The 57,671-nt window shown below is 70.2% G+C and carries 36 protein-coding genes and 1 tRNA gene (1 of these 37 running past the window's edge); 27 read left to right on the top strand and 10 right to left on the bottom strand.

All coding sequences use genetic code 11. The features are described from left to right. The 4 genes from AB7J25_RS09135 to xerD form a co-directional block, all read left to right on the top strand. Positions 1 to 330, top strand: the final stretch of a protein-coding gene (locus AB7J25_RS09135; protein WP_428507089.1) for an LLM class F420-dependent oxidoreductase. It extends 543 nt beyond the left edge of the window; 330 of the gene's 873 nt are visible here — the last part of the coding sequence; the start codon falls outside the window, past its left edge; the stop codon is at positions 328 to 330. A gap of 28 nt (positions 331 to 358) precedes the next feature. Beyond that, positions 359 to 1,345, top strand: a complete 987-nt coding sequence (locus AB7J25_RS09130; RefSeq protein ID WP_428507087.1) for an LLM class F420-dependent oxidoreductase — start codon at positions 359 to 361, stop codon at positions 1,343 to 1,345. A 77-nt stretch (positions 1,346 to 1,422) separates the two neighbouring features. Next, positions 1,423 to 2,781, top strand: a complete 1,359-nt coding sequence (locus AB7J25_RS09125) for an FAD-dependent oxidoreductase (RefSeq protein ID WP_428507085.1) — start codon at positions 1,423 to 1,425, stop codon at positions 2,779 to 2,781. Between the two features lie 16 nt (positions 2,782 to 2,797). Then, complete coding sequence (gene xerD, locus AB7J25_RS09120; RefSeq protein ID WP_428507083.1) at positions 2,798 to 3,715, top strand: site-specific tyrosine recombinase XerD; 918 nt, start codon at positions 2,798 to 2,800, stop codon at positions 3,713 to 3,715. Positions 3,716 to 3,730: 15 nt separating this feature from the next. Here xerD and AB7J25_RS09115 read toward each other — a convergent pair whose 3' ends face one another. Beyond that, the gene (locus tag AB7J25_RS09115) at positions 3,731 to 4,042 is read right to left on the bottom strand and encodes a hypothetical protein (RefSeq protein WP_428507081.1); all 312 of its coding nucleotides are present in this window, start codon (positions 4,040 to 4,042) and stop codon (positions 3,731 to 3,733) included. 214 nt (positions 4,043 to 4,256) lie between these two features. Here AB7J25_RS09115 and AB7J25_RS09110 point away from each other — a divergent pair, with 214 nt between their 5' ends. From AB7J25_RS09110 to AB7J25_RS09060, 11 genes are all read left to right on the top strand, one after another. Further along, entirely contained in the window at positions 4,257 to 5,498 is a 1,242-nt protein-coding gene (locus AB7J25_RS09110; protein ID WP_428507079.1) for a L,D-transpeptidase, read from the top strand. A 331-nt stretch (positions 5,499 to 5,829) separates the two neighbouring features. Beyond that, complete coding sequence (locus AB7J25_RS09105) at positions 5,830 to 6,681, top strand: ParA family protein (RefSeq protein ID WP_428507127.1); 852 nt, start codon at positions 5,830 to 5,832, stop codon at positions 6,679 to 6,681. Continuing rightward, positions 6,678 to 7,526, top strand: a complete 849-nt coding sequence (locus AB7J25_RS09100; RefSeq protein ID WP_428507077.1) for a segregation and condensation protein A — start codon at positions 6,678 to 6,680, stop codon at positions 7,524 to 7,526. Before AB7J25_RS09105 ends, AB7J25_RS09100 begins: the two co-directional genes overlap by 4 nt. Continuing rightward, a complete protein-coding gene (gene scpB, locus AB7J25_RS09095; RefSeq protein ID WP_428507125.1) occupies positions 7,448 to 8,107 on the top strand; it encodes an SMC-Scp complex subunit ScpB in 660 nt (219 codons plus the stop codon). Before AB7J25_RS09100 ends, scpB begins: the two co-directional genes overlap by 79 nt. Before the next feature lie 52 nt (positions 8,108 to 8,159). After that, positions 8,160 to 8,894, top strand: coding sequence for a pseudouridine synthase (locus AB7J25_RS09090; protein ID WP_428507075.1), 735 nt, complete (start codon positions 8,160 to 8,162; stop codon positions 8,892 to 8,894). 150 nt (positions 8,895 to 9,044) lie between these two features. Then, positions 9,045 to 9,701, top strand: a complete 657-nt coding sequence (gene cmk / locus AB7J25_RS09085) for a (d)CMP kinase (RefSeq protein WP_428507123.1) — start codon at positions 9,045 to 9,047, stop codon at positions 9,699 to 9,701. 89 nt (positions 9,702 to 9,790) lie between these two features. After that, positions 9,791 to 11,194: a ribosome biogenesis GTPase Der gene (gene der / locus AB7J25_RS09080; protein ID WP_428507121.1), complete on the top strand. Its 1,404-nt coding sequence runs from the start codon at positions 9,791 to 9,793 to the stop codon at positions 11,192 to 11,194. Between the two features lie 58 nt (positions 11,195 to 11,252). Next, the gene (locus AB7J25_RS09075; protein ID WP_428507073.1) at positions 11,253 to 11,537 is read left to right on the top strand and encodes an FmdB family zinc ribbon protein; all 285 of its coding nucleotides are present in this window, start codon (positions 11,253 to 11,255) and stop codon (positions 11,535 to 11,537) included. A gap of 81 nt (positions 11,538 to 11,618) precedes the next feature. Next, positions 11,619 to 12,866 carry a formamidase gene (gene fmdA / locus AB7J25_RS09070; protein WP_428507071.1) on the top strand — a complete coding sequence of 416 codons (1,248 nt, stop codon included), beginning with the start codon at positions 11,619 to 11,621 and terminating at the stop codon, positions 12,864 to 12,866. Beyond that, entirely contained in the window at positions 12,863 to 13,903 is a 1,041-nt protein-coding gene (locus AB7J25_RS09065) for an alpha/beta fold hydrolase (protein WP_428507069.1), read from the top strand. Before fmdA ends, AB7J25_RS09065 begins: the two co-directional genes overlap by 4 nt. 60 nt (positions 13,904 to 13,963) lie before the next feature. Continuing rightward, positions 13,964 to 14,037 (top strand) — tRNA-Pro (locus tag AB7J25_RS09060). A 419-nt stretch (positions 14,038 to 14,456) separates the two neighbouring features. Here AB7J25_RS09060 and AB7J25_RS09055 read toward each other — a convergent pair. The 5 genes from AB7J25_RS09055 to AB7J25_RS09035 form a co-directional block, all read right to left on the bottom strand. Beyond that, positions 14,457 to 15,650, bottom strand: a complete 1,194-nt coding sequence (locus tag AB7J25_RS09055; protein ID WP_428507067.1) for a DUF3322 domain-containing protein — start codon at positions 15,648 to 15,650, stop codon at positions 14,457 to 14,459. Positions 15,651 to 15,680: 30 nt separating this feature from the next. Further along, positions 15,681 to 19,103 (bottom strand): ATP-binding protein, encoded by a 3,423-nt coding sequence (locus AB7J25_RS09050; RefSeq protein ID WP_428507065.1) that lies wholly within the window; start codon positions 19,101 to 19,103, stop codon positions 15,681 to 15,683. 10 nt (positions 19,104 to 19,113) lie between these two features. Beyond that, a complete protein-coding gene (locus tag AB7J25_RS09045; RefSeq protein WP_428507063.1) occupies positions 19,114 to 19,899 on the bottom strand; it encodes a DUF4194 domain-containing protein in 786 nt (261 codons plus the stop codon). Next, positions 19,892 to 21,421 carry a DUF3375 family protein gene (locus AB7J25_RS09040; RefSeq protein WP_428507061.1) on the bottom strand — a complete coding sequence of 510 codons (1,530 nt, stop codon included), beginning with the start codon at positions 21,419 to 21,421 and terminating at the stop codon, positions 19,892 to 19,894. Before AB7J25_RS09040 ends, AB7J25_RS09045 begins: the two co-directional genes overlap by 8 nt. Before the next feature lie 691 nt (positions 21,422 to 22,112). After that, positions 22,113 to 22,496 (bottom strand): FxLYD domain-containing protein, encoded by a 384-nt coding sequence (locus AB7J25_RS09035; RefSeq protein WP_428507059.1) that lies wholly within the window; start codon positions 22,494 to 22,496, stop codon positions 22,113 to 22,115. Between the two features lie 154 nt (positions 22,497 to 22,650). Between AB7J25_RS09035 and AB7J25_RS09030 the strand changes: the two genes are divergently transcribed. The 7 genes from AB7J25_RS09030 to AB7J25_RS09000 are packed head-to-tail and all read left to right on the top strand — an operon-like array spanning position 22,651 to position 42,383. Continuing rightward, positions 22,651 to 24,513, top strand: a complete 1,863-nt coding sequence (locus AB7J25_RS09030; protein WP_428507057.1) for an N-6 DNA methylase — start codon at positions 22,651 to 22,653, stop codon at positions 24,511 to 24,513. After that, on the top strand, positions 24,513 to 30,728 hold the full coding sequence (locus tag AB7J25_RS09025; RefSeq protein WP_428507055.1) for a protein kinase domain-containing protein: 6,216 nt from the start codon (positions 24,513 to 24,515) through the stop codon (positions 30,726 to 30,728). The genes AB7J25_RS09030 and AB7J25_RS09025 overlap by 1 nt, the downstream gene beginning before the upstream one ends. A 7-nt stretch (positions 30,729 to 30,735) precedes the next feature. Next, complete coding sequence (locus AB7J25_RS09020) at positions 30,736 to 33,639, top strand: helicase-related protein (RefSeq protein ID WP_428507053.1); 2,904 nt, start codon at positions 30,736 to 30,738, stop codon at positions 33,637 to 33,639. Beyond that, positions 33,639 to 37,796 (top strand): Eco57I restriction-modification methylase domain-containing protein, encoded by a 4,158-nt coding sequence (locus AB7J25_RS09015; RefSeq protein WP_428507051.1) that lies wholly within the window; start codon positions 33,639 to 33,641, stop codon positions 37,794 to 37,796. The genes AB7J25_RS09020 and AB7J25_RS09015 overlap by 1 nt, the downstream gene beginning before the upstream one ends. Continuing rightward, complete coding sequence (locus AB7J25_RS09010; protein ID WP_428507049.1) at positions 37,796 to 40,234, top strand: AAA family ATPase; 2,439 nt, start codon at positions 37,796 to 37,798, stop codon at positions 40,232 to 40,234. The genes AB7J25_RS09015 and AB7J25_RS09010 overlap by 1 nt, the downstream gene beginning before the upstream one ends. Then, positions 40,231 to 40,590 (top strand): hypothetical protein, encoded by a 360-nt coding sequence (locus tag AB7J25_RS09005; RefSeq protein WP_428507048.1) that lies wholly within the window; start codon positions 40,231 to 40,233, stop codon positions 40,588 to 40,590. The genes AB7J25_RS09010 and AB7J25_RS09005 overlap by 4 nt, the downstream gene beginning before the upstream one ends. Beyond that, positions 40,587 to 42,383: a DUF262 domain-containing protein gene (locus tag AB7J25_RS09000; protein WP_428507046.1), complete on the top strand. Its 1,797-nt coding sequence runs from the start codon at positions 40,587 to 40,589 to the stop codon at positions 42,381 to 42,383. The genes AB7J25_RS09005 and AB7J25_RS09000 overlap by 4 nt, the downstream gene beginning before the upstream one ends. Before the next feature lie 204 nt (positions 42,384 to 42,587). On the opposite strand, the gene AB7J25_RS08995 is transcribed toward AB7J25_RS09000, so the two are convergent. From AB7J25_RS08995 to AB7J25_RS08980, 4 genes are all read right to left on the bottom strand, one after another. Next, positions 42,588 to 44,873 (bottom strand): sigma-70 family RNA polymerase sigma factor, encoded by a 2,286-nt coding sequence (locus tag AB7J25_RS08995; RefSeq protein ID WP_428507044.1) that lies wholly within the window; start codon positions 44,871 to 44,873, stop codon positions 42,588 to 42,590. Then, entirely contained in the window at positions 44,870 to 49,549 is a 4,680-nt protein-coding gene (locus AB7J25_RS08990) for a DEAD/DEAH box helicase (RefSeq protein ID WP_428507042.1), read from the bottom strand. The genes AB7J25_RS08995 and AB7J25_RS08990 overlap by 4 nt, the downstream gene beginning before the upstream one ends. A 45-nt stretch (positions 49,550 to 49,594) precedes the next feature. Next, complete coding sequence (locus tag AB7J25_RS08985) at positions 49,595 to 52,405, bottom strand: hypothetical protein (protein WP_428507040.1); 2,811 nt, start codon at positions 52,403 to 52,405, stop codon at positions 49,595 to 49,597. A gap of 452 nt (positions 52,406 to 52,857) precedes the next feature. Beyond that, entirely contained in the window at positions 52,858 to 53,463 is a 606-nt protein-coding gene (locus tag AB7J25_RS08980) for a prepilin peptidase (RefSeq protein ID WP_428507038.1), read from the bottom strand. Between the two features lie 154 nt (positions 53,464 to 53,617). Between AB7J25_RS08980 and AB7J25_RS08975 the strand changes: the two genes are divergently transcribed. From AB7J25_RS08975 to AB7J25_RS08955, 5 genes are all read left to right on the top strand, one after another. Beyond that, positions 53,618 to 54,139 carry a hypothetical protein gene (locus tag AB7J25_RS08975; RefSeq protein WP_428507036.1) on the top strand — a complete coding sequence of 174 codons (522 nt, stop codon included), beginning with the start codon at positions 53,618 to 53,620 and terminating at the stop codon, positions 54,137 to 54,139. A gap of 287 nt (positions 54,140 to 54,426) precedes the next feature. Beyond that, the gene (locus AB7J25_RS08970) at positions 54,427 to 55,008 is read left to right on the top strand and encodes a hypothetical protein (protein WP_428507034.1); all 582 of its coding nucleotides are present in this window, start codon (positions 54,427 to 54,429) and stop codon (positions 55,006 to 55,008) included. 110 nt (positions 55,009 to 55,118) lie between these two features. Then, positions 55,119 to 55,676, top strand: coding sequence for an SAF domain-containing protein (locus tag AB7J25_RS08965; protein ID WP_428507033.1), 558 nt, complete (start codon positions 55,119 to 55,121; stop codon positions 55,674 to 55,676). Between the two features lie 5 nt (positions 55,677 to 55,681). Then, positions 55,682 to 56,479 carry a hypothetical protein gene (locus AB7J25_RS08960; protein WP_428507031.1) on the top strand — a complete coding sequence of 266 codons (798 nt, stop codon included), beginning with the start codon at positions 55,682 to 55,684 and terminating at the stop codon, positions 56,477 to 56,479. After that, a partial coding sequence (locus AB7J25_RS08955) for a CpaF family protein (protein ID WP_428507029.1) occupies positions 56,476 to 57,671 on the top strand: 1,196 nt, incomplete at its 3' end. The genes AB7J25_RS08960 and AB7J25_RS08955, both read left to right, overlap by 4 nt.

Below are 57,671 nucleotides of genomic sequence, written 5' to 3'. Positions count from 1 at the left end.
GGCGGCGGGGAGCGGAAGACGCTGCGGCTGGTCGCGCAGTACGCGCAGGCGTGCAACCTGTTCCCCGGCCCGGAGCTCGCCCGCAAGCTGGATGTCCTCCGCGGGCACTGCGCCGACGTCGGCCGCGACTACGACGAGATCGAGAAGACGGTCATGATGCCGCTGGACCCCGGCACGGAGGGCGAGCGGGTCGACGCTCTGCTGGCACAGCTGCGCGGGGTCGCGGATCTGGGCGTCGCGCACGTCCACGGATTCGTGCCGGAGGTCGCGTCGTCGCGGCGGCTGGAGCTCCTGGGGGAGAAGGTCGTCGCAGAGATCGCCGGGTGGTGACCGCGGCTCGAGGGTAGGTTCGGGATCCATGCGCTTCGGACTGTTCGTTCCCCAGGGCTGGCGGCTCGATCTCGTCGGCATCGACCCCGCGGACCAGTGGGCGGCCATGAAGGGCGTCGCGCAGCACGCCGACGCCGGGCCGTGGGAGTCGATCTGGGTCTACGACCACTTCCACACCGTCCCGAAGCCGACCGCGGAGGCCACGCACGAGGCCTGGACGCTCATGTCGGCGTTCGGAGCCGTCACCGAGCGGGTGCGGCTGGGGCAGATGTGCACCTGCATGAGCTACCGCAACCCCGTCTACCTCGCGAAGGTGGCCGCCACCTGCGACGTCGTCTCGGGCGGGCGGGTCGAGATGGGCATCGGCGCCGGCTGGTACGAGAACGAGTGGCGCGCCTACGGCTACGGCTTCCCGCCCGCGCGGGAGCGGCTGCGGATGCTCGACGAGGGCGTGCAGATCTTCCGCCAGGCGTGGCGCGAGGGTGTCGTCGACTTCTCCGGCACGCACTACCGGGCCGAACGCGCGATCGTCGCGCCGCAGCCGGTGCAGCCCGGCGGGATCCCGATGTGGATCGCGGGCGGCGGGGAGAAGGTGACGCTGCGGATCGCCGCGCGGTACGCGGACTACACCAACTTCGACGGCACGCCGGAGGGCTTCACGCGCAAGTCCGAGCTGCTCGCCGCGCACTGCCGCGACGTCGGCACGGACTTCGAGGCGATCGTGCGCTCCGCGAACTACAACGTGGCCATCGGGTCCACGGAGGCCGAGGTCGCGGACCGGCTGGCGGCGCTGAAGGCCCGCCTGCTGCCCCTGGTCGGCGAGAACCGGGCCGAGTCCGCTCTCGGGGCCTTCCGGGACCTGCCCGCCTGTGGCACCCCGGAGCAGATCGTGGAGAACTTGCGCGGCCTGCAGAAGCGCGGGATGACCTACGGGATCTTCTACTTCCCCGAAGCCGCCTACGACCGTTCGGGCATCGAGATGTTCGAGCGCGAGGTCATTCCCGAGGTCGTCTGAACAGTCGTCCGAGCAGGGCCTGAACGGGCGCGGAAACCCGCTCGCCCGCCTCGCGGCCACGGTCCAGCATGAGGAACGTGGACGGGATCGACACAGCCGACACAGCCGTCGTGGGGGCCGGGCCGACCGGGCTCTACCTCGCCATCGCCCTCGCCCGCCGCGGGCACCGCGTCGTGGTCGTGGACCGGGACAGCGGGCCCGGGCCGGACGGGGGATGGCAGCGGCGCGGCGTGATGCAGTTCCACCAGCCGCACGCGTTCCGCGGCCAGGTCGTGCGGGCGTTGCAGGCGGAGGTCCCGGACGTCTGGGACGCGCTGCTCGCGGCCGGTGCGGATCCCGCACGGATGGATCCGGAGGGTCCGGTCGTCGGCCTGCGGTGCCGGCGGCTGACGTACGAACGGGTGTTGCGCGGTGCCGCGGTGGCCGAGCCGGGGGTGACCTTCGCGTTCGGCCATGCCGACGAGGTGGTCGCCGAGGGCGGCCGGGCCGTGGGTGTGCGCGTGGACGGCGAGGTCGTCGGCGCCGACCTGGTGCTGGACGCCTCCGGCCGCGCGGGGCGGCTCACCCGGACGCTGCGTGCGCCCGCGGAGGGCGGGCCGTGCGGTGCCGCGTACGTGTCGCGGCAGTACGTCCTGCGCGACGGGGCGCGGTTCGGGCCGCTCACGATGCCGATCGCGGCCGTCGCCTTCTACCGCGGCTACGGCGTCATCGTCTTCCCGCACGACAACGACGTGTTCTCCACGGTGATCGCCCGGGCCGACGACGACCGGGTGCTCGCCCGCACCCGCGAGGAGACCGCGTTCGACGTCGTCACGGCGGCCGTCCCGCTGCTGGCCGAGTGGACGGCCCCGGAGCGGGCCCGGCCGATCTCGCCGGTGCTGCCGGGCGGGCCACAGCACAACGCCTACCGCGGCCAGCGCGACGCCCGGGGACGGATCTCGCTACCGGGGCTGATCTGCGTCGGGGACGCGGTCTGCACCACGAACCCGTCCGCCGGGCGGGGCGTGGCCACCTCGATGATGCAGGCGCAGCGGCTGCTGGAGCTGCTCGACTCAGGCCTCGATCCGGAGGCGTGCGCCGCGGAGTTCGACGACTGGTGCGCCACGCAGATCCGGCCGTGGTTCGTCGACCACGTCGAGGTCGACGCCGCGCAGGCCCGCCGCTGGGCCGCGGAGGACGGCGGTGAGATCGATCTCTCCGGGCCCCTCACCTCGGACGTGATCGCGGCGGCCGCGGCGGCCGACCGGTCGCTGATGCCGGTGGTCGGCCCCTACCTGGGCATGCAGGCGCTGCCGGAGACGCTGCGGGCCGTCGAGCCGCGGGCGAGGGAGATCTACGAGACCGGCTGGCGCCCCCCGGTGCCCGACGGCCCCACCCGCGACGAGCTGGCCGAGCTGGTCGAGCGCGTGTCGCACACCGACGCCCGGAGCGCGTGACCCCAGGATGTACCGGGTGGGAGCCCGTCCGGTGGACGTCGTCGAGGCCTACCTGCACCACCTCGCGGTGGAGCGGGGCAGCGCCACCAACACGCTGCGCTCCTACGCCGCGGACCTGCGTCGCTACCTGGACCACCTGGACCGGCTGGGCCCGACCGCGGACCTGGGCGCGGTCCGGGAGGTCGACGTCACCGGGTTCGTCGCGGCGCTGCGTGGCGGGGAGCGCCCGCTCGCGGCGTCGTCGGCGGCCCGCGCGCTCGCCGCCGTGCGCGGCCTGCACCGCTTCGCGGTGCGCGACGGCCTCGTCGCCGACGACGTGACCCGCGAGGTCACCCCGCCCGCACAGACCGCGCGCCTGCCCAAGGCGCTCACGGTCGACGAGGTCGACCAGCTCCTCGCCGGGTGCATCGGCGACGGTCCCGGTCCGCTGCGCGACCGTGCGCTGCTCGAGCTCCTCTACTCCACGGGCGCCCGGATCTCCGAGGCCGTCGGCCTGGACCGCGACGACCTCGACGCGGGCGCCCGCACCGTCCGGCTGCACGGCAAGGGCGGCAAGGAGCGGATCGTGCCGGTCGGCAGGCCCGCGCTGGCCGCGGTGGACGCCTACCTGGTGCGCGCGCGACCCGCCCTCGCCGCCCGCGGGCGCGGCACACCCGCGTTGCTGCTCAACGCCCGCGGCGCGCGGCTGTCCCGGCAGAGCGCCTGGCACGTGCTGCGCCACGCCGCCGAGGTCGCCGGCGTGACCGCGGAGGTGTCCCCGCACACGCTGCGGCACTGCTTCGCGACGCACCTGCTCGCCGGGGGCGCGGACGTCCGCGTCGTGCAGGAGCTCCTGGGCCACGCCTCGGTGACGACGACGCAGATCTACACCCGGGTGACCGTGGACGTCCTGCGCGAGGTGTACGCCACCACCCACCCCCGGGCGCGTGGCTGAGCGTGACCCGGGCGGTCACCCCGAGGCGGGTGAGCGCACGAACAGGCCGATCAGGCCGGTCAGGGCCGAGCTGAACACGGTGACGAGGATGTCCGCGCTGGTCGTCTCCTTGCCGTCGGCGATCGTGAAGATGATCCCGCCGAGCGCGACAAGGAGCACCGCGACCAGGCCGGACACCAGGATCGTCCAGAGCGTGTTCACCCCCTGCCCGGTCGGCGGCGGGATCGCGGCCGACGCCGCGGCCGCCGCGACGGCGGCCCGCACCTCCGGTTCGGCGTCGCCGACCCCGGCGATGGCCTGGCGGACGCTCTCCTCGACCGATGGCATGCGTGCTCCCGAGACTGTGACGACGGTGGTGGACGACGGTGGTGATCCTCACGGGCACCCTCGGGCGTGCCGCGGCCGCCGTTACGGGCCGGTCGGGCGGGGCCTGTGACGCGCGCAACATCGAACACCGTCGCGCATCGTCTTGGTCACGACCCGGCACGATCGGGTGATACGGGGCCCGGCCCCGGCGGCGCCTGCGGCTACCCTCGCCCGTGTGGGGGACGGAACTGCCGACGGGACGTCGCAGGTGGGTGGAAGCCGGATGGTGGTCGCGGGGCGGCGGCCACCGAAGAGGTCGTTGCTGGTCGGCGCGCTGGCGTTGCTGGGAGTCGTGCTCGTGGCCTCGGGCACGGCCGTCGGCGGAACGGTGGCCGAGCACGTCGTCGCGGCGGAGGCGGCCGAGGTCCAGGTCTCCCCGGGCGACTCCGTCACGGACGTCGCACCGTCCGCCCCCGCGTCCGTCGAGGTCGAGCACGGGCGCATCGAGACGATCGAGCTGATCGGCGCGGAGGGTCACCGGGTCGCCGGCACGCTCTCCGCCGACGCCGACACGTGGCGTCCGGACGAGCCGCTGGACTTCGACACGACCTACACCTGGTCCGGCTGGGCCGTCGGGGACGACGGCGAACGCTCGCCCATCGCCGGGTCGTTCGCGACGGTGAAGCCGAAGAAGCTGGTCAAGGCCCGGCTGAACGTCGCGGACGGCGAGACCTACGGCGTCGCGATGCCGATCGCCGTCGACTTCAGCGCTCCCATCGTGGACGCCGAGGACAAGGCCGCCGTCGAGGAGCGGCTGTCGGTGCGCACCTCGAAGCCGGTCGAAGGCTCCTGGGCGTGGCTCTCGGACACGTCGGTGCACTGGCGGCCCAAGGAGTACTACCCGGCCGACACCGAGGTCACGGTGTCCGCCCCGGCCTACGGGGTCGACCTCGGCGACGGCGCCTACGGCCGCAACGACGTGACGTCGACGTTCACGATCGGTCGCCAGTTCGTCCTGCGCGGCGACACCCGCGAGTACATGCTGCACGCGTTCTCCGACGGCGTGCAGGTCGGGCAGTGGAAGGCGAGCTACGGGCTGGACTCCGATCCGCGCCGGGTCACCCACAGCGGGATCCACGTCGCGATGACCAAGCACGCCAAGTACCTCATGAACAGCGAGACGTTCGGCTACACCGACTTCCCGGTCAGCTGGGCCGTGCGGATCTCGAACAACGGCGAGTTCACCCACGCCGCGCCCTGGTCGGCGAGCGCCCAGGGCCGGCGCAACGTCTCGCACGGCTGCATCAACCTCTCGATGGCCGACGCCAAGGCCGTGTACGACGCCGTGATCACCGGCGACCCCGTCGAGATCACCGGGTCCAGCCAGCAGCTCGACAAGCAGGACGGGAACTACTACGACTGGACGGTGCCCTGGGACGAGTGGACGGCGAAGTCGGCGTTGACCCCGTCATCCTGAGCCCGGTTCGGGCGACGCCGGACGCGCGGATACACTGCTCCACCGACGAGTTCCGGCCACCGGCCGATTCCGACGGCACCACACGGCGGGGCGCGTTGCCGCCCGATGGGGTGACTCCCTAGTCTGCGGCCGATGGCGGCCCCCTGATCCCGAGAGGTGCCGCCCGGCACCGCAGAGACCGGAGACCGCATTGGACACACCGCGGCCCCACGAACCACGTCCGAGTCGCGAGTACGGCGGGCACGTCGACGACCGCAGCGGCGTCGTCCACGGCGTCGTCCACAGCGATGTCCACGGCGATGTGCACGGCGTGCCTGACGAGGTGCACGGCGTGCATGACGGGGGGCTCGACGACCGCGGCGACGAGCGTGAGGACGCGCACTCCGCCGCGCCGGTCCCCGCACCGCTGACCGAGCACGGCCCGGCGCGGGTCATCGCGGTCGCCAACCAGAAGGGCGGCGTCGGGAAGACGACCACGACGATCAACCTCGGTGCGGCGCTCGCCGAGTACGGCCGCCGCGTGCTGCTCGTGGACTTCGACCCCCAGGGTGCCCTGTCGGTGGGGCTCGGCGTGCCCGCCCACGAGCTGGACGTCACGATCTACAACCTGCTGATGGAGCGCGGCGTCGAGATCGACGACGTCATCCGGCACACCACGGTTGCCGACATGGACCTGCTGCCCAGCAACATCGACCTGTCCGCCGCCGAGGTCCAGCTCGTCACCGAGGTCGGCCGCGAGCAGGCGCTCGGGCGGGCGATCAAGCCGGTGCTGGACCGCTACGACGTCATCCTGATCGACTGCCAGCCGTCGCTCGGCCTGCTCACGATCAACGCGCTGGCCTGCGCTGACGCCGTGCTGATCCCGCTGGCCTGCGAGTTCTTCAGCCTGCGCGGCGTCGCCCTGCTCATGGACACGATCGACAAGGTGCAGTCGCGGATCAACCCGGACCTGGAGCACCTCGGCATCCTCTGCACGATGTTCGACCCGCGCACGCTGCACACGCGCGAGGTCCGCCAGCGGGTCATCGACGCGTTCGGCGATCTCGTGTTCCAGGCCACGATCAACCGCACCGTCCGGTTCCCGGAGACCACCGTCGCCGGGGAGCCGATCACGACGTGGGCGCCCAACTCCAACGGCGCGCAGGCCTACCGCCACGTCGCCCGCGAGGTCCTCGCCCGGTGACACTGGCGCCGGACAGGGACACCGAGCTCCCGGAGGAGCATGGACGGCCGCGGTTCACCGTGCGGCTGCACAACTTCACCGGCCCGTTCGACCTGCTCCTGCAGCTGATCGGCTCGCACCAGCTCGACGTCACCGAGATGGCGCTGCACCAGGTCACCGACGACTTCATCGCGCACCTCACCGCGCTGGGGGAGGACGCGGACCTGGACGAGACCACGGAGTTCCTCGTCGTCGCGGCCACCCTGCTCGATCTGAAGGCCGCCCGCTTGCTGCCGGACGCCGACGGCGACGCCGACGAGGAGACGGCCGCCCTGCTGGAGGCGCGCGACCTGCTGTTCGCCCGGCTGCTGCAGTACCGCGCGTACAAGCAGGTCGCGGGCCTGTTCGTCGAGCTGGAGGCGGGCGCGGCCCGGCGCTTCCCGCGCTCGGTGGCGCTGGAGGAGCGGTTCGCGACACTGCTGCCCGAGGTGCTGCTCGGCGTGGATCCGCAGGCCTTCGCCGAGCTCGCCGCCGCGGTGTTCCGGCCGAAGCCGCCGCCCACCGTGGGGGTCGACCACCTGCACGCCGTCCACGTCTCGGTCGCCGAGCACGTCGCGCTGATGCGGGAGCGCCTCGCCGAGCTCGGGACGGCGACGTTCGCCGTCCTCACGGCGGACTGCGCGGGCCCGCTGGAGGTCGTGGCCCGGTTCCTCGGCGTGCTCGACATGTACCGCGGCGCGGAGGTCGACCTGCACCAGCCCGAGGCGTTCGGGGAGCTCACGGTGCGCTGGACGCCCGAGGACGGTGCCGCCCGCTTCCCCGCCCGCCCCGCCGTGCGGGCAGCAGCCCGGCACGAGGGCGCATGAACGCCGAGGCGCTCCCCGGCACCGCGGGCCTGCCGGACCTCACCGAGGACGCCGATCTCGACGCCGCGCTGGAGGCGCTCCTGCTCGTGGTGGACGCGCCGACGGACGAGGAGACGCTCGCCGCGGCCCTGGACGTGCCCGTCGCCCGCGTCCGTACCGCCCTGCCCCGCCTCGCCACCGCGTACTCCGACGGCGAGCGCGGCATGGACCTGCGCCACGTCGGCGGCGGATGGCGCTTCTACACCCGCGACCGCTACGCGCCGTTCGTCGAGCGCATGCTGCTGGACGGGCAGCGGGCGCGGCTCACGCGGGCCGCCCTGGAGACCCTCGCCGTCGTGGCGTACCGCCAGCCCGTCACCCGGGCCAGGGTCGCGGCCGTCCGCGGCGTCAACTGCGACGGGGTGCTGCGCACCCTGCTCACCCGCGGGCTCATCGCCGAGGCGGGCGCGGACCCGTCCACCCAGGGCACGCTCTTCGCCACCACCGAGACGTTCCTGGAGAGGCTCGGCCTGTCGTCGCTGGAGGAGCTGCCCGCGCTCGCCCCGCTCCTGCCCGACATCGACGCCATCGACGAGCTCTAGGCTTGCCCGCGAGATGAGCGAGCGATGAACGGCGCAGGATGAACGACACAGGATGAACGACACAGACGGTGTACGGCTGCAGAAGGTGCTGGCCCAGGCCGGCATCGCCTCCCGGCGGGCCGCCGAGCAGCTGATCGCGGCCGGGCGGGTGAGCGTGGACGGCCGGGTCGTGCGCGAGATGGGCCGCCGGATCGACCCGGAGACGGCCGTGGTGCACGTGGACGGCTCGCGCGTGGTGCTGCGCGAGGACGTCGTGCACCTGGCGCTGAACAAGCCGCGGGGGATGCTCTCGACGATGTCGGACGACCGGGGTCGCCCGTGCGTCGGCGACGTCGTCGAGGGCCGGGTGGAGCGGCTGTTCCACGTCGGGCGGCTGGACGCCGACACCGAGGGCCTGCTGCTGCTCACCAACGACGGCGAATTGGGCCACCGGCTCATGCACCCGTCGTTCGAGGTGACGAAGACCTACGTCGCGGAGGTCGCGGGCCAGCTGCCGCGCGACCTCGGGAAGCGGCTGCGCGCCGGGGTGGAGCTGGAGGACGGCCCGGTCGCGGTGGACTCGTTCCGGCTCGTGGACTCCGCCGCAGGGCGCTCGATGGTCGAGCTCGTGCTGCACGAGGGCCGCAAGCACGTCGTGCGCAGGCTGATGGACGAGGTCGGGCACCCGGTGCTGCGGCTGGTGCGCACCGCGATCGGTGAGGTGCGGCTGGGCAACCAGCGCCCTGGCCGGCTGCGCCCGCTCACGCGGGCCGAGGTCGGGTCGCTCTACCGCGCCGTGGGGATGTAGCCGATCGGGATGTCGCCGATCGGGATGAAGCCGTCGGGATGATGGAGGTCCCGGATCCGGGCCCGGCATGATGACCGGCGGTCCGGCGGTGGGCGCGGGACCGGGAAGGGGCACGGCGGGGTGACGGGGCGGCTGCACGGGGTCGTGGCGATGGACGGGCCGTCGGGCACGGGGAAGTCGACGGTGTCGCGGCGCCTGGCCCGCGAGTGCGGGGCCGCGTACCTGGACACCGGTGCGATGTACCGGGCCGCGACGCTGGCCGTCCTGCGGGCCGGGGTGGCCCCGGACGCCCCCGAGGCGGGCCCGGTCGCGGTCGCCGCGGAGCTGGAGTCCGGCACCGACCCGTCCGATCCGACGATCCGCCTCGCCGGCGAGGACGTCGGCGCGGAGATCCGCGGGCCGGAGGTCACCCGTGCCGTGAGCGCGGTGTCGGCGCTGCCCGAGGTCCGCGCGGTGATGGTCGCCCGGCAGCGGGAGCTGATCGCGCGGGCGGACGGCATCGTCGTCGAGGGCCGCGACATCGGCAGCGTCGTCGTGCCCGAGGCACCGCTGAAGGTGTACCTGACGGCCTCCGATGCGGTCCGTGCCGAGCGCCGCGGCAAGCAGGACCGCCGGGCCGGGCGGGAGGTGGACGCCGCCACGGTGCTCGCCGACGTCCGCCGCCGGGACCGGCTCGACTCGACCCGCAAGGTGTCGCCCCTGCACGCCGCGCCGGACGCGCTGGTGCTCGACACGGACGACCTCTCCGTCGACGCCGTGCTCGACGAGCTGCTCCGGCTCGTGCGGGAGCGGGGGCTCGTCCGCTAGCCCCGCCGGTCACCTGGCACCCTGGAGGATCGGTACGGACGACGGAGCGGGCTGTGGGTGCAGGATTCGATCAGGTGGACACGCTGGAGATGTCGCGGCTGGGCATCGACCCGGCCGAGTTCAGCGCGGGCGACGAGTTCGCCGACGACGCCGCGGCGCAGGAGCACGGCCCGCAGCCGGTGCTCGCCGTCGTCGGGCGGCCGAACGTGGGCAAGTCCACACTGGTCAACCGGCTGATCGGGCGGCGCGAGGCCGTCGTGCAGGACATCCCCGGGGTCACCCGGGACCGGGTGACCTACGACGCGCTGTGGAACGGGCGACGGTTCACCCTCGTCGACACCGGTGGCTGGGAGCCGGATGCCACCGGCCTGCAGGCCGCCGTCGCCGAGCAGGCGGACTACGCGATGCGGTCGGCGGACGCCGTACTGCTCGTCGTGGACGCCGCGGTCGGCGCCACGGCCACGGACGAGGCCGTCGCGCGCGTGCTGCGCCGCTCGGACCGGCCCGTCCTGCTCGCGGCCACGAAGGTCGACGACGACCGGCTCACCGCGGACGTCGCGGCGCTGTGGCGGCTCGGGCTGGGGGAGCCGCACCCCGTCAGCGGCCTGCACGGGCGCGGCGCGGGCGACCTGTTGGACGCGATCCTGCAGGCCCTGCCCACCTCGCCGGAGGACATGGTCGGCGCGGCCCAGGGCGGGCCGCGGCGGGTGGCGCTGGTCGGCAAGCCGAACGTCGGCAAGTCGTCGCTGCTCAACCGGGTGTCCGGCGAGGTGCGGTCGGTCGTGCACGAGGTCGCGGGCACCACCGTGGACCCGGTGGACTCCCTGGTCGAGCTGGACGGCGAGACGTGGCGCTTCGTCGACACCGCCGGGCTGCGCAAGCGCGTCAGGACCGCATCCGGGATGGAGTACTACGCGTCGCTGCGCACCCGCGCGGCGATCGAGGCTGCCGAGGTCGCGGTCGTGCTGCTGGACGCCTCCGAGCCGATCGCGGAGCAGGATCAGCGCGTCATCGGCATGGTCGAGGAGGCGGGCCGGGCACTCGTGCTGGCGTTCAACAAGTGGGACCTCGTCGACGAGGACCGGCGCCACGCCCTGGCCCGCGAGCTGGACCGCGACCTCGTCCGGGTGCCGTGGGCGGAGCGGGTGAACATCTCGGCGCTGACGGGCCGTGCCGTGGGCCGGATCGCCCCTGCGCTGCGACGAGCCCTGGACTCGTGGGACGCCCGCATCCCCACCGGCAAGCTCAACGGGTGGCTCGCGGAGGTCGTCGCGGCCACCCCGCCGCCCGTGCGTGGCGGGAAGCAGCCCAAGGTGCTCTTCGCCACCCAGGCCCGGACGCGCCCGCCGACCTTCGTGCTGTTCACGACCGGCTTCCTGGAGGCCGGCTACCGGCGCTTCCTGGAGCGGCGGCTGCGGGAGGAGTTCGGGTTCACCGGTTCACCGATCCGGCTGTCCGTCCGGGTGCGGGAGAAGCGGCCGCGCAAGCGTTGACCTCACGCGGCAGGGCCATTAGTTTCAGAAGAAATTGTTCACTGAGACGAGGCCTGGGATGCCGACGTACGGTTACGACTGTCCCCGCTGCGGCGCGTTCGACCTGATCCGGCCGATGGCGCAGGCGGGGGATGCCGCGCTGTGCCCGGGGTGCGGGGCGCCCGCCCGCAGGCTCTTCGGCGCGCCGGCGCTGCGTTCCGTCGATCCCGCGCTGCGCCGCGCCCTGGATACCAGCGCCGCGAGCGCCGACGCACCCCCCGTCGTGGACCGCGTGCCGGGCCGTTCCCGGCGGGCCACGCGGACGACGACCGATCCCCGCCACCTGCGCCTGCCCCGCCCCTGAGCTCCCCGCCCCGCTTCCCACCCCGCTCCCCTCCGCAAAGCCTCATATCCGGAGGAGTACGCCGAGAGACCGGAGGTCACCGTGCCCGACGTCGTGTTCACCGTCGACCAGGCCCGCTCGATGCGCGACCAGGCCGTGCCAGGCCACAACCGGTGGCATCCCGACATCCCGCCGGCGGTGACCGTCCGGCCGGGCCAGCAGATCCGCGTCGAGTGCCGTGAGTGGACCGACAGCCAGATCGGCAACAACGACTCGGCGAACGACGTCCGCGACGTCGACCTCACCTGCGCCCACATGCTGTCGGGCCCCATCTACGTCGAGGGCGCCGAGCCCGGCGACCTGCTCGTCGTCGACATCCTCGACCTCGGGCCGGTACCGCAGGAGATCGGCGACGCGCCCGGGCAGGGCTGGGGCTACACCGGCATCTTCTCGAAGGCCAACGGCGGCGGCTTCCTCACCGACCGCTTCCCGGACGCCTACAAGGCCATCTGGGACTTCGCAGGCCAGCGCTGCACCTCACGCCACATCCCCGGCGTGTCGTTCACCGGCATCACCCACCCGGGCCTGTTCGGCACCGCGCCCTCGGCCGAGCTCCTCGCCCGCTGGAACGCGCGCGAGCGGGCACTCATCGCCACCGACCCAGAACGCGTGCCCCCGCTGGCGTTGCCCCCGCTGGAGGAGAGCGTCCTCGGCGGCACCGCCGACGGCGACCTGCTCGCCGCCATCGGCCGCGACGGCGCCCGCACCGTTCCCGCGCGGGAGAACGGCGGCAACCACGACATCAAGAACTTCACCCGCGGCTCGCGCGTCTTCTACCCCGTGCACGTCCCCGGCGCGCTGTTCTCCGGCGGCGACCTGCACTTCTCCCAGGGCGACGGCGAGATCACCTTCTGCGGTGCCATCGAGATGGGCGGGTTCATCGACTTCCACGTCGACCTGATCAAGGGCGGCATGGCCACCTACGGCGTCACGACCAACCCGATCCTCATGCCGGGCAACGTCGAGCCGCGGTACTCGGAGTTCGTGACGTTCATCGGCGTCGGCGTCGAGCACGACACCGACACCCAGCTCTACAACGACGCCACCGTCGCCTACCGCAACGCCTGCCTGAACGCCGTCGAGTACCTCACGAAGTTCGGCTACTCCGGCGAGCAGGCCTACCTGCTGCTGGGAGCCGCACCGATCGAGGGCCGGGTGAGCGGGGTGGTCGACATCCCGAACGCCTGCTGCTCGCTCTACCTGCCCACCGCGATCTTCGACTTCGACATCCGACCGTCGGCGTCCGGTCCGGTGCGGGCCGACCGTGGCAGCTGCGCGGTGACGTCATGACCGGCCGCGACGCGCCGTACCATGTGCACGAGGTCTCCGAGTTCACCTTCGAGTGCGGCCAGACGCTGCGCCCCGCCAAGATCGCCTACCAGACCTACGGCGAGCTGAACGCCGACAAGTCCAACGCGATCCTCTACCCGACGTGGTACTCGGGGCGGCACTGGGACAACGAGTGGCTCATCGGGTCGGACAAGGCGCTCGACCCCGGCCGGTGGTTCATCATCGTGCCGAACATGTTCGGCAACGGGCTGTCGTCGTCGCCGTCGAACACCCCACCGCCGTACAACGGCCCGCGCTTCCCGCGGGTCAACGTCCGGGACAACGTCGAGTCGCAGTACCGGCTCGTCACCGAGGTGTTCGGGATCTCCACCCTGAAGCTCGTGCTCGGCTGGTCCATGGGCGCGGGACAGACCTACCAGTGGGCCGTCAGCCACCCGGAGATGGTGGAGCGGATCCTGCCGTTCTGCGGGTCCCCGCGCACCGCTCCGCACAACCAGGTCTTCCTGGACTCGCTGCGTGCGGCGCTCACCGCCTCCGTCGGGTTCGACGGCGGCTGGTACCCGCCCGACCAGTGGCCGGTCGGCGGCCTGCGCGCCTTCGGCCGCATCTATGCCGGCTGGGGGTTCTCCCAGGCCTTCTACTGGGACGAGGTGTGGCGAGAGCTCGGCTACACCTCGCTGGAGGACTTCGCCGTCGGCTTCTGGGAGGGGTTCTTCCTCGACGGGCGGGACCCGAACAACCTGCTCACGATGCTCGACACCTGGTGGGCCGGGGACGTCGGCGCCACGCCGGGGCAGAAGTCGACCGAGGGCGCTCTCGGATCCATCCGTGCCCGGGCGATCTGCATGCCGGCCGAGAAGGACCTCTACTTCCCGCCCGAGGACGAGGAGTGGGCCGTCTCGCACATGCCGAACGCGGAGCTGCGCGTCATCCCCGGCGTGTGGGGCCACTTCGCCGGTGGTGGTCCCAACCCCGTGGACACGGCGTTCATCGACGCCGCTGTTGCCGAGCTGCTCGCGGGGCCGTCCGGCATCTGACCGGCCGTCCGGGCACCGGGAGGGTGTGCGCTAAGCTGGCCGGGCTCCCGCGGGGGCAGCCGGGACGTGGCGCAGCTTGGTAGCGCACTTGACTGGGGGTCAAGGGGTCGCAGGTTCAAATCCTGTCGTCCCGACGGCGTGATGGGCGGCTCCTGCCGATGCAGGAGCCGCCCATTGGCGTTCTGACCAGCGGAAACGCAGCTCTTGGTAATCTTGGCGCTCCACCTCGAACGATCATTCTCCGTCCACTATGGGCAATGAGAGATGGCAACCAGGAGCGAATCAGGAGCGGTGGATTGACCGACGGCGATATGGGGTCAGGATCGACGACCTGCGCAGGGCCCGGTCGGCTACGGGGACGCGCGTGTCACGTGGTCAAGGTACTGGCCGCAGCGCGACTGCTCCAGCTCCGAGGCGAGCGGCCGGAGTCCCGTGGGGGTTCGTGTCCGAGGAGGAGATGAGCCCCCTTGTGGAGCTGGCGGGTCCGGCGGACCGGGTGGTCGTGCCCTGATCGGCCGTGGTGACCCAGAGTCAGCCTGCTGGTCCGGCAGGTTCACGGTGCCCATGCGGCAGTCAGCACGGCGTGAGCGTACTCCCAGGAGATCCGCTCCTGCTCGAGCAACAGGCCGGTGCCATGGCTGGCGACGTGCCCGAGAAGACGCTCATAGAGTTCACGTTCACCCGGCGTCAGGCGCGGGAGGTCCTGACGTCCGGATGCGGCACCTTTCTCCGCGAGATGCCGGAACCGGTCGAGAGTGTCGATATCCATGAGGATCGTGGTGGCGTTGACGCCGAGACCACGAAGATCGTTGACGAACGAGAGACCGGGGAGGTCGATGTCACCCCAGTAGATCACCTTTGACGCGGCGCGTACCCAGTCGATCCGGGCGTAGTGGGCGACGCTGAACCCCAACCCGTGCAGGACAACCGTGCCGGGGTTGTCGTCGGTGATGGCGTACCCGGTTTCCTTGTTCTCCAGGATAACGACGGTGTCCGGTGTCCGCGGCCAGGCATTGAGATCATCGACGCCTGCGGCGAAGTGACGCATGCCCGCGACCTGGGCGCGCAGCAGAGGGTCGAGAACGGCAACTTGGATGAGGTCGGGTGGGACCCGAAGCCCGAGACGTCGATGTAATTGGATCCGCTGAGACCCGGTCGTGTCCGCGCCGATGTCCTCGTCGTCGTCGACGGTAGTGCTGTCTCCCAGCAGTGCCAGCAGCAACGCGGCGTGTCTGCCCAGCCATTTCGTGCCGATGCCTTCGATGGGCAGTTGACGCAGCAGCATCCCCGAGGTCGGGTGGTTGATGACCCACTGCGTGGTGGAGACCAGGCGCTGGTAGTCCTGCTCGGGCAGGTCGGTGATCTTGCGGATGATGCGGTCGAAGCGTGCCCGGGGGAAGGTACGTTCCAGTTCGGTCAACCGCGCGCCGCAGCGCTGCCATGTCGCCCGCGTTTCCGGGTTGGCGGCAGCGACCTGACCCGGGGTGGCCAGGATCAACCGCCGCGGCAGCCGGTGCACCCCGGTCGGGAACCGGGCGTTGGCGAACTCCAGCGTTCCTGGACTGCTGGCGGCACGCCAACGATCCGTCCACGCATGACAGGCGACGGGGTCCCCGGAGCGTTCCTGGGGCGTCGGCGGGCACAGATTGATACGCAGGGGCCAGCTACCGCGGCCGCGCGCCCAGTCCGGGTAGTCCATCTCGAACCGCCGACGAAGGGACTTGGCGATCTCGTCAGGGGTGCGCAACCTTGAAGCCCTTCAGCTCAGCCCTGCTGGTCATGCGCTCGCGGGTGTGTCTTCGGCATCGAAATCGCCGCGCCGGCGTTCGGTCAGTTCGCCGAACGTGGCGGTGTGCACGGTGGAGCGGGCCTCAGTCGCGTTGACGTGCTTGTCGACCAGGACGGCCTGCCCGATGTACGGCTCGACGATCCCGGACATGCGGATCGGCGCCGCCATGATCAGCTGGAACCCGAACTCCTCGAACGCGCCGAGCGCCTGTTGTGCATACTTCTCGTCGGACTTGCTGAACGCCTCGTCCAGCATCAGCGGCGCGAACGTGGGGCGGCCATCGGAGTCGGGAGCGGCGAGGTTGTAGCTCAGCGCCGCCGCGAGGCAGAACGCCACCAGCTTCTCCTGCTCCCCGCCGGAGTTAACCGCGGTGTTCCTGTAGGTCTTTGTGGTCTCCCCGTCGGCGTTCTCCTCACGGCCGTAGAAGGTGTAGGTGTTGCGGACGTCGAGGACCTGCGTGCGCCACCGGACGGCGTCGGCGCTGGTATCGGTGAAGCGCCTCATCAACTCCTGAACCCGCCGGAACTGCGCCAGTAACACGGCGGGGTCCCGGCTCTCCTTCGTCCCGGTTCCTGGAGCGTTGCGCAGCACCGCGTCCACGGCGGTGCGGAACTCCTTCACCTCGACCGGTTCATGGGCGGTGATGACGATCTGCAGGTGGGTTCCCTCGTCGAACTCCACCCGCCGCAGGCCGGAGTTGACCATCTTGATGCGCGACCGGATCTCCTCAGCGGCGTTCACGATCGACCGGTGCAAAAAACTGATCGACGGGACCATGTCCCCGCTGATCATCCGTTCGAGCTTGTCCATCGCCGCCGGCAGGTTCCGCTCGACGATCTCGGTGTGCAGCCGCGCGAAGTCCCCACCGCTGCGCTCGACGTCACCGCTGGTGTCCGGCGCAGCGTCGGGCCACCGCTCGATGAACGCCTCGATCGCCGTCTTGAGGTTCGATCGGGCGTGGTGACGGGTGCCCTCGGCGGTGTCGCGGCGATGCTGGAGCTCCTTACGAAAGTTGTGGCGGACCTGGGGCATCGTGTCGACCGTCACGGGTGCTGTGCCGGGACCCATCACCGCCGCCAGTACCTCGTCGAGGTAGGCGCGGTCGTCAGCGTCGTCGATGGTGTGCGGCTTGGGTTCCTCCTGGTCGAAGTCCTCGATCAGCTTCGTCTGCCGGTTGTTGCGGCGCGTCAGGTCGGCGTCGAGTTCGGCCTTCTTCCCGACCAGTTCCTTCCAGCGGTCTTCGGCGACGTCGCGGCGGGTTTCAAGATCGGCCAGGTTCACGTCATTGGCTTTGACCTCTGCGATCCGCGCGGTGAAGTCGTCGGCGGCCGCGTCCGCGGACCAGTGATCGAGGTCAGACCAGTGGGTGTACTCGGCGAGTTTCTGTGCGGCGTCGCGGCGACCGGTTGCGTCGGTGATGCTGGTCTCGAGCTGCTCCGCCGCGCGTTCGGCCACGTCCGCGGTGCGTTGGAGTTCGGCAACCACCTCGGTCAGCGCGTCGCGTTTGACCGCGACATTCCCGCCGAGGATGTAGGCCGAAGGCAGCGTCACTTCCGGTCGGTCGTCCTTGCGGTAGTGGTGTCCAGGCATCTTGACCGTGCCGCGGACGGTCACCGCCAGCCGGTGCCCGGCCAGGTCCGCCGCTGCTTCGACGCACACGTGATCGAACCGCTTCGCGAGCTCGGTCTCCAGCCACCGCCCGGCGGGGTGGCCGGTGCTGACGGTCAGCTTCGTGGCCAGCGTTCCGGGCGTCTGCTGTGCCGGGACCGCGAACGCTGCTGGCACGACGCTGTACTCGACCACGCTTCTCATATCGTTGGCATCGATGAACCCCTTGACCGCGTCCTGGTGGCCTTCCGGGACCAGCAGCCGCAACCCGAAGCCGCGCAGTACCTTCTCCGCCGCTGGCCGCCACCGCTCCTCGTCAGGGGCGACGTCGATCAACTCCGCCGCATACGCCAGATCCCCGGCGGGAACCTTCGCTCCAGCCGCGATCAAATCACGCCGCTGCGCCCGCTGCGGCGGAATCAAGTTCCGCGCGGTGCCCAACGCCTCCAACTCACGGGCTTTCTCCTCAAGTTCGTGGCGTGCGCCACTCGCCGCGGCGAACACGTCGTGTCGCAGCGGTAGTTCTTCGTCCAACACCGCCTGCGCTTCCTGGGCGATGCCGGCGGTCTGGGCGGCGAGCGCTGTGAACGCTTCCTCGTCCTCCGGTACCGGCCGCCCGATCGCGCGTACCAACTCGCCGTACACGCCGTAGGCCTGCAGACGCGCTCGGGCCTCGGCCTTCTGGACCTTCAGGTCGCTCTCCAGGTCACGCAGCGCTGCGGCGTCCTGGTTGTACTGCGCCTGCAGCGACAAGAATCTCCCCCGGGCGAGCTCGCACTGCTCGTCGAGGCGGCCGGCCTCTGCATCGAGGCCGGCGATCACCTGGTCGATGTCGTTGAGCTCGGTCTCGATCGTATGTAGCGCGACACCGCGCAGGTACCGCTCCATTGACGTGCCCAGCATGTCCTGGGCACGGGAGTGCGCGTCGGTTGACGAGCAGAATGTGTGCCAGTTCTCCGGGACCTCTCGCAACGCCTTGGCCTGGGCGTGGGCGCGCTGCGCGGTCTTGTATGCGTCGTTGAGCGGGGTGAACGCGTCCAACATCTTCTGGGCGTCGTCGAACGTGGTGGGCCGGTCGAGCATGTTGTCGCGGATGAACAGGTTCAGATCGCCGACGTTCTTCATCGCCTTGGCCTTGCCTAAAAGCGCCAGTGCGGACTTCGAGTTGCCGATCCCCACCCGTTTGCCCAGCTCCCGCAGGTAGGCGCCTTGGCCGTCGTAGTGGGTGTTCGGGTGCGACTTCTTGAACCACGACAGGTCGAACCCGCGGGCGGCCCATTCCTCCATGACCGGAAGGTTGAACTCGCCGCGGTGCAGCTGGTGCATCGTCCTCAGCGACGCACTGTCGGTTTCGGTGCCGGGGAACCACTTGACTACGACCGCGGTAGTCGTGGAGCCGAGCCCGTTGTCGTAGGTCGCCGCGACCGCCGACCACGTCGGTTTCCCCGCCCGCAGATACCGAATCCGCGAATGGTCGTGCTCGTCGTTGGTCTCCGACCACGCCCCGCGCACGTAGTCGGCGACAGTGCGACTGGCCTGCTTCGACCCCCGCGCGGTCAGATCCGCAGACGCGTTGAACCGCTGGTCATACGCCGAAAGCAGCACGATCGAATGCGCGTCGAGCAAGGAGGATTTCCCCGACCCTGACGGGCCGGTGAACAACACCCCCCGCTCGTCGACCTTCAGATCGCGGTAACCGGTGAAGGTGCCCCAGTTGATGATCTGCAGGCGGGTGATCCGGAACTGGCCTCGATGAACCGACCGCCCGACCGGCCGAGGCGGGTAAGCGGCCGCATCGGGCACCGGGTGAATCTCAGGCATTCTCGTCCGCGTCCTCCCCGTCGACTGGGTCGTGCTCGTCCTCGGACACCGCCGCCAGCGTGTTGCCCCCCTTGGCGATTGCCCGGTACCGCCGTTGCAGCGCCTCTACGCGGTCTGCGGTGAGGATCGAGGTGATCACGCCATAGATGAGGTAACGGTCGGTACCCGGGATGGGCTTCACAATCGCCGCCTTCTCCAGCGCGGTAATCGCGGCGGCAATCTTGTCCCGGAACGCCTTCTCGTCGGTGTCCTCGGCGCGCTTGTAGGCCATCATGTGATCAACCATGTCCCCGGTCGCGACGACCGGCTCCTCGGGCGTGGTCAGGTACTGCCGGTACAGAAACAGCGCCAACGTGCTCGCCGCGAGGCTGAGCTTCTTGGCGCGCAGGATGATCCGGGAGTGCGGGCTGGGATCGTCGGCCTGGCGGGTGAATGCGTACCGATGCTCGTGGTTGACCTCCAAGATCAGCCCCAGCTCGGACAACCGGCTGCGCAGAACGTCGCCGTGCTGTAGAAGGACAGGCCAGTACTTGCGGTCCCTCTCGCTGACGTGCGGGGCGGCCAGCAAAGCCTGCAGGGTCCAGCACAACTCCGCAGGAAGTCTGCTCGTGTCACCGTCGAATCGCGGTTCCCGGCTGCCCCCGTCGACGTGGGTGCCGACGGCGGTGGCGTCGTCGTGGTCGAACACATCGGCCGGATCGAGGGCGACCGCGGGCAGGTCGGCGTCGGGGAACAACGCGTCGTCGAAGACCTCGGCAAACGTCGAGCCGTCACCCATCAGAAACCTCCATGAGGGTGTTCTGCGAGCCCAGCGCCCGCGAGTCGTCGGGGTCGGCGCGGACCAACGCGAGCGGGTTTGCGATCGGCTCGCCGAACAGCAGGTACGGCAGCGTGATCTCCCGCGCGCCGCGGGCGGTGTGTGCCACCACCGTCGTCTGCGCGGTCGTGTCGAGCTGCCCGTGCTGCGACGCCAACGACCACACCCCGATCACGTCGCCGACGCGCGGACGGTCGATCTCCCCCAGAATGTCGTGCAGATCGGCGTAGCCGCCGTGACGTTCCATCGCCGTGTTGATCGCTGCCCGCAACACCGCCCAGTCGATCGACTCCCGCCCCACCAGCGCGGCCAGATCCAGCGGCGGATCCGGTGTGGTGACCAGCGGGTCGGGCGTGCCCGCCCGTCCCTCGTCCAGCCGCAGCCGCCCGACCGATGCGGTGTCCACCCCGCTCATCGGCACGGTGAACCCGATGTCACGCCCGCCATGGGTGTGACGAAACGCCTCCACCGCCGCGGCCTGGGCTTCGTTGATCCGGCGGTGCATGCTGCGGTAATGCCGCACGTCCCCACCGCGGCGGAACGCAACCCGGCGAATCCCCTCGACATCCTGGACCCGGTTCCACATCGCCCCGACGAACCCGGTGAGCGTCTCGGCCAGCTCCGCCGGGAGGCGATCCACCAACCCCACGATCTCGGCGACGTCGGACTCCAGCTGATTGCACTGCGACGGCGTCGAGATGAACGTCGCGAACGCGCGGAACGCCAACCCCTCCGGGGACTCGCTGATCACGTCGTGACCCTCGAACATTCGCTGCAGCGAATCGGCGAACTCAGCCGGGTCATCGGCGAAACTCCGCCGGATCAGCTCAACGGTGTTGGCCTGCATCCGCTCGCCGTACCGGGCGATGTCCCCAGGCATCCGGTCGATCAACTGCACCAACGCCGACACCTTGTCGACCAGCACCCCCTGATCGACCTGGGGCGGTTCCTCACTGTCGAGGGCGTTCCGCTGCGCCTCCAACATCGTGATCTGCTCAGTCAGCGCCGCCCGACGGGTCTCGATGTCCGGGTTGGCCTCCATCGCGATCTGACGGATCTCGGCCATCACCATTGCCAGCGCCGACTCCGTCGCAGTGGTAGACCGCCGCCGCAGATGTCGTACCTGCCGGATCGCCTGCTCCGCACCCGAGGTCAGCTGATACCGCTCGATCCGGCTGTCCGGATCGACCGTGCGATACACCCAGCCTCGTTTTGTCCACCGCGTCACCAACGTGTCGCCGTCGTGAACGGCGAGCAGCGCATCGTCCTCGCCCGAGGTGAAACTGCGACGCAGTCGGGGGAGATCCTCGTTGATCCTGGCGGTGAGCGTCTCCCCATCGACAATCTTGCCGTCGCCCAGGTGCGCAGCCATCAACGCCAGATGCGGCAATGCATCCGGCGACCGCAGCAACGACATCGTCACATCGGTGCTGGCGGCGCCGCAGAACTCGTGCAGCAACCGTTCGGCATCCGGATCTGCCAACCGAGGCCTCCTCGTGGCGGTGCATAGGTTCGCTGGTCGGCCAGAGTACGTGCGACCCCTGACACAATCCGGCTATTGCGTAGCCCTGCTCCATCCCCAGCTCACCACCACCGTCGCGATGATCCGGAAGTTCCACGTCGTCCCACACGGGGTAGTTACCCGACGTGGCGGACAGGACCGGGTCGGCGGTCAGGGGCTCGGCAAAGTCGCGGTGAGTGGGCGCTGAGCTGCGGCGTCACGCTGTCGGGGTAGGGGGACGGACGCGGCCTCTGTGGTGATCATGGTGGTTCCTATGCCAACCGTGATCATCGGAAGAGAGCCGTGCCCGCAGTCGTATCTTCGCTGGTCCCTGGTGTGCTCGATCGAGTGGCCGGGTGAAGGTGCCCGATCCGGTCGCGGCGGCGCCGGGGCTGGCGGCGGTGTTGTCGGGGCTGCCCGATCCGCGCAAGCGTCGTGGAGTCCCGCCATGGGCTGGTCACGTTGCTGTCGGTGGCGGGATGCGCGGTCGTCGCGGGGGCGGGGTAGCGGGTAGCCGGTGACCAGTACTGTCGGTGGGTCACCACCCGGCTGGTAGTGGCGGCGTCGCCACTACCAGGTGGCGCGGGCAGCCAGATGGCCATCCGCCTCCACACCGCGCCGGTAGTCAAAGGTCGCCTTGGGCACCCCCTGTACTCCCGCCGGTTGGATCAGATCAGCTCGGGAAGCGATTCACGCTCGCGACCGTGCATGCCGCCGGACCAGCCTTCGTCGACTCGTTGGACAGCAGCCCGCGAGCGTGGTCCCCGGAGAGGGTTACGGACTGCCCCGGTGCGAGCGCATTCGCGAAGGCGTTGATCTCCCCGATCCGCGTTCCGGCCTTGTCGTTGACGCTCACGGTGATCGAGTACGACTGGGCGGCATCGGTTGGGTTCGTGACCTTGATCGTCGCCTGTGTGGACTTGATTCCGTACTCGGCGACCACGGCGCAGTCGGACACGGTCACATCATGCGCCGCGGCGGGGTCGTTCCCGAACGCCTTGTCCAGCTCGGCGACCGCCGCATCCTGTGGGGTACGGCCGCTGCGCGTACGGGTCATAGGGCAGCGGCTGCCCCGGGTTGTTCGGGTACGTCATGAGGAGCGCTCCTGTCGGTCCATGCCCTCCGCCCTTCGCGCGGTGACGGCGGCACTCTGCACCATCGCTGTTGACGCAGTCAACACATGCTCTAGGCTGTGTCACGAGGAGGCGGGCATGGACGAATGGGCTGTCGTGACGGCCGCCGACGTGGCGCGGTTGGCGGGTGTCGGGCGGGCAGCGGTGAGCAACTGGCGCCGTCGGTACGACGACTTTCCGCGACCGGTCGGCGGAAGTGAGTCCAGTCCCACCTTCCCGCTCGTCGAGGTGCGCTCATGGCTTCGGGCTAGGGGCAGGCTCGGTGCGCACTCCTTGGTCGAGCTGGCCTGGCAGGCGCTTGAGATGTCCGAGACGGACGGCTCGATGGCAGAGGCCGTGGCTGCAGCGGGCTCCTACCTGGCTTCTGGTGACGTCGAGCTGGATGCCGGAGTCCGCAACGCGATCGACGAGCTCGCGGACGAGGCTGGAAACACGACCGCCTTCGAGCAACTGTGCGCGCGATACGTCGAAGCCTCATCCCGGCAGCTCGCTGCCACTCCGCCGGAGCTTGCGTCGCTCATGATCGAGCTGGCCCGCCTTGATGCCGGGCCGGTTCTGGATCCGGCCTGCGGAACGGGGTCGCTGCTTCTCGCCGCCCCGCGGGGGCTTGAGGTTCTCGGTCAGGAGCTGGATGTGGGCCTGGCCGCCCTTGCGCGGTCCCGGCTCGCCTTCACTCACCCGGCCGCGCGAGTCGAGACGGGCAACGCGCTGCGAGCTGACGGTTTCGCGGGAGTCCACGCGGCCGCAGTGGTATGCAATCCGCCTTTCAACGAGCGGGCGTGGGGTTACGAGGAGCTGCAGCTCGATCCGCGGTGGACGTACGGTCTGCCCCCGAAGGGCGAGTCCGAACTGGCGTGGGTGCAGCATTGCCTGGCGCATGTGCGGCCCGGTGGCCGCGTGGTCATCGTTCTGCCTCCCGGGGTCGCGTCCCGCCGGTCGGGCAGGCCAATCCGGGCGGCTCTGCTACGTCGGGGAGTTGTTCGAGCGGTCATCTCCCTCCCGCCCGGAGCGGTCGCGCCGGCACATTTACCGATGCAGCTGTGGGTGATGGCCGTCGACGGCGCAGACGCCGACCACGGTGTCCGTCTCGTCGACACCTGCGCGGGTGCGCAGGTCAAGCTCGATGAGATCGGCTGGCCGGAGGTCGGTCGGAGGGTGCACCGGGCGATCGCGGATGAGGAGGATCCGGCCACACACCGGCTCGTGCCGACGATCGACCTGCTTGATGACGACGTCGACCTCACCCCGGGGAGGTATCTCCGTCCCGGTCCGGGCCTCGACAGTATCGGTAATGACCGCCGTCGCTTGCTCGAGCTCCTCGGCCGCCTCGGCGATTCGCTGCCCCAACTCACCCCATCGACCGAGCACCCCCGACGGCCGAGCACCACCGTCGGCGAGTTGGTGAGGCTGGGTGTGCTGACCATCCACCAGCAGGTCGGGGCGCTGGAGCTCGGTCCCGGGCCCGGCACGCCGGTACTGGTCACCGCCGACGTCCTGGCAGGTCACGGCCCCACCGGATCGGTCATCGGTGACGTGGACGGCGTGCGGCTGCAACCCGGTGACGTGATCATCCCGACGGTCATGTCGAGACCGTCGGTCTTCGTGGTGGAGGCCGACACCGAGGCGCTGCTCGGGCCCGGGCTCCAGCTGCTGCGCCCTGATCCGCGACAGCTCGACCCGTGGTTCCTCGCGGGCGTCCTGCGGAGTGGTGAAACGACGCGAGTGGCTGCGACGAAGACCGGTACGCACCGGGTCGATGTTCGTCGTGTCGAGCTGCCACGTCTGCCGGTCGCTGAGCAATACCGGGTAGGGGAACAGCTACGGATGCTCGATCATTTCGGTGTCGCGCTGGATGAGGCCGCTGGGCTGGGGCAACGGCTGGTGCAGGCGCTGACCGATGCCGTCGTTCGTGGCGAGCTCGAACCTGGTGGGGGGACCTGATGACCGTCGAGCAACAAGTCGTAGCTGGTCGTTTCCAGATCCTGGGGCCCCTCGGCAAAGGGAACATGGGAGAGGTCTACCGGGCAGTGGATCTGGAGTCCGATCCGGATTCCCCGGACCGGATCGTCGCGGTGAAGCTGCTGCTGAGCAGCCGCTTCGGCTCGATCCAGGAATCGGCGCCGAGCTCCGACGCCGGTCGGCGGTTCGCCCGCGAGGTGCGGATCATGCACAAGCTGGCGCACGCGAACCTGCCGCGCACGATCGACGGCGGTGTCGACGAGTCCGGCCGCCCGTACCTGGCGATGGAGTTCCTCGACGGGCGGCAGCTGTCCGACCTGGTCGACGAGCATCCGCAGCTTCCGGCGTCGTGGGTCGCGGCGTTGGGCGCACAGATCGCGTCCGGCCTTGCCGCTGCCCACGCGGACGGCGTGATCCACCGCGACCTGAAGCCCGCCAACGTGATGGTGCTGCCGGGTGGGTTGGTGAAGGTGCTCGACTTCGGCCTGGGCCAGGTCGTCGACGACACCGACGGCAGCCGGTTGACCAGCAGCGGCGTGACCGTCGGGACGGCGCGGTACATGGCGCCGGAGCAGTTCCGCAGCTCGACCGTCGCGCAGGCAGCGGATCTGTACGCGTTGGGTTGCGTGCTGTTCGAGCTGATCAACGGAGTGCCGCCGTTCCACTCGGCGTCGCCACTGGAGCTGGGGGAGAAGCACACCAACGAGCCGCCCCCACCGGTCGACGGCATCCGCAAGGACCTGCCGAAGGATCTCGTCCTGCTGATCGAGCGCCTCCTGAGGAAGGACCCGGCCGACCGCCCGGCGAGCGCTGCCGCCGTCCGTGACGCGCTCGCAGCGCTCGCGGTCGGCGACGAGGCGGTACCGGGCTGGGACGCGTTCGACCCCGTCGGCCGGCTGCGCCACAACGACGCACCCGCAACCGCGCCGCGGTCGACCGAGGTGCGCCTGACCGGGTCCGGCTTGGACATGTTCGAGGTCCACCGCCGCCTCATCGACGACTACCGGTCCTACACCGAGGCGGGCACCGTCATCCGGGATGCGCGGATCGCGGCGTTCGTGGGGGACGACCTCGACGCGAAGTCGCAGTGGCCCGACCCGTGGCTGTCGCTCAACCCGTTCTTCGCCTCCGGCGGCACCGTGCTGGAGCTGGCACGGCAGGGGGTGCTGCACGAGGAATGTGCGCGGATCTTCCAGGCCGGCAAGGCCGAGAACGCGACGATCTGCGACGGCCGCCCGCTGACGCTGCACCGCCACCAGCGGGAGGCGATCGATGCTGCGCAGGACGGCAGGTCCTACGTCCTGACGACCGGAACCGGCTCGGGCAAGTCACTCGCCTACATCGTGCCGATCGTCGACGCCGTGCTGCGCACGCGGGACACGGAGGGGCCGGACGCGCCGAAACGGGTGCGGGCGATCATCGTCTACCCGATGAACGCCCTGGCCAACAGCCAGCTCGGCGAGCTCGACAAGTACCTCCGCCACGGTTACGGCAGGGGCAGCGAGCCGGTCACCTACGCCCGCTACACCGGTCAGGAGAGCGACGAGGCGCGCACCGAGATCCGCAACAACCCGCCGGACATCCTGCTCACCAACTACGTGATGTTGGAGCTGATGCTCACCCGGCCCGACGACCGCAGCAAGCTGGTCAGAATGGCCACGGGCCTGGAGTTCCTCGTCCTCGACGAGCTGCACACCTACCGCGGACGGCAGGGCGCCGACGTTGCGCTGCTGGTCCGGCGGGTGCGGGAGGCCTGCCAGGCTGCCGACCTCCAGTGCATCGGGACGTCGGCGACGATGTCGTCGGAGGGCAGCCACGAGGAGCGCCGCCGCGTCGTCGCAGGCGTCGCGAGCACGCTGTTCGGCGCCGAGGTCCCACCGGAGAACGTCATCGGCGAGACCCTCGTCCGGGCGACCGAGGATCCCCCCGCCGACGTGCCGGCGGCCCGGCTGCACCAGCCTGATGCGCCGCGCGCCTACGACGAGCTTCGGGCCGATCCGCTCGCTCGGTGGATCGAGACCCGCTTCGGGCTCGGTACCGAGGACGGACGCCTGGTCCGGGCGGCCCCGGCCAGGATCGAGGACGCCGCGCGGGCGCTGGCCGAGCAGACCAGCGTTGACGAGGACCGCTGCGCGGACGCGCTCCGCCGTACCCTGCGCGCCGGCTCGGAGGCCAAGCACCCGCTGACGGGCCGCCCGCTGTTCGCGTTCCGGCTGCACCAGTTCCTGTCGAAGGGCGACACCGTCCACGTCACGCTGGAGGGCAAGAACGAACGCGCGCTCACCCGCAACTACCAGCAGGTGCAGCCGCACTCCGATGGCAAGATCCTCGTCCCGCTGGCGTTCTGCCGTGAGTGCGGCCAGGAGTACCTGACGGTCTGGCGGCAGGTGGAGGAGAACGGCACGATCCGCTATTCGGGGCGTCGGGACGCCGCGGCGACCGGCGGGCAGGCCGATGACGGCTACCTCTACATCGACCCGGAGACGCCGTGGCCGGCCAGCATCCAAGACGCCCTCGACCGCCGTCGCCTGCCCGAATCCTGGCTGACGGACGACGAGCACGGTAACGAGGTCGTCCGCGATAACCTCCTCAAGTACCTTCCGACCGCGGTCACCGTCGACCCGTACGGCGAGGAGGGGCGCGGCGAGCTGAAGGCGGCGTTCATCTCGGCGCCGTTCCGGTTCTGCCTGCACTGTGGCGTCAGCTACGAACAGGTCCGCGGCAGTGACTTCGCCAAGCTGGCCACGCTGGGTCAGGAGGGCCGCTCGTCGGCGACGTCGCTGGTGTCGGCGTCGATCCTGCGTTCCCTCAGGCAGATCCCCGCCGAGTTCCTCGACCGCAAGGCCCGCAAGCTGCTCACGTTCGTCGACAACCGTCAGGACGCGTCCCTGCAGGCCGGGCACTTCAACGACTTCGTGCAGGTCACCCAGCTACGCGGCGCGTTGTACCGGGCGCTGGCGGAGGCGGGCGACGAGGGGATCGCGCACGAGGACATCGCCAACCGCGTCACCGCTGCGCTCGGCCTGGAGGTCGCCGACTACGTCAGCGCGGCCGACCCGTCGCCGACGCTGGTCAACAACGCGACGAAGACGCTGCGCGACGTCGTCGCGTTCCGGCTCTACCGCGACCTGGAGCGCGGCTGGCGGGTCACGATGCCCAACCTCGAGCAGACGGGTCTGCTGGAGATCCACTACGCCGACCTGGACTGGCTCGCCGGCAAACAGGAGCGCTGGGCTGACACCCTTCCCGACCTGAACGCCGCCTCGCCGGGGCAGCGCGCGGAGATCCTTCGCGCGCTGCTGGACGAGATGCGCCGGTCGCTGGCGATCGACGTGCAGTCCTTCCGCGACGACTTCGACAACCTGCGCCGAGCCTGCGAGGAGCGGCTCATCGACCCGTGGGTGCTCGCCGACAACGACCGGCCGAAGGTCGCCGTCGCCTACCCGCACGGCTCGCGGCCCGGGATGGAACGGTCCGCGGTGTTCCTGTCCGGCCGCGGCAAGGTCGGCAAGTACCTGCGCCGCGCGCACTTTCCCGGCCTTTCCGCCGACGACGCGCAGCAGGCGATCGAGCAGTTGCTCAGGGTGCTCACCGACGCCGGACTGGTCGAGCGCGTCACCGCCACCCCCCAGGCCGTCGGGCGGTATCGGCGCAGGGGCGCGCAGGAGGCGCGTACGGGCTACCGCGTGAAGGCGGCCGCGATGGTGTGGAAGGCGGGCAAGGGGGAGGTCGGTTCCTACGACCCGTTGACCCGCACCTACGCCAGCGGCGACGGCCCGCGCGTCAACCGGTTCTTCCAGCAGCTCTACCGGGAGACGGCCGAGGCGCTGTCCGGGATGCTCGCCCGCGAGCACACGGCCCAGGTCGACCCCCTCGTGCGCGAGGAGCGCGAGGAGGCGTTCCGCAAGGGTGATCTCAAGCTGCTCTACTGCTCGCCGACGATGGAGCTGGGCGTGGACATCGCCGAGCTCAACGCGGTGCTCCTGCGCAACGTGCCGCCCACGCCTGCGAACTACGCCCAGCGCAGCGGTCGGGCCGGCCGTTCCGGGCAGCCCGCGCTGGTCACCACGTACTGCGCCACGGGCAACAGCCACGACCAGTACTACTTCCGCCGGTCCGAGCGGATGGTCGCAGGCGCCGTCGCGCCGCCCCGGCTGGACCTGGCGAACGAGGACCTCGTCCGTTCGCACGTCCAGGCCGTCTGGCTGGCCGAGACCAACCTCAAGCTGGGCAACGCCATCCCGGCGATCATCGACATCGGCTACGACGAGGCCGCGGGCCCGCCCGCACCGGTGTTGCGGCTGCACGACCACGTCGACGCCGCGATAGGGGACTCACAAGTGCCTGCCCGCGCGGTGCTGGCCGCGCGCGCGGTGCTCCGCGAGCTTGCGGAGAGCTATCGCGAGACGACGTGGTGGCACGACCAGTGGGTCGAGGACGTCGTGGCGGCGGCGTCCCACCAGTTCGACAGGGCGTTCGGGCGCTGGCGGGACCTGTATCGGGCGGCGCTGGCCGATCAGTACGTGCAGAACAAGCGGCGGCTCGACCACACCCTCTCCGAGCGCGATCGCAAGAACGCCGAACGCGCCCGCCGGGAGGCCGAGACCCAGCTGGACCTGCTCAAGAACGAGAGCATCGAGAACCGCTCGGTCCTGTCGGACTTCAACCCCTACCGCTACCTGGCCAGCGAGGGTTTCCTGCCGGGCTACTCGTTCCCGCGGCTTCCACTGGCCGCCTACATTCCGACCTCCGGGCGCCGCTTCGGTGACGGCGACTACCTGCAGCGACCGCGGTTCCTCGCGATCCGCGAGTTCGGGCCCGGCGCGCTGATCTACCACGAGGGCGCGCGCTACCAGGTCGACCGGATCCAGTTGTCCGCCGGCGGTACCGGGGAGGTGGTGACAACCAGTGCGAAGCGGTGTGACCACTGCGGTTACCTCGGGGCGGACAGCGACGACAAGTGCGACATGTGCCGCGCGCAGCTGCCCCCGGCGACGGTCGGTCTGCTGCCACTACACACCGTCTTCACCACCCGCCGCGAGCGGATCTCCTCCGACGAGGAGGAGCGCCGCCGCGCCGGGTTCACGCTGGTCACCTCCTACCGGTTCCACGACCATGGCGCCCGCCCCGGCCGCCGCGACGCGGTCGTGTCGGACGCCGCCGGGAAGATCGCCACCGTCACCTACGGCGACTCGGCGACCGTGCGGATCACGAACGTCGGCCGGTCCCGGGCGAAGCCCGACGAACCGCCCGGCTTCTGGCTCGATCCAGCCGAGGGACGGTGGCTCACCGAGCAGGCCGCGAAGGAGGCCTCGGGCGACGCCAGCGAGCTGCCCGCCGTCGACGCCGACGGGAACGAGCGCCGCCAGAAGAGGCGGGTGATCCCCTACGTCCAGGACAGCCGCAACGTCCTGGTTCTCACCCTCGACACGCCTCTGGACCGGGACGTTGCGCTGTCGCTGATGTTCGCGCTGGAACGCGGGATCGAGGCGACGTTCGAGTTGGAGGACAGCGAGCTGACCGGCGAGCTGCTCCCGCCCGAGGCCACGACGCGCGACCGGATGCTGTTCATCGAGGCAGCCGAGGGCGGAGCCGGGGTGCTGCGGCTGCTCCAGTCCGAGCCGAAGGACATCGCCCGGGTTGCCGCGGCGGCGCTGGAGATCTGCCACTTCGCACCCGACGGCACCGACCTCGGCGGCCCACACCCGGACCGGCCCTGCGCGAAGGGCTGCTACGACTGCCTGCTCACCTACGGCAACCAGATCCACCACAGCGCGATCGACCGTCACGCGGTGCGCGACCTGCTGCTGCGCCTGGCCAGCGCCCGAGTGCTGGAGACCGGCCGCGGCGAGACCCGCTCCGATACCCTTGCCCGGCTGACCGGTCAGACCGAGTCGACCCTCGAGGCGCGGTTCCTCGCCTGGCTCAAGGACTGCGGCCTTCGGCTGCCCGACGAGGCGCAGACCTATATCGAGAACGCCAACGCGCGGCCGGACTTCGTCTACCGGCTGCCGAACGCGACGGTTGCGGTGTTCGTCGACGGCCCGGTGCACGCGTACTCGGCGGTCACGGAGCGCGACGTCGCGGCCGAGGAACGCCTGCTCGACGCCGGGTGGGACGTGGTCCGGTTCCCTCACGACGTCGACTGGTCAGCGATCGCCGCGTCCTGCCAGCAGTACTTCGGCACCACTCACTGAGGAAGAGATGACGACCTACACGGCTGGATCCCTGGTCGCGGCGCGCGGCCGCGAGTGGGTGGTGCTCCCGGAAAGCGCTGCGGACATGCTCGTGCTGCGCCCGCTGGGCGGCAGCGACGACGACGTCGCGGCGGTCTTCCCGGCGTTCGAGGAGGTCACGAGCGCGTGGTTCGCGCCGCCGTCCCCGGATGACGTCGGCGACGCGCACGCCGCCGGGCTGCTGCGCACTGCGTTGCGGATCGGGTTCCGTTCTGGCGCGGGGCCGTTCCGGTCGCTCGCCGGGATCGCCGTCGAGCCACGCGCCTACCAGCTCGTGCCGTTGATGATGGCGTTGCGCCAGCGGGTGGTGCGCCTGCTGATCTCCGACGACGTCGGTATCGGCAAGACCGTTGAGGCCGGGCTGATTGCCGCGGAACTGCTCGCCCAGGGCAGCGCGCAGCGGCTGGCGGTGCTCTGCTCGCCGGCCCTGGCCGAGCAGTGGCAGGGCGAGCTGCGCAGCAAGTTCGGCATCGACGCCGAGCTGGTGCTGGCCTCCACCGTCTCCCGGCTGGAGCGCGACCTCGACCTCGGCCAGTCGCTTTTCGACCGGCACCCGCATGTGATCGTGTCCACCGACTACATCAAGTCCACCCGTCACCGCGACGACTTCGTCCGGCACTGCCCGGACCTGGTGATCGTCGACGAGGCACACACCTGCGTGGCGGCCGACGAGGCGGGGTCGGTACAGGGGTCGGTGCAGAACCAGCTGCGCTTCGAGCTGCTGCGCAAGGTGGCCGAGGACGCCGATCGCCACTTCGTGCTGGTGACGGCCACACCGCACAGCGGTAAGGAGAGCGCCTTCCGCAACCTGCTGGGCCTGCTCAAGCCGGAGCTGACGAACGTCGAGCTGGACACCGAAGCCGGCCGGCGTGCCCTCGCCGGGTACTTCGTGCAGCGCAAGCGCGCCGACGTACGCCGGTTCCTCACCGCGACCGACGGCGCACCCGATGACTCGCTCGCCGAGAACACCGCGTTCCCGTCCGACCGGCTGTTCACCGACAAGACCTACGAGCTCTCGCCGCCATACCGCGCCCTGCTCGACGACGCGATCGCGTTCGCGGGCGAGCGGGTGGCCGCGGCGGGGGAGCGCGGCAAGCGGGAGACCCGCATCGCGTGGTGGTCGGCGATCGCGCTGCTGCGCTCGCTGGTCTCCTCGCCACGCGCGGCAGCCCAGACCCTGCGCACCCGCTCGGCCGCGGCCGAGGCGGACACCGCGGAGGACGCGGACCGGCTCGGCTCCCCGTTGACCCGCGACGCCGCCGACGTCGACCAGCTGGAGGGGCTCGACGTCGCCCCCGGCGCCCAGACCGACGCGAGCACCACGCTCGCAGACCTGGCCGAGCGCGCCGCGCAGTTGGAGCAGCCCGGGTCGGACCGCAAGCTGGCCGTCCTGATCACGCAGGTCAAGGCGCTGCTCGCCGAGGGCTACCACCCCATCGTCTTCTGCCGCTACATCCCGACGGCCGAGTACGTCGCCGAGCAGCTCGACGGCAAGCTCGGCCGCAAGACGGTGGTCCGCGCCGTCACCGGCACGCTCTCGCCGCAGCAGCGCCTGGCGCGGATCGAGGAGCTGGCCGAGCTCGCGGGGCAGGACCCGGCCGCGCGCCGGGTGCTGGTCGCCACGGACTGCCTGTCCGAGGGGGTGAACCTGCAGCACCACTTCGACGCCGTCGTGCACTACGACCTGGCCTGGAACCCGACGCGGCACGACCAGCGGGAGGGCCGCGTCGACCGGTTCGGCCAGCGGCGCGACGTCGTCAAGGTCGTCACCGTCTACGGCAAGGACAACGTGATCGACGGCCGGGTGCTGGAGGTGCTGATCCGCAAGCACCGCCAGATCCGCAAGGACCTGGGGATCTCGGTCTCGGTGCCCGACGCCGCTGCGGCCGGGGTCACGGAGGCGATCGTCGAGTGGCTGCTGGAGCGCCGCCGCGTTCCGCAGCAGGAGGCGCTGTTCGGCACCGAAGCGCTCGATCTCGGCCCCCAGCAGATGTCGCTCGACGAGGAATGGAAGTCGGCCGCGGAGCGGGAGAAGGCATCCCGTACCCGGTACGCGCAGCGCTCGATCCGTCCCGAGGAGGTGGCCCGGGAGGTCGCCGCGATCCGCGACACCCTCGGCCGGGCGAGCGAGGTGCGTGGGTTCGTCGAGCACGCGCTGACCGCGCTCGACGGTGTGCTGCGCCGCGACGGCGAGGGATTCACCGCCGACGTCTCCGGCGCTCCGGTCGGCCTGCGCGACGCCCTCGCCTCCGCGCTCGGTCGGTCCGTCGACGGCGGCGCCCCGGTTCCGTTCCGGGCGACGGCGGCGGTGGCGCGCGGCGAGGCCGCGCTGGTGCGCACGGATCCGGTGGTCGACGCACTCGCCGGGCACGTCCTCGACGCCGCGCTCGACCCACGGTCCGGTGGGCCGCGTCCGGCCCGGCGTTGCGGAGTGATCCGCACCGGCGCGATCGCCGTGCGCACCACGCTGCTTCTGGTGCGCTACCGCTTCCACCTGACGCTGCCGTCGCGGGCGGGCGAACGGCAGCTCGTCGCGGAGGACGCCCGCGTGCTCGCGTTCACCGGCTCGCCCGCCGGTGCCACCTGGTTGCCGCCGGAGCAGGCGCATGCCCTGCTGGAGGCCGGCGCGGACGCCAATACCGACCCGGCCTTCGCCGAGCGCACCCTTCGGCGTGTCCTCGACGGGCTGGACGCCACCACCGCGCACCTCGACGCGTACGGCGACGAACTCGCCGCCGAGCTGCTCGCCTCGCACCGCCGGGTCCGCAGCGCGTCCGGCGAGATCGTGCGCGGCGTGCAGGTGCACGCCCAGAGGCCCGCCGATGTGCTCGGCGCGTACGTCTACCTGCCGATCGCGGGAGGGGCCGCCTGATGTCGGCCGTCACGCGAACCCAGGTGTTCTCCGCGATCCACACGGTCGGCGGCCTGCTGCCCGCCGACATGCTCGCGCGCATCTCCGAGGGCAAGGACGTCCCCGGCTCCTTACCCGCCGACTACCGCGTGGTCGGGTCGCGCTCGGTGCGCGACGAGGCCGAACGGCACTGGGACTACCTGCGGTCGGTGTGGACCGAGCTGCGTGACCGCTTGCCCGTCGCGCCGGAGGCCGACGTCCCGGTCGACGCCACCGGCCTCGCGCGGACGCAGTGGCTGGTGCCGCTGTTCAGCGAACTCGGGTTCGGCGAGCTGACCCCGCTAGGCGCTACCGGCATCGTCGCTGACGGCGGCGGCAAGTCCTTCCCGGTCAGCCACCGGTGGACGCACGTGCCCGTGCACCTGGCGGCCTGGCACAGCTCGCTCGACAAGCGGCTGGCCGGGGCGATTCCGGCGCAGTCGCTGGTGCAGGAGTGCCTCAACCGCACCGACGCGCACCTTTGGGGGATCGTCAGCAACGGCCGCCAGCTGCGCCTGCTGCGCGACTCCACCGCGCTCGCCACCGCCGCCTACGTCGAGTTCGACCTCGAAGCGATCTTCGACGGCGAGCTGTTCAGTGAGTTCGTGCTGCTCTACCGGCTGCTGCACGCCACCCGGTTCGCGGTGGCTGACGGCGCCGCGCCGTCGGCGTGCTGGCTGGAGTGCTGGCGCGGTGAGGCGATCACTGCGGGCGCGCGGGCGCTCGACCAGCTCCGCGACGGTGTGGAGGCGGCGATCACCACGCTCGGTACGGGCTTCCTGCGGCACCCGGACAACGCGGCGCTGCGGGAGAACGTCGACGTCGCGGGCCTGCACGCCGCGCTGCTGCGGCTGGTGTACCGGCTGCTGTTCGTGTTCGTCGCCGAGGACCGCGACGCCCTGCACCACCCCGGCTCCGACGCGCAAGCCCGCGACCGCTACGCCCGCTACTTCTCCACGGCGCGGCTGCGAGCCCACGCCCTGCGCCGCCGCGGCACCGCGCACAGCGACCTCTACCAGGGCTTGCGGATCGTGCTCGACGCGCTCGGCGACGTGGACGGCCGCCCCGAGCTGGGGCTGCCCGGGCTCGGCGGGATCTTCGACGACACCGCCGCGGACGAGCCGCTCGGCGAGCTGTCGCTCGCGAACGAGTACCTACTGGAGGCGGTGCGGCAGCTCGCCCGAGTCCGCGACCCCGGCTCGGCCCGCTGGCGCGCCGTCGACTACCGCAACCTGGACGCCGAGGAGCTGGGCTCGATCTACGAATCGCTGCTGGAACTCCTCCCGCGGCACAGCGCCGCGGACCTGACGTTCGAGCTGGTCAACGCCGCGGGCAACGCCCGCAAGACCACCGGCTCCTACTACACGCCGTCGTCGCTGATCGAGCTGCTGCTCGACTCCGCGCTCGACCCGGTGCTCGACGACGCGGTCAAGCGCGGCGAGCTGGCCGCGACGGCCGCAGGCGTGGCTGACTCCGCAGGGGCGATCGCAAGCGAGCTGCTGTCGCTGACCGTCTGCGACCCCGCGTGCGGGTCCGGCCACTTCCTCGTCGCCGCCGCCCGCCGCATCGCCAAGCGGGTCGCCGCCGTCCGGGAGGGCAACCCCGAACCCACTCTGGACGCGGTCCGCACCGCTCTGCACGAGGTGATCGCCCGCTGCGTCTACGGCGTCGACCTCAACCCGATGGCGGTGGAGCTGGCGAAGGTATCCCTGTGGCTGGAGGCGCTGGAACCCGGCAAGCCGCTCGGCTTCCTCGATGCGCACGTGAAGCACGGCAACGCCCTCCTCGGCGCCACCCCGAAGCTGCTGCGCGATGGCATCCCGGACGCGGCGTTCACCGCGATCGTCGGCGACGACGCCGCCGTCGCGCGGACCATGGCGCGGCTGAACGCGGAGCAACGCAACAGCCAGCTCTCGTTTTTCGAGATCGACACGGAGGTCAAGGTCGCCAACTCGGTGTTCGCCGCCGGTCTGCGCAGCATCACCGGCGCGCCCGCCGACACCCTCGCCGAGGTGCGGCGGCAGGAGACCGCCTACCGCGACCTCGTCGGGTCTGACGAGTACTCCCGCGCCCGGCACGTCGCCGACGCCTGGTGCGCCGCGTTCGTCTGGCCCAAGGTCACCGACGCGCCGCTCGCCCCGACCCAGGAGGTGTTCCGCAACCTCCAGGACCCGGACTCTGACGCCGCCCCGCAGCGCGCGCACGACGAGATCATCCGTCTCTCCATGGACAAGCAGCTGCGCTTCTTCCACTGGCACCTGGAGTTCCCCGAGGTCTTCACCGTCTCCGACCACGGCGGTGACGAGTCGAGCGGCTGGATCGGCGGCTTCTCTTGCGTCGTCGGCAATCCGCCCTGGGAGCGGGTGAAGATCCAGGACAAGGAGTTCTTCGAGGAGAAGGGCCGCGACGACATCGTCAACGCCAAGACGGCCGCTATCCGCCGCACGATGATCCAGAGACTGAAGGAGGACGACCCGGCGCTCTACGACGCCTACCTCGGCGCCCTGCGCGGCTCCGATGGCATCTCCCACCTCCTGCGCACGAGTGGCCGCTTCCCCCTCACCGGCCAGGGCGACATCAACACCTACAGCGTCTTCGCTGAGACGGCCCGTACGATCGTCGGCCCTGACGGTGCTGCGGGGATCATCACGCCGACAGGGCTCGTCACTGACCACACCACGGCCCCGTTCTTCGCGGACCTCGTGGCGAAGCGCTCTCTCGCGGAGCTGCGTGACTTCGTGACGAACCCTCGGATCTGGACTGACGTTGGAAACCGGAAGTTTCGCTTCGCGCTCACGACGCTGCGTGGTCGAGCCGCGTCAGTCGACCAGGCACGTATGTCGTTCCTCGCCAAGCATCCGGATGAGATCACGCCCGAACGTACCTTCGAGATCTCACCCGGGGAGATCGCTCTGGCCAACCCGAACACCGTGACCTGCCCGACGTTCCTGACCCGCATCGACGCCGAGATCACCCTCGGCGTCTATCGCCGCCACCCCGTCCTCATCTGCGACGGCGGCAGCAACCCGTGGGGCCTGTCGTTCGGAACGTTGTTCCACATGTCCAACGACTCGAGCCTGTTCCACCAGCCGGACGACTTCGCCGACGCCGACTTCGACGGCTGGTCCTACCACCGCGACGGCACCGACTACCTGCCCCTGTACGAGGCGAAGCTGCTCTGGCACTTCGACCATCGACTCAGCTCCTATGCATTGCGAGCCCCAGGTAGCCGTGACACGGAACTTCCGCGGCTGACAGCCGAGATGCACAACGACCCCGACCTGGAACCGGTTGCCCGCCACTGGGTCGCGCGGCCCGAGGTCCACGACCGCCTCGTCGGCCACCTGGCGACACCCGACGAGTCGCTGGAGATCACAGCCTCCGCGGACGGTGCGGCGGACGGCACGGTCCGTGCTCGCCGCTCCCGCCGCGGGACTCCCGTCGTGGGCCGGCTCGTCGAGGAACGGGGTTGGCTGCTCGGCTGGCGCGATATCACGGGACCGCAGAACGAGCGCACGTTCGTCCCTTCGGTGCTGCCCACCAGCGCCGTCGGCGACAAGTTCCTGCTCGCGTTCCCGGCGAAGCCGGAGCACGGGCCGCTGTTGCACGCGGTGTGGTCGTCGCTGGCCTTCGACTACGTCGCCCGCCAGAAGCTCAGCGGCACCGGGATGAAGTTCTTCATCGTGAAGCAGCTGGCCTGCCCCACCCCGGCGACGTTCGCCGCGCCTGCCCCGTGGCAGCCCGACCGCTCGCTGGCCGACTGGGTGATCCCGTACGTGCTGGAGCTGTCCTACACCTCCTGGCGCCTGCGGCCCTACGCGAACGACCTGGGCGACGACGGCCCCCCGTTCCGCTGGGACCCCGAGCGCCGCGCCCTGCTGCGCGCCGACCTCGACGCCGCGTTCCTACACGTCTACGGCCTCACCCGCCCCGAAGCCGAACATGTCCTGGACTCGTTCTTCGTCGTCCGCAAGTACGAGGAACGCGACCACGGCGAGTACCGCACCCGCCGCCTCGTCCTCGACGCCTACGACCGGATGGCGGCGGCGATCGCCAGCGGCCCCGCCTGGACCCCCCTCGCCGACCTCCCCGCAGGCTCCGGCCCCCGCCACCCGGACCGCCAGACGGTGATGCGCTGATGGCTGAGACCGACCCGGCGCTGGTGGACGCGGTCCTCGACCTGGCCTCCGAGGACCCGGACCTGCCGGAGGGTGCGAAGTACCTCGTCCTCGCCGCGCTGGACGGCGACGCGACGCTGACCGAGGCCTTGGACGGTCACTACGAGGCGCCGCGGCATCACGTCGTGGACCCCGAGCCGAGTCCGGAGCCGGTCGGCGCCTACCTGCGGTCGATCACTGTGGCGGGGTTCCGCGGCATCGGCCCGGAGCGGATGCTGGAGCTGCATCCCGGACCGGGGCTGACGATCGTCGCTGGCCGCAACGGGTCGGGCAAGTCGAGCTTCGCCGAGGCGCTCGAGGTCGCGCTGACCGGCGACAGCAGCAGGCGACGACTGCCCATGAGCGAGTGGGTCGCGCGCTGGACGAACCTGCACAGCGACAGTCCCAGGATGATCCGCGTGGAGTTGGCGGAGGACGACGTCGGTATCACCACCGTCGGCGTCGACTGGCCCGCCGACGTGACCGCCTTCGATCAGCACCGCACGTGGGTGCAACGACCAGCACAGAAGCGGGAGCCGGGCGTCGAGTGCCTCGGCTGGTCGCAGGCCCTGCAGAACTGCTCGCCGCTGCTTCCGCACGAGGAGCTGGGCCGGTTGCTGACGGCCTCGCCGAACGAGCTGTACAACAAGCTCGAGTCGATCCTCGGCCTGGGCCGTTTCGCCGACGCCCAGGACCGGCTCAACACCGCGTACAAGGACGCGTCCGAGCCCGAAAAGCGGATGAAGGCTGAGCTGACGGGCTTGAAGAAGGCTCTCAAAGAGGCCGACGACGAGCGGGCGGCGGCCGCCCATTCGTACCTGTCGAAGCGGCCACCGAGGCGGGCCGAGCTGCGTGCCCTTGCGACCGGCACGAGTCAGCCCGGCGCCGTGACGTCTGCATTGGCAGATCTGGCGACGCTATCGATTCCGGATCGAGACGCGATCATGGTCGCCGTCGACAAGCTGCGCGCAGCCGTCGCCGCCGTACCCGAGGGAGCAGATGCCGCGTCGGATGTCGCTGCCCGGCGATCGCGGTTGTTGCGCGAGGCCCTCGACCTCCATGCGGCGTACGGCGACCGGCCCTGCCCTGTCTGCGGCGGGGCCGAGCTCGACGCCGATTGGCGCGTCCGGGTCGAGCAGGAGTTGGCCGACACCGCGAAGAATGGGCTCGTCAAGGCGCGAGCGGAGGTAGCCGACCGCCGTCGCGACCTGGAGGCCTTGATGAGCGACCTGCGCGTGCCCGAGGCCGTCGCCGGTGTCGAGCTCACCGCGCTCGGCCGCGCGCACGGTGTGGTCACGAGCGTCCTGACCGGCCCGGAGGACCACGACAAGTACGCCGAGTTCATCGCGACCCACGTCGACGAACTGGTGCACGCACTGACCACGCTGCGTGATGAGGCGGAGAGGGCGGTGGCCGAACGGCAGAGCGTGTGGCTGCCGCTCGCCACCCGGATCGGAGCATGGCTGCACCTCGCGGACCAGGCCGATGGCGTCAGAGAACGCGCCGCGCTCGTCGGGGCCGCCCGTACCTGGTTGCGGAACAACGTCGAGTTGCTGCGCAACCAGCAGTTCGAGCCGCTCGCGGCCCGCACGGCAGAGATCTGGGACGTGCTGCGGCAGGAGAGCAACGTCGACATCGCGCGTATCCGGCTGCCCAACCCGACCAAGAACAACCAGAGGCGCGTCGACGTCGTGGGCACGGTCGACGGTGTCGAGGCCGGTGCGTTCAGCGTCATGAGTACCGGCGAACTACACGCCATCACGTTGGCGTTGTTCCTGCCGCGTGCCACCCGCGCGGAGAGCCCGTTCCGGTTCGTCGTGCTCGACGATCCCGTCCAGGCCATGGATCCGAGCAAGATCGACGGACTGGTCGACGTGCTCACCGACGTCGCAAGGACAAGGCAAGTCATCGTCTTCACCCACGACGACCGGCTGGCTGAGTCCGCGCGCCGGCTGGCGCCCCGTGCGCGGATCGTCCAAGTGCATCGGGCGGAGAAGTCGGTGGTGACGATCGACAAGTGCAGCGATCCGGCTGCGCGCTACCTCGCTGACGCGGAGTCGCTCGCCGCGGATCCGAACGTACCCGACGACGTGCGCCGCCTGGTCATCCCGCAACTGTGCCGTCAGGCGTTCGAGTCCGCGGCACGCGATGCGTTCTTCGCCAGGGCGTTCACCGGCGGACGGGCCCGCGAGGCCGTCGAGGTGGAATGGGAGAAGGTCCGAAACGGACCACAACGGGTGGCGCTCGCACTGCATGCGAACCCACGAGCAGACGTCAAGGCGTGGATACGGCAGCGGCCGTGGCGCGACCGGGGTCTAGGCGTGTGCGGCAAGGGGAGCCACGAGGGCATCGACGGCGATCTCTGCGATGCCATTGCAGACGTCCGCAAACTCGTCGACGAGTTGCGGTCGTCGAAGTGATCACCGCACACCGTGTTCAGCAGGCTGTAGCGATCTTCGACGGTGAGGTTGCGGTTCCCGCCGGTCAGCGCGTCGTCGCCGCGGCTCAATTGGCCCGATCCGGGCTCGAGCTCGCCATCGTCGAGGTACTCGCCGCCCGCGGGTACGACCTACGCCGGGCCCGGCTCACCTCCCGACTGATCGTCTTCACCTGTCTGGTCGGTGCCGAACTCGGCGCCACCGCCCGCCTGACGTGGGTTGGCCTGACCCGCGCCTGCCACCGTCATGCGTTCGAGCTGCCGCCGGGGCCGGACGAGATCCGGTCGCTGATCGTGAACGTCCTGCAGGTCATCGAGGGAATCGAGAGCACAGCGTGATCAAGTCCGCCAACCAGTACCCGGTCCACACGCTGCTCTCGTATGAAGGAAATCTGATCTACCGGGTGCCGCCCTACCAGCGGGAGTACTCCTGGCAGAAGGCGCAATGGGAGGACCTGTTTCAGGACCTGGTCGAGGCCGACGGACCGCATTTCCTCGGCACGATCATCACGCTGAACCAGACCACCGACGCCGTCGAGAGCGGCGTCCTGGAACTCATCGACGGTCAGCAGCGGGCGACGACCTTGACGATCTTGCTGGCCGCCGTCTACTCCGTACTGAAAGAGAACCGCGACGACCTCGACGAGGAGGGTCGCGTCGATCTGATCAACCTTGGTCGGAGCCTCGTACGCAAGGACGGCACGCTGCGGGTCGCCCCCCAGCGTCAAGGGCACAACTACGACGACTACCGTGCTGTTCTCGCCACGGCGGGACTCCCCGTGGGTCCGGTGGACCGCAAGCCGTACTTTCCGCTGCGCCGGATCGCCAAGTGCTTCGACTACTTCCGTCGATCGATCACAGAGCTCGCCGAGGCCACCGGATCCGGTCCTATTGTGGCCGCCCTGCACGTGCTTGAAGCCGCGCGGCAAGCCATCATTGTCAAGATTGAGGTGGCGAACAACGCCGATGCATTCGTGTTGTTCGAGTCGCTGAACAACCGAGGCATGCCGCTCACCCCGGTGGATCTGATCAAGAACCACTTTCTTGCGGTGTCCGAGCTGCGCGGTGCCATGAATATCGACGACGCCTTCAAGCTGTGGAACGAGATATTGACGAATCTCGGGGACAACTACGCGACGCAGGAGAGGTTTCTCCGGCATTACTACAACGCTTTCAAGGCGGAGCTTCCTGATGTGCCCAACGCGCCCGTCGCGACCCGTACGAAGTTGATCCGCATCTACGAGACGCTGCTCGCGCAGGACATCAAGGCGCGTGTGGACGCCCTCGTCGAGGCCAGTCGCATCTACGGTCGCGTCACTTGCGTATCTCCGCCGGACGATCCGACAACGCTGGACGACGCTCTCCGTCTTCTGATGCGGGCGCAGGGCGCGCCGTCGTATGTCCTGGTGATGTGGCTGCTCAGTAAGCGCGGCGACCTTGAACTCGCCGAGGACCACCTGATCGCGATGTGTCACCGGCTGACGAGCTTCTTCGTGCGACGAAACCTGACGGGTTTCCCGCAGACGTATGTGCTGCCGAGTCTTTTCATGACCATCATCGAGAAGCTCGACGGGCTCGGCGGCCCCGACGTCGTTGCTGCCGTCGCCGGCGACCTGGCCGAGGTGTCATCCAGCGACGAAGAGTTCTACCGACGCTTGAACGGCCCGATTTACGATGAGAACACGGAGGTCGCACGCTTCCTCCTCACGGTTCTGTCCGAGGACGCGATGACGAAGGAGAACTGGGCCGACCTGTGGGCGCAGGAGAAGGGACATTTCGTCTGGACGATCGAGCACATCCTGCCTCAAGGTGCGAACCTGCCGGAGGCGTGGAAACAGATGCTCGGTGGAGCCGCCGCGGCGGCTGCGGCCCAAGATGCCGACGTGCATCGGCTCGGCAACCTGACGATCACGGCCTACAACAGCACCCTCGGGAACAAGTCATTCGTCGAGAAGCGCGACCGAACCGATACCCGGGGGCGCTCGATCGGCTACAGGAACGGCCTGGCCCTCAACGTGGACCTCGCCCAGCGAGAGACCTGGACGGTGGCGGACATTGAGGAGCGCACGATCAGACTCGCCGACCGGGTCGTCTCGCGATTCCCGATAGCCTCTGGGACGCCTTCGAAGTGACGGGCTTACCGGATCTCCGGTCATGACCGGTCCTTCAAGTTGTCCTGAGCCACCCGCTGGGGCCGAGGACGTGCGTCGGGCCACCCGGCTCGGGTAGGGTACCGTGCCGGAGTGCAGGTGTGATTAGCGTCTCCATCGACGCGGGATGCCAGGTCGCGACTATGACGTGCCACGCCCTGTGCGTGCGGACCGTGATCGCCCGGATCATTGCTTGGGTCTTACGTAATAGCGGTAGCTTCCGTCGTGATGTCGGACGCGCAGTGCCTCGCAACGGCTGCAAACCCGCGCTTCCCCGTCGGGATAGTCGACTCTACGGCTCCAGTCGTGATAGCCGAGTTGGAAGCAGTGCGTACCAGGTGTGAGTGCCCGCGACGCCGCTTCGGTGCGGATCGGCTTGTAATTCGCCCGTATGGAGGCCGGAGATGTCTCAGGATTATTTCCCGTGGAAGGTGCTTCGAAATAGCTGTAGGTGCGGTCCGCGGTCAATGTGCGACGTGCACCGCACCAGCGGCATTCCGAGTGATTCGTACCGTGCAGTGGTCGCCACTGGTGGTAGCCGAGTTCGTGGCATCGGGTTCCGGGCGCGAGCGCTCGGGGGTTCCGCGTCCCCGTGGAACGAGAAGTTTCCCGCGGACTGAGAACCTCGGCGGAAACGGGTGCGCTCGATTGTTGCTCCTGCCCAGCTGGCACATTTGGCGTTGAGGACTGAGCTGTCAGAGTTCGCTGGTGCACTTGATGGTGATCGTCCGGCAGTGTGGCTGCTGTGCGAATGTAGTATCGCCAGGTCCGATCCGGCAGTAGAATGCGGACAGCGCTACATCTGATACAGTTCCACCCTTCGCCTTCAGGTGTGTGAGTTACTGCCCTACTCCACGTGTGATATCCGAGTCGATGGCAGGGCGTACCGGGAGTTATTGCGCGCCGTTCGCCTGGACCAGGAATTCGGTATTGCCGGGGCTCTTGATCCTCACCGACTTCCGTCGACTCCGGTTTAGGTTTCGGTGGCAACGTACTGGACGCATTGGTGGACAGCCCGAGCGCGGAACCGGGGCGTCCTTGTCTCAAAGGCAGAGGGCCTGCGACCTGTCGAGTGGCGACACTGCGGGGTTCCGGCGGTGTTTCCCGGCCGCGTCGGCGGCGGAACGATCCCTCCAGCCGTGCAAGCACTTTCGACTCGATCTGCCGGACACGCTCCCGGGTGACACCAAGCGTGAGGCCGATCTCGTCGAGTGTTGCAGGGCCGCCGATAAACCCGAACCGCCGCAGGATGATGAACCGCTCGCGCGACTCAAGCCGCGAAAGGACTGCGGAGATGTCGTGAGGTGTCAGCCACAGTAGATCGGGTTCGTCGGCGTCGCCGAGCTGGTGCATCTCGCCCCAGAACTCGTCTTCGAGCAGTCCGGCGGGGATCGCGACGGGTAACGATTGCGGTTGCCGAACCTCATCAGTCGCGAAGCCAGTGGACACAGCCACGGCTCCGATCTCGTGAACGGGCTGATCCGCGGCCGGTAGCTGCCGTTGTGCCTTCTCGATGGCGTTGACCTGCTCGACCACATGCACCGGTAGGCGGATCGTGCGGGACTGGTCGGCTAGGGCGCGGTTGATCGATTGACGGATCCACCATGTGGCGTAGGTGGAGAACTTGAAGCCCTTCATGAAGTCGAACTTCTGGACGGCCCGGATCAGGCCAAGGTTGCCTTCCTGGATGAGGTCGAGCAGCGGTAGGCCCCGTGAGGTGTAGTGCTGGGCGATCGAGACGACTAGTCGCAGGTTCGCCTCGATCAGCGCAGCCTTGGCGTGGTTGCCGTCACGGTCGATGTGACGCAGGTCCCGCATGAGCTGCGGGCCGAGGCGTCGTCCAGACCTTTGGGCGGCCGCGATGCGTTCGACGGCGAACAGCCCGGCCTCGATGCAGGTGGCGAGTTCGACCTCCGTCGCCGCGTCGAGCAGCGGTATCGCCGAGATCCGCTTGCGATACGCGAGAACGGGGTCGTTTGCGGCGGCCTCTTCCTCCGCTTGTTCTGCTTGGCGGAGTTCCTCGTCCTCATCATCGTCCCAATCGAACGGCTCCTGGGAGTCGTCGAGGTCCTCGTCGGTGGAGAGCGGCGAGCCCGTCGGTGGCTTCGTGGCGGCGACCGGACCGCGGGCGTCTTGGCTGGAGCCATCAGGCGGCTGGAGGCCAAGGTCGGATAGGGAGATCTGCGAGATGTCAAGCACCTCGTCGCCCTGGAACAGGGGAACGGCGCGCGACTCCGGAGATCGGGGGGTGAGGATCTCGACCGGCGACGGTGGAGCTGCGAGGCTGCGCAGATCGGGGGGAAGCGTGACACTTGAGTCAAGCAGCTCGCGTAGGAGGATCGGAATTTCCGCGCGCGGCACTCGGTGGTGCTGAACCACCTCGGCGACCATGTGCTGGCTGGCCGTGGCCGCCACATTAAGGTCGGCGAATGCGCGGTCGCGCGCCTCGCTGGTGGATTTCGCGAAACTCATTTGGCCGGGAGTAGTTCGTGGAGCAGCGCGAGGGCGTCGCCGCGGACGAGCTGCTCGTGGTAGCGGTCGTTGCGGTAGTTGCGCAGGCAGCCGTAGCAGCTGGTCTCGATGCCACAGTCACAGTTGTTCATCCGCTCGATGGCGGTTGCGATGACCGCTGGTAGTGCATCGGCGATGCGTAGGGCGTTACCTGCTCCGCCTGGGGTGGTGTCGAACAATACGAGGGTCTTGCTGGACCTGCTGACGTGGATGGTGCCGTCGATGTCGTCACGGCTGATCTCGAGAGCGGTCGCCGCACCTTCCAACAGCGCATAAACGGCGGAGCGCAGCGTCCCCATCGGCGCGGTCAATGCGATGAGCGGTTCGAACGCGAGTTCGACGAAGTCGGTCTGGTACCGGTGTGCCAGGGAGTATCTGCGTAGCGGTCCGGTGCACGTCGAGCCCTTCATCAGGTGCCGGTGCTGGCGGGGCGGTGTGCGGGTGACTGTGGTGCCCCAGCCGCACCACTCGCAGATGTGGAAGCCTCCGCGCCCAGCTCCTTCGTTGATCACGACGAACTCCCCGCGGGCACCGGCGGTCCAGGTGAGGGTCGACGCGGGGAACTCGATGACTCCGTCGACAACCTCGGCGTGGGTCTCGACGATGTAGGTGGCGCCCGACCAGCCGCGTTGCGGTGCGCGGTCTGCCTTCTGGGTCTCGCTGGCGGAGGCGACGAATCCGTAGACCGGCTCGATGTATTGGCGGGTGCCCCCGGAGGTCGGCTGCTCGCAGGCCGGACAGATCAGCTCGGGCACCTGTGTGGACTGCCGGTAGTGCTGGCAGTGGTTGCATACGATGTAGTAGCGCTGGACGAGAGCACGTCCCGGCAGGCGGTAGACGCCGCCGGATGTCCAGCGCTGGCCACCCGCGACGAGCTGGGAGCCGGGGGCGTACTCACTGATGGCGAGGCTGAGATCGCGAGTCAGCTCGAGGACCCGGTCGCGCCCGGCCGCGACCCGGTCGGTGCGCAGCTCGACGGTGTCGACCGGGAAGCCGTACTTCGGTAGGACATTGCGGGTGGCGAGGTAGCCGAGCAGCGGTCGGTCGAGGAGTGTCTTGATGATCCTCCTGCACTGCTCGGCCAGCTGGTACTTCTGCTCGGATTCGGCCTCCCTCCGCCGTTGGTCGAATGCGTCGACATCGGCGCCGAGCTCCTCGCCAGCGGTGGCGAGGAGTGTGGTGAGTTGTCGGACCCACTCGTCGGTGTCGATGTGGATCTCCTTCTGGACCGCGACGGGTATTACCGCCTCCAGGCTCGCCCGCACGCCGTCGGGGACCGGGGTGAGGAACTCGCCGACCCGTCCGGCGGGCACGACGAATCCGGGTGGTGTCGGGGCGGGCGGGAGGAAGAACTCGCCCGCTTTGTCCCAGGTCTGGTGGTGGTGTTCCTGCATGTGCCGGAAGAACGCGGCGAGCGCGATCGAATGGGCGTGGCGGCGGTCGATGCGCGCGTTCTCCAGGGGCACGATCGGAGCACGCATGTCGCCGGCGATCATCTTCTCGGGCTCGGCGAACCGGGTCAGATCGTGGGACCGGCGTTGCGCATAGGTGAGCACGAGCGCCGCCGAGGCGGAACGGCGGCCCGCCCGCCCGGCGCGTTGAACGTAGTTGGCGGTGGACGGGGGCATGTTGCGTAGTACCACGGCCTGCAGCTCTCCGACGTCGACGCCGAGTTCGAAGGTCGTGGAGCACGACAGGGCGTTGAGCTCGCCGCGGACGAACTGTCCCTGCAACTCGGCGGCCTTCTCGCTGGTCCACTGCGCTGTGTGCTCCTGGACCGACAGTGGCACCGGGTCGGACTCCAGGTAGAGGTTGCGGTAGTGGTGGCGGCGGTCGTCGGTGGTGGTGCGACGCCATTCCCGCAGGGTGCCGTCGCAGCGGGCGGTGGTGCATACGCCGCGGACCGACACGGGTGCGATGCGCAGGCATCGGGTGCAGCGGTAGAGGGGATCGGTGTCGGTGACGGCACGCATTCGCAGCTTGCGGTGCTTGATCCGCCGCACTGTGCCCAGGATGCCGATGTGGTCGGAACGCAGCCATTCCCGCGCGGCGCAGCTGCCGGTGCCGGGGTCGAGGTCCTGCCAGAGGCCCTCCAGCACCTCCTTCGGGTCCGCGATGGAGCCGAGTGAGCGCAGTATCCGGCTGAGGTAGTCGAAGCGTCGGTTGGTGCCTGCGCTGGGCAGCCAGCTGAGCACCTTCTTCTTAGCCTCCGAGCCGATGCCACGAACGTAGATCGGGCCTCGTCGTGGGGCGAACGCCTCATCGGCTGGGTCGACGTCGTCGGAAGTGTCAACCGCGCCCTGCAGCCGCAGGATGCGCAGCAGTTCCTGCAGCAGGTCCCATGCCTGTTGCTCGCCAAACCCGAGGGCAGTCAACCGGTCCGGTGCTCGCCACGAGCGCGGGCGTGCAAGTTCGACGTGCAGCAGCCCGACGCCTTCGAGGGACTGGCGGTCGTCGTAGGAGACCAGTTCCGGGGCCACCCAAAGCCCGATCTGCCTGCGCTGCTCCACGGTGGAGGTATCGGGGTCGAACATGTGCCGGGAGCGGGCGGCGCGGCGGGTGTAGTCGACCAGGTCCTCGATCGTGGCGTCGTCTTCTTCGTCGCGGCGCCACCGGTCGAGCGCCATCGTGATCATCCGTCGCTGCATGACCCGCCGGTGGGTGTCTTCCAGGTAAGGCGCGAAGTAGGCGGCCATCTGCCTGCTGTCGGAGAAGAACAGCAGTTTGCGGCCCTGGCCCGGCAACTCGGCCGCAGATCCGTTCTCGTCGGGCGGCAGCTGCTGGTAGAGAGCTGTACCGAGCACGGACGCAGCCGCTTCTGCACCGCTTTCCAGCAGTCGGATCAGCCCGGGGGCCCGGGAGCCGCAGCCGTGGCAGAAGTCCAGTGTGGCCAGCTTCGAGTCAACCTGCAGCACCGGTCGCAGCTCCGTGCCCGGGCAGCCAGACGTCGGGTCGCACCGGCCGCCGCCGTCGGCGTGGAGTGCACCGCAGCCGATGCACAATTGGCGGCGTGCGGCGGTCGCAGCACTGGTGCTCTCGTCGAAGACGGCGTCGTCCTCATCGCCGGAAGCCGAGGACGTAGCCGATTCGTCGAGCATCAGCCAGCAGTGGTCGCGGTCGAGGTTGTTGCGCCAGGGCCGATGGCGGTCCTGTTCGAGGACGCCGTGCAGGTGGACGGCGCCGCAGCGACGGCAGCCACCGATCTCGAACACCACACGTGGGCAGCGGTCGCACTGCTCATGCCGGCTCAGACTCAGGTGCGGCTCGCTCGGTTCGAGACAGCTGAACGCGCCCTCGGTCGCTCGGGCGAACAGATGGAAGCGCGTGGACAGAACCGGGGTGTCGTCACAGTTGTGGATACGACCGGCAAGCCGGACGAGGTCGCTGAGAGCCGCGGGCCCGTCCAGGCCCGGCAGCAGCTCGTCCGCGAGCTCACCGATCGGGCGCGGTCCCGCGCTGAGGGCCGCGCGAACCTCAGCCAGTTTCGCCTCGCCGGCCAACATCGACGCGGCGTCGGTCGCGGCGCCGCCCCCGTGCGCGCGGGCCCGGACTTCGAGCTCCGCTACAGGATCGGCTGCGGCGAGGATCTCCCCGTAGGTGTTGCGTGGGAGCGGACCCCAGGTCGGCCCGGTCGGTGCTGCGGTGGTTGTCGCGCGGACGAGGTCCTGGCGGGTGGGGTCAGCGGGATCCCAGGCGAACGGCAGCCCGAACAGCGCCCCCCCGAACGCGGTAACAGCCTCGGGCGCACGGTCGGCCCCTACGGTCGCGCTGGTCGCAATGGCCTGCAACCTGTCTGCGCCACCGACCCGGTCGCGCAGACGACGCAGCAGCATCGCGACTTCCGTGCCCTTCGCCCCGTCGTAGACATGCGCCTCGTCGACGACGATGAACCGCCAATGCCCGCGGTACCGTCCGTCGAACAAGTCCATGTCCTGCGGCCGCAGCAGCAAATACTCCAACATCGCGTAGTTGGTCAACAGCAGGTGCGGCGGCGTCGCGCGCATCTCCCGGCGGGACAGCAGCTCGTTGGGCAGTCGCGGCTGGTCCGGGTTGAGCCGATGGAAATCCTCCAAAGCCCTCTCGGGGGCCTCCTTCGTGTCGCCGATGTAGCGGCCGAACGTGATCTCTGGAGTGGTGGCCAGCAGTCGCCGCAGCCGCTTCATCTGGTCGTTGGCCAGCGCGTTCATCGGGTACAGCAGCAGCGCCCGCACCCCAGGCCCGAGCCGACCGGCGGCGTGTTGCTCGGACAACTCCGCCAGGATTGGCAGCAGAAAGCTCTCCGTCTTCCCGGATCCGGTGCCCGTGGCGACCACCACGTTCCGGCCGGCCCGCACCTTGCGGATCGCTCGTTCCTGGTGCCGGTACAGCGGCCGGTCCGCTGGTAACGCGTGTCCGGTGAAACGCAGGAAATCGGCGTCGAACAACCCGTCGGTGATCAGTTCGCGCAACGTCGCGCCAAGGGCGTAGGCGGCGGACGACTCCAACAACGGCCCCTTCGTCAGCACCGGGCTGGAATCGATCGCGCTGTCGAGCGCCGCTGCGAGCACGGGATCCCGCAGCGGCAGTAACGACCGCAGATAGCGCCGGTAGCTCTCGACGATCGCCGTGCTAGCGGTTAGGGGGTCGAACGAACGCACGTCAGGTCCTTTGTGACGGAGGAGTGGAGAGCTTCGAGGACGTTGTCAGCCGTAGCGCACCAGCCAGCCAGCGACGAGCAGATCCGCCAGCGAGAGATCCGCTGCGACTAGCCCAGGGGCCCGCCTGGCAAGCTGCAGCCATGCGTCGCGCAGCACCGGCTCGGCAGCGGCAGCCGCCGTATCGCCCTGTGCGGCCAGCCGGGCAACGATGGCGATGCCCAACGACACGGCACCAGCCACTGTTACTGTGGGGTCGTCGGCCAGCCGCGACCTGACTGCGTCCATCAACCGCCCACGCGAGTTGTTGGCTGCAAAGTCCTGGAGAACCTTCAGCGGCTCCGCAAGCGCGGGGACGTCTCTGTCAAGCGCCGGCAGGGGGTCTAGCGTCAGCACGTCCGTCGTCGGCAACGGCCCGGATGGATCCTGCAGCACTGCGAGCCCAACCGGATCGACCCGGTCCACAACCGACAGCAGCAAGGTCTCCTCGGCATGCTCGAGTTCATCAACACTCCACATCGGATCATCGCTGAGGTAAGGCAGCAGCGGGCTGCTCAGTAACAGCGCCGCCAGCGGTACTACTGACCAGAGCCGGCTTGTAGCCTGCGGGTCTAGCACGGATGGGATGCGTGCGGCGGCAAGACCTGATCGGATCAGCGGCTCGACGATCTCAGTCCGCGACAGCCCCGACCGTTCAAGGGCCAGCAGCGACGCTGTCGGGGCGTCGCTCAAGCGGCTTGCGCATTCCTGCGCGAACAGGGGTCCGAGCGTCGGGCCGACCGCATCCGTGGCATGGGCAGCCGCGTTCCAGAACAGGTGTCGTAGCCCTCGTTCGCCTGGGGCTTCGGCCTTCCCGGCCAAGTAGGCGGCCATCGTCTGCTCACCGCGATCTGGGAGCCGAGGAATGAGGTCCGCGCATTCCAGCCGGGTCACTTCCACTCCTGTGACTTCACTCGGCCACCCAGCAAACAGACCGGCTCCATCACGTGCGACGCTCACAAGCAGGGGACCCCCTTCTGCGAACGGCGCCGGGAGTGTGAACGCATTATCGGTGCTGGTGATCGTGCGCCGCAATGGCGGGTACCACGGAGCTCGGCACAGGTGAACCCTCACCCTGGCCGGTGCCGACGAGCGTGGAACGACGAGCAGAGATCCCCGTCGGTGCAGATCTACATCGAGCGTGGCGTCTGATGTGTCCCGTTCCGGCGCCAGAGGTATGGCCTCGACGCCTGCCGTCCCAGCACCCGGCACCTCGTCGACCAGATCGGTACGGGCGGGCAGATCAACTCGGTCCGGGCGCGGCCGGACCGGAACAGTGATGTCAGCGAGCCGTACCCCCAGCGCTTTAGGGAGGTCAAGCCATACGCGGAGACTTCCGTGTATGCGCACCGTGTCGAGTAGCGCGGCGAGGTTGTAGCGCAAAACTTGCCCTGTGCGACCTCCACGGATCTGTTGCACCGGCCGTCGAGGATCTGTACCGACCTTGATCCCGGGAGACCTGATCAAGATCGCCTGTGCCTCGTCCGGCAGAAGAACGTCAAGTTGGGCGCCTCCCAGAAGGTCGGCCTCGGTGTAGGAGACAGGGTGAATTCCCCACTCCCCGGCGGCACCACCGGCGCGGCGGCGAATCGCCGCGTGGGGAAGCTCGACCCACGCTGCAAGTACCGCGACGTCGGTGCGCAGTTCCACCGGTTTTGCCACTTGCGTCGCCAACAACCGCACCCGCTGGGGAATCGCCCGAACCCCGAGTGTGGAGCGGATCACGGCAACCGCTGGACGTAGCCCGTCGTCACCGAGCATCCGGAACGCGGTCGGTTCCGCATCCACCTCGACGCCCTCCGCAACAGTGAAGGTGACCCCGATCGACTTCCCGCGCGGGAGGCTGGCCACCGCGTGGAACCGGCCGAGAGCGGGGAGTCGTAGATGGTCAGCCAGGTCCACGACCTCGCCGCCCTCCGACTCAATTCGGACGCACGGCGACTCCTCGCCCGCCCGTCTCACCTCGATCGTCCAGCACGCACCGCGAAGCGTCGGCAAGTCGAGGTGCGGCGGGCGTCTATACACCGGATTACCGGACGCGTCGACCAAGCCGCGGACGGTCTCGCCGAAAATCCATTCCAGGTCGGCCGAGTTCTCCCGAGTGTGGATCACACGAGCCCGCGACCAGCCGATCCAGCCGGGCGGCGGTGGAGCGAGCTCAAGTATTGCTGAGCCGAACGCGGCGACCTGGTCGTCACGCGCCAGTACCCACCCCTCCCCGACCGGTGGGTCGGTCACGGCCGAACCCGATTCGGTGAAGGTCAACATCGGCTTGGCCGAATCGAAGAGCGATAGATCGAACTCGTTCCCCCAACGGTCTACAAGCGTCACAGTCGGCAGCGGTTGCGGAACTATCCACCTCGCGCCGTCGAGCCTTATGACCCCGCCGTCCGAAGACGACCACCACTCCTTGCGCCCCGGAGGTGCCTCTACGACCAGCAATCCGGTTGCGACGTCCAACCGCAGCGTCGGCGACCCATTCGCCGCGTCCTCCTCCTTGAAGAACCGTTGAGCACGCCGGACGAACTCGTCCTCGGGGGCTGCGGACGCGAGGGCGACGCGCGCGCAGATCGGCCACCGACGGAACACGGTGGCCGGGTCGCTGTCGGGCGCCTGGGCGACGCGCAGCTGCTCATAGGCGCGCAACGCCTCGGCGACGAGTGCCAGTCGGTGAGAAAGGTCGGCCTCGTCATCCCCCACCCGGGTCGGCCGCTGCTCCCATCGCACTTCGTGTTCGTCGAGGAAGAGGCGCGCGGGAACACGGCGCCGTGGTCCCCACTGCCCTGCGACCGTCGGGTCCTCTCCCGCTTCCGCTGCCACCCTGCTCCATCCAGCCGATCTCACTGACTTAGTTCTTCTGGAAGGGCGGCTGAACGTTACGTCCGGTTCATCCCGCCGACGAGCCGTTGCGGATTGTCTACTGAGGGGCCGACAGTCTCGGGTCGCCCGCTCTTGCGATCACCGTCGGGGACGGCCCACCCGTACCCGCCGGAGGTGTCGCGACAGGGACCGCGGCCAGGCGCGCAACGGCATCGATGTGCTCACCGCAAGGCGCAGGCCTGGGGCGTTGGCTTGCGCATCGCGCCGGTCGGCAGGGCGTACGCGCGGTCTGGGTCGGCGTCGGCGCCGCGGGCACGGCGGTCTGCGGGTTGGTCCGCGGAACGAGCCGTCGACGCCGACCGGGCTGCTCTACATCCTGCTGGTCGTCGCGGACCGCCGGGCTGCGGTGACGCGTACCGAGAACGACCGCCCAGGACACGGCAAGGGGATCGCTATGAGATCAGGGCGAGGACGCACCCTGCGAGCAGTGGCGGTCCGAACGGGATGGCGCGGCTGGGTGGCCGCTGTCTCGAGGCGATCATCGTCACGGCTAGGAGCGAGCCGAGGATGAACGCGGCGGCGGTTCCGAGGGCGAGGGTGTGGAGCCCGGCGTAGCCGAGGTGGGCGCCGAGTACGGGTGCCAGTCGGACGTCGCCGGCGCCGAGTCCGCCGAGCAGCGCGAGCAGGAGGAAGAACGTCCAGAGCAGCGCCGCGCCCGCCACGGCCCGGAGCAAGGCGGTTTGGTCGGTCAGTAGCGCCGCGATGACGACGACGGCCGCTGTTGGCGGGTAGGTCGCGAGGACCTGTCGCCGGGGGAGTTTGCCGGTGATGGCGTCGACGGCGGCGAGGGGGAGTACGGCGAGGATCAGGTGCAGAAGGACGATCGTCGTCGATGCCGTGGCGGCGTTCGATGCCGCCGCGCCAAGCGCTGTGCCTGCCAGGACCGGTAGCCCGAGCATCAGCAGCAGGGGGGCGTCGGGGCGCAGCGGTCTGCATCGGTGCCAGGCGAGGGTGCCTGCGGTGGTGCCGACGAGTGTGCATGTCGCCGCGGTGAGCATGGGGTTGATCGTCCTCAGGCCTGGCCTTCCTCGTGACCGTTTCAGCCAACGGCCCTCGTAGCTGGTCCCGAACGGGTGAATGGATCTCGTTCTGCTCCGGTCGTTGGCCGCGACCAGTAGGGAGTCACCAGACGCCGGAGGACGGAGGGTCGACGTGCGCGTGTCGGTTGTGGTGGCGGTCGGGGCGGTGGCGGTGCTGCTCGGGGTCGTCGGGTGTGCGAGCCCGGGCGGGCAGGTCACGTCGCCGGTGCCGGTCGAGGTTGTTCCGGCTCATGAGCGCGATGCTCTTGCGGCGTACGACGGGATGTGGCGGGCGTTCGGCGAGGCGTCGAGGTCTGCGAACTGGCAGTCGCCGGAGCTGCCGCGGTTCGCGACCGGTCATGCGCTTGACCAGCTGGTTCAGGGGCTGCAGGCCGACAAGGTGCTCGGCGTGGTCACCACCGGGACGTACACCACCAGCCCGGTGGTCGTGTCGGCAACACCGGAGGGGGCGCCGACGGTCGTGCGGATCCAGGACTGCGGCGATGACAGCAACACCACTCGCGTGCGGGCCTCGAACGGCGAGGTCCTGCCGGGAGGCGAGAGCGGACGGCACCGGATCGAGGCCGAGGTGCGCAACGAGGCAGGGGTCTGGAAGGTCGCGGACTTCCGGTTGAGGGCGGCGGGGACGTGCTGACGATCGTGAACGTTGCGGCGGCGGTGACGTTGGCGGCCGTCAGCGCAGCCCAGGCGCCCGATGACCCGTCGCCCCCAGGCGGTGGGGTCTGGAGCACAGTCGCGTGTGAGTCCGCCGCCGCCGGGTGCGACCTGGGCGTGGGCAACGAGACCGGCCGGCAGGGCCCCGACCCGGAGCCGACGCCGAAGGGGGACTCCGGCACGTCGACCCGGCCACAGCCATCGAACTGCCAGACCATCCCGGTACCGGGGGATGCGATCGGGGAGTACTGGGCGGGAAACCGCCGGGTGCCCTCTGGCCAGCGCGCGGTGCTACGGGTCTGCCCCAATGTTGCGCCGCAGTGGCTGTCGGTCGAGACCGTCGGGCAGGGCGATGCCCCGGCGCCCCCGGATCCGGCTGATCTCGCGGCGGCGGCCCGGGATCGGTTGGTGCTGCCGCGGGTGGTCGTGCGGGTCAGCCCGGTGGGGGAGCAGCTGGTCGGGTTGCCGACGTGGTTGTGGGTCGACGCGTCGAGCTGGCGGCCGGTGTCGCGGTCTGTGAGCGTGCCGGGCGCGTCGGTGAAGGCGACCGCCACGCCGGAGTCGGTGACGTGGTCGACGGGGGACGGCGCCACGGTCGTCTGCCCGGGCCCCGGCACGCCATACACGGCCGCGGCGGCGCCGGAGGCAGCGTCGCCGGACTGCGGGCATGTCTACCGCGACGTGTCACCGGAGGGCGGGTTCACGGTGTCGGCGACCGTGCGCTGGAGGGTGGCTTGGTCGGGCGCCGGGCGGTCGGGGGTGTTCCCGGGGTTGGCGAGGACGGAGTCGGTGGCGGTGCGGGTGGCACAGGCGCCCGCGGTCAACGTCACCCCGGACGGTGGGTCGTGACGGCGGGCACGGCTGCACGCGAGCAGCCCGGGCCGGTGTGGGGAGCCGCGCCGGCCTGCCCGCCGGGTCGGTTGGCGCGGCGGCGGTCTTGGGCGTTGGCGGCGACGGGGGTGTTACTGACGGTCGGGTCGGCGGTCGGTGGGCTGCTGGTGTGGGAGGCCGCGGGCACGACGCGCGAGCTGCTGGTCGCGGCGAGGTCGATTCCGGCCGGGCACGTGCTGGAGCCGGCCGACCTGCGGGCGGTCGAGGTCGGCGCGGCCGACGGGGTGTCGGTGGTCGCGGCGGGCGCGGCAGCGGAGCTGGTCGGGCGGCCGGCGTCGATCCCGGTGCCGGCGGGGGCGCTGATCCCGGCCGAGGTCGCGTCCGGTGCGGGGGTGCTGCCGCCGCGGGGTTGGGCGGTCGTGTCGGTTGCGGTCGCGCCGGGGGTGGTGCCGCCGCAGGCCGGTCCGGGCGCCACCGTCCGCGTGCTGCCCGTCGAGGAACCGGCGGCGGCCATACCGGGTCGCCCGGTGCTGCCGCGGGGCTGGGACGCGGTCCTGTTGTCGGTGGAGCCGTCCGGGTCCGGGGGTGTGTCGGTGGTGTCGTTGCAGGTCACCGAGGCCGACGCGGCCGCCGTCGCCGCCGCGGCGGCGAAGGTCGCGGTGGTCGTGCTGGCCGGGCCGCGGTGAGTGCGGTGCTCGTCGTGGTCGGTTCGGTGAAGGGGTCTCCCGGGGTCAGCTGCCTGACGGCGGGTGTGGCGGGCCGGCTGCGCCAGGAGCGGCTGCCGGTCCTGGTGCTGGACGCCGATCCGGCCGGTGGGGTGTTCACCTGCCGGGCCGGCCTGGCGGCCCATCCGGGGCTGGTGAGCCTGGCGGCCGCCACGCGCGGGGCACCGCTCTCGGTCGACGTGGTGGCGGCGCACGTGCAGGTGCTGGCATCGGGTGCGGGCCTGCTCGCCGGTCCTCCCGCCGGAGACCAGGCGTCGTCGGCGCTGGAGGTGCTCGCCGAGCGGCTCGCGCAGTTCGCCCGGTCCCGTCCCGGGCCGGAGGTGATCCTCGCCGATGTCGGCCGCCTGGACGCGGGATCGGCCGCGACCCCGCTGGTCCGCGGCGCGGACGGCGCGGTCCTCGTCATGCGCGCGGATCGCGAGGGGCTCGAACAGGCGGGGGCGTGGCTGCGCACGGACCCGGAGCAGCGTGGGCGGACCGCGCTGGTGACCCGCCAACCCAGCGGAGGGACCGAGTACCGGGCCGCGGAGATCGCCGATGCCCTCGGTGTGCCGGTGCTGGGCCGGCTGCCCGAGGACGGCACCGCGAACGCCGCGTTCGGCGGGCCGCCGCGGCGGAACGGCGGGCGGGGCGGGCGGGGCGGGCGGGGCGGGTGGTGGCAGGCCGTGGGGCAGGTCGCCGACCAGGTGCGGGCGCTCACCGGGCCGGTGCGCGACGGCACGCTCCCCCCGCAGCGCCCGATGGCTCCGATGGGCCCGCGATGAGCGAGAACGGTCGATCGGCCGACCAGGTCGCCGCAGGGGTGCCGGGCTGGGTGGCGGGCTACGACCCGCCGCAGGGTGGCGTGGGTGCTCCGCCGGTGGTCCGCCGCTCCGACCGGTCGGACCGCACTGGTGGTGACGAGACCGCGCGGGTCGCGGCCGGGGTGCGGGCGGCTATCGGGGATGAGCTGAGCGCCCAGATCGCCGCGGCGGAGGCGCGCGGGGGTGGGGTGCTCGGTGCCGAGGCCCGCCGCCAGATCGCGGACGCGCTGGTGACGTCGGCGCTGGAGCGCTGGGCACAGACGGAGCTGGCCGCCGGCCGGGGCCTGCTCGGCGCCGCGGGTGAGGCGTCGGTGCGCCGCGCGGTGCTGGACGGGCTGTTCGGGCTGGGTGGGTTGCAGCCGCTGCTCGACGACCCGGACATCGAGAACATCAACGTCAACGGCTGCGACGACGTGTTCGTCCGCTACTGCGACGGCCGCCGGGCGCGGATGCCCGCGGTCGCCGGGTCGGACGGGGAGCTGGTGGAGCTGGTGCGCCAGCTCGCCGCCCGCTCCGGGGTGCAGGAGCGCCGCTTCGACCCGGGCGCGCCGATGCTGAACCTGCAGCTGCCGGACGGGTCGCGGCTGTTCGCGGTGATGGCGGTGTCGCGGCGCCCCGCGATCTCGGTGCGCCGCCACCGCTACCGCCGGATCACGCTGGCGGAGCTGGGGCACATGGGCACCGTCGACGGCGTGCTGGCCGGGTTCCTCGCCGCCGCGGTGCGCGCGCGGATGAACATCGTGGTCGCCGGCGGCACCGGGGTCGGGAAGACGACCCTGCTGATGGGGTTGGCGAGTGAGATCGGGCCGTCGGAGCGGCTGGTGACGATCGAGGACGCGTTCGAGCTCGGCCTGGACGAGGACCGCGAGCGGCATCCGGATGTCGTGGCGTGGCAGTCCCGGGAGGCCAACACCGAGGGCGAGGGGGAGATCACCCAGGCCGAGCTGGCCCGCGCGGCGCTGCGGGCGTCCCCGGACCGGGTCATCGTCGGGGAGATCCGCGGCCCGGAGGTGGTGCCGGTCTGCAACGTGATGAGCCAGGGCAACGACGGCTCGATGGCCACCATCCACGCCTCCTCGGCCCGCGGTGTGTTCGCGAAGATGGCCGCCTACGCCGCGCAGGGCCCGGAGCGGTTGCCGGTGGAGGCGACCGC

Origin of the sequence: Pseudonocardia sp. (assembly GCF_050246655.1) — a bacterium.
Lineage (GTDB): Bacteria > Actinomycetota > Actinomycetes > Mycobacteriales > Pseudonocardiaceae > Pseudonocardia.
Note: the sequence above shows the minus strand (reverse complement) of the source record. Positions and strands in the feature narration are given on the sequence as shown.

Excerpts from the sequence above, each read along its gene's own strand:
- AB7J25_RS09090 (WP_428507075.1), top strand. The coding sequence starts at position 8,160 with ATGAACGACACAGACGGTGTACGGCTGCAGAAGGTGCTGGCCCAGGCC.
- AB7J25_RS09065 (WP_428507069.1), top strand. The coding sequence starts at position 12,863 with ATGACCGGCCGCGACGCGCCGTACCATGTGCACGAGGTCTCCGAGTTC.
- AB7J25_RS09015 (WP_428507051.1), top strand. The coding sequence starts at position 33,639 with ATGTCGGCCGTCACGCGAACCCAGGTGTTCTCCGCGATCCACACGGTC.
- AB7J25_RS08995 (WP_428507044.1), bottom strand. The coding sequence starts at position 44,873 with ATGAGTTTCGCGAAATCCACCAGCGAGGCGCGCGACCGCGCATTCGCC.
- AB7J25_RS09045 (WP_428507063.1), bottom strand. The coding sequence starts at position 19,899 with ATGGGTGACGGCTCGACGTTTGCCGAGGTCTTCGACGACGCGTTGTTC.
- AB7J25_RS09075 (WP_428507073.1), top strand. The coding sequence starts at position 11,253 with ATGCCGACGTACGGTTACGACTGTCCCCGCTGCGGCGCGTTCGACCTG.
- AB7J25_RS09025 (WP_428507055.1), top strand. The coding sequence starts at position 24,513 with ATGACCGTCGAGCAACAAGTCGTAGCTGGTCGTTTCCAGATCCTGGGG.
- AB7J25_RS09130 (WP_428507087.1), top strand. The coding sequence starts at position 359 with ATGCGCTTCGGACTGTTCGTTCCCCAGGGCTGGCGGCTCGATCTCGTC.
- AB7J25_RS09030 (WP_428507057.1), top strand. The coding sequence starts at position 22,651 with ATGGACGAATGGGCTGTCGTGACGGCCGCCGACGTGGCGCGGTTGGCG.
- AB7J25_RS09020 (WP_428507053.1), top strand. The coding sequence starts at position 30,736 with ATGACGACCTACACGGCTGGATCCCTGGTCGCGGCGCGCGGCCGCGAG.
- cmk (WP_428507123.1), top strand. The coding sequence starts at position 9,045 with ATGGACGGGCCGTCGGGCACGGGGAAGTCGACGGTGTCGCGGCGCCTG.
- AB7J25_RS09035 (WP_428507059.1), bottom strand. The coding sequence starts at position 22,496 with ATGACCCGTACGCGCAGCGGCCGTACCCCACAGGATGCGGCGGTCGCC.
- AB7J25_RS09010 (WP_428507049.1), top strand. The coding sequence starts at position 37,796 with ATGGCTGAGACCGACCCGGCGCTGGTGGACGCGGTCCTCGACCTGGCC.
- AB7J25_RS08980 (WP_428507038.1), bottom strand. The coding sequence starts at position 53,463 with ATGCTCACCGCGGCGACATGCACACTCGTCGGCACCACCGCAGGCACC.
- der (WP_428507121.1), top strand. The coding sequence starts at position 9,791 with ATGTCGCGGCTGGGCATCGACCCGGCCGAGTTCAGCGCGGGCGACGAG.
- AB7J25_RS09115 (WP_428507081.1), bottom strand. The coding sequence starts at position 4,042 with ATGCCATCGGTCGAGGAGAGCGTCCGCCAGGCCATCGCCGGGGTCGGC.